This is a genomic window from Uliginosibacterium flavum, assembly GCF_040566545.1.
Lineage (GTDB): Bacteria > Pseudomonadota > Gammaproteobacteria > Burkholderiales > Rhodocyclaceae > Uliginosibacterium > Uliginosibacterium flavum.
Map to the genome: position 1 here is coordinate 115,028 of NZ_JBEWZI010000004.1, position 57,671 is coordinate 172,698.

43 protein-coding genes and 2 tRNA genes (2 of these 45 running past the window's edge) are annotated in these 57,671 nt (G+C 60.3%); 24 read left to right on the plus strand and 21 right to left on the minus strand.

Features of this window, described 5'->3' with window-relative positions; genetic code table 11:
* The 3 genes in view from pstC to pstB are tightly spaced (at most 10 nt apart) and all read left to right on the plus strand, a layout consistent with a single transcriptional unit that may run on beyond the window.
* Positions 1 to 167 carry the 3' end of a phosphate ABC transporter permease PstC gene (pstC, locus tag ABXR19_RS05450; RefSeq protein WP_354600088.1) on the plus strand. The gene continues 838 nt to the left of window position 1, outside the view, so 167 of the gene's 1,005 nt are visible here — the last part of the coding sequence; its start codon lies beyond the left edge, outside the window; the stop codon is at positions 165 to 167.
* A 7-nt stretch (positions 168 to 174) separates the two neighbouring features.
* Positions 175 to 1,011, plus strand: a complete 837-nt coding sequence (gene pstA / locus ABXR19_RS05455; RefSeq protein ID WP_354600089.1) for a phosphate ABC transporter permease PstA — start codon at positions 175 to 177, stop codon at positions 1,009 to 1,011.
* 10 nt (positions 1,012 to 1,021) lie between these two features.
* Positions 1,022 to 1,783, plus strand: coding sequence for a phosphate ABC transporter ATP-binding protein PstB (gene pstB, locus ABXR19_RS05460; protein ID WP_354600090.1), 762 nt, complete (start codon positions 1,022 to 1,024; stop codon positions 1,781 to 1,783).
* 250 nt (positions 1,784 to 2,033) lie between these two features.
* Here the strand turns inward: pstB and ABXR19_RS05465 are convergent, their stop codons facing one another.
* The 11 genes from ABXR19_RS05465 to ABXR19_RS05515 form a co-directional block, all read right to left on the minus strand.
* Positions 2,034 to 2,726: a CAAX prenyl protease-related protein gene (locus tag ABXR19_RS05465; RefSeq protein ID WP_354600091.1), complete on the minus strand. Its 693-nt coding sequence runs from the start codon at positions 2,724 to 2,726 to the stop codon at positions 2,034 to 2,036.
* Positions 2,727 to 2,733: 7 nt separating this feature from the next.
* Positions 2,734 to 3,396 carry a hypothetical protein gene (locus tag ABXR19_RS05470; RefSeq protein WP_354600092.1) on the minus strand — a complete coding sequence of 221 codons (663 nt, stop codon included), beginning with the start codon at positions 3,394 to 3,396 and terminating at the stop codon, positions 2,734 to 2,736.
* A gap of 13 nt (positions 3,397 to 3,409) precedes the next feature.
* Entirely contained in the window at positions 3,410 to 5,119 is a 1,710-nt protein-coding gene (locus ABXR19_RS05475; RefSeq protein WP_354600093.1) for a putative porin, read from the minus strand.
* A 14-nt stretch (positions 5,120 to 5,133) separates the two neighbouring features.
* Positions 5,134 to 5,859: a hypothetical protein gene (locus ABXR19_RS05480; protein ID WP_354600094.1), complete on the minus strand. Its 726-nt coding sequence runs from the start codon at positions 5,857 to 5,859 to the stop codon at positions 5,134 to 5,136.
* Position 5,860: 1 nt separating this feature from the next.
* The gene (locus ABXR19_RS05485) at positions 5,861 to 6,262 is read right to left on the minus strand and encodes an ExbD/TolR family protein (protein ID WP_354600095.1); all 402 of its coding nucleotides are present in this window, start codon (positions 6,260 to 6,262) and stop codon (positions 5,861 to 5,863) included.
* 122 nt (positions 6,263 to 6,384) lie between these two features.
* Positions 6,385 to 6,798, minus strand: coding sequence for an ExbD/TolR family protein (locus ABXR19_RS05490; RefSeq protein ID WP_354600096.1), 414 nt, complete (start codon positions 6,796 to 6,798; stop codon positions 6,385 to 6,387).
* Positions 6,799 to 6,818: 20 nt separating this feature from the next.
* A complete protein-coding gene (locus ABXR19_RS05495; protein ID WP_354600097.1) occupies positions 6,819 to 8,525 on the minus strand; it encodes a DUF2341 domain-containing protein in 1,707 nt (568 codons plus the stop codon).
* 262 nt (positions 8,526 to 8,787) lie between these two features.
* Complete coding sequence (locus ABXR19_RS05500) at positions 8,788 to 20,538, minus strand: two-partner secretion domain-containing protein (RefSeq protein ID WP_354600098.1); 11,751 nt, start codon at positions 20,536 to 20,538, stop codon at positions 8,788 to 8,790.
* A gap of 191 nt (positions 20,539 to 20,729) precedes the next feature.
* Positions 20,730 to 22,247 carry a ShlB/FhaC/HecB family hemolysin secretion/activation protein gene (locus tag ABXR19_RS05505; RefSeq protein WP_354600099.1) on the minus strand — a complete coding sequence of 506 codons (1,518 nt, stop codon included), beginning with the start codon at positions 22,245 to 22,247 and terminating at the stop codon, positions 20,730 to 20,732.
* A gap of 279 nt (positions 22,248 to 22,526) precedes the next feature.
* On the minus strand, positions 22,527 to 23,846 hold the full coding sequence (locus ABXR19_RS05510; protein WP_354600100.1) for a hypothetical protein: 1,320 nt from the start codon (positions 23,844 to 23,846) through the stop codon (positions 22,527 to 22,529).
* A 74-nt stretch (positions 23,847 to 23,920) separates the two neighbouring features.
* Positions 23,921 to 24,814 (minus strand): PEP-CTERM sorting domain-containing protein, encoded by an 894-nt coding sequence (locus ABXR19_RS05515; RefSeq protein WP_354600101.1) that lies wholly within the window; start codon positions 24,812 to 24,814, stop codon positions 23,921 to 23,923.
* A 702-nt stretch (positions 24,815 to 25,516) separates the two neighbouring features.
* Here ABXR19_RS05515 and epsA point away from each other — a divergent pair.
* Positions 25,517 to 26,323 carry an XrtB/PEP-CTERM-associated transcriptional regulator EpsA gene (epsA, locus tag ABXR19_RS05520; protein WP_354600102.1) on the plus strand — a complete coding sequence of 269 codons (807 nt, stop codon included), beginning with the start codon at positions 25,517 to 25,519 and terminating at the stop codon, positions 26,321 to 26,323.
* A 287-nt stretch (positions 26,324 to 26,610) separates the two neighbouring features.
* Here epsA and ABXR19_RS05525 read toward each other — a convergent pair whose 3' ends face one another.
* The gene (locus tag ABXR19_RS05525) at positions 26,611 to 28,065 is read right to left on the minus strand and encodes an alkaline phosphatase (protein WP_354600103.1); all 1,455 of its coding nucleotides are present in this window, start codon (positions 28,063 to 28,065) and stop codon (positions 26,611 to 26,613) included.
* 519 nt (positions 28,066 to 28,584) lie between these two features.
* Here ABXR19_RS05525 and gspG point away from each other — a divergent pair.
* The 11 genes from gspG to ABXR19_RS05580 are packed head-to-tail and all read left to right on the plus strand — an operon-like array spanning position 28,585 to position 38,050.
* Complete coding sequence (gene gspG, locus ABXR19_RS05530) at positions 28,585 to 29,019, plus strand: type II secretion system major pseudopilin GspG (RefSeq protein WP_354600104.1); 435 nt, start codon at positions 28,585 to 28,587, stop codon at positions 29,017 to 29,019.
* Positions 29,020 to 29,034: 15 nt separating this feature from the next.
* Positions 29,035 to 30,216: a type II secretion system F family protein gene (locus ABXR19_RS05535; RefSeq protein WP_354600105.1), complete on the plus strand. Its 1,182-nt coding sequence runs from the start codon at positions 29,035 to 29,037 to the stop codon at positions 30,214 to 30,216.
* Positions 30,213 to 31,883, plus strand: coding sequence for a GspE/PulE family protein (locus ABXR19_RS05540; protein ID WP_354600106.1), 1,671 nt, complete (start codon positions 30,213 to 30,215; stop codon positions 31,881 to 31,883). The genes ABXR19_RS05535 and ABXR19_RS05540 overlap by 4 nt, the downstream gene beginning before the upstream one ends.
* Entirely contained in the window at positions 31,864 to 32,592 is a 729-nt protein-coding gene (locus ABXR19_RS05545) for a hypothetical protein (RefSeq protein WP_354600107.1), read from the plus strand. The genes ABXR19_RS05540 and ABXR19_RS05545 overlap by 20 nt, the downstream gene beginning before the upstream one ends.
* Positions 32,589 to 33,143 (plus strand): hypothetical protein, encoded by a 555-nt coding sequence (locus tag ABXR19_RS05550; RefSeq protein WP_354600108.1) that lies wholly within the window; start codon positions 32,589 to 32,591, stop codon positions 33,141 to 33,143. The genes ABXR19_RS05545 and ABXR19_RS05550 overlap by 4 nt, the downstream gene beginning before the upstream one ends.
* Positions 33,140 to 33,793, plus strand: a complete 654-nt coding sequence (locus ABXR19_RS05555) for a hypothetical protein (protein ID WP_354600109.1) — start codon at positions 33,140 to 33,142, stop codon at positions 33,791 to 33,793. The genes ABXR19_RS05550 and ABXR19_RS05555 overlap by 4 nt, the downstream gene beginning before the upstream one ends.
* Positions 33,790 to 34,311 (plus strand): hypothetical protein, encoded by a 522-nt coding sequence (locus tag ABXR19_RS05560; protein ID WP_354600110.1) that lies wholly within the window; start codon positions 33,790 to 33,792, stop codon positions 34,309 to 34,311. The genes ABXR19_RS05555 and ABXR19_RS05560 overlap by 4 nt, the downstream gene beginning before the upstream one ends.
* Before the next feature lie 14 nt (positions 34,312 to 34,325).
* Positions 34,326 to 36,596 carry a secretin GspD/PilQ domain-containing protein gene (locus ABXR19_RS05565; protein ID WP_354600111.1) on the plus strand — a complete coding sequence of 757 codons (2,271 nt, stop codon included), beginning with the start codon at positions 34,326 to 34,328 and terminating at the stop codon, positions 36,594 to 36,596.
* Positions 36,596 to 37,072: a type II secretion system protein gene (locus ABXR19_RS05570; RefSeq protein WP_354600112.1), complete on the plus strand. Its 477-nt coding sequence runs from the start codon at positions 36,596 to 36,598 to the stop codon at positions 37,070 to 37,072. The genes ABXR19_RS05565 and ABXR19_RS05570 overlap by 1 nt, the downstream gene beginning before the upstream one ends.
* Positions 37,072 to 37,557: a type II secretion system protein gene (locus ABXR19_RS05575; RefSeq protein ID WP_354600113.1), complete on the plus strand. Its 486-nt coding sequence runs from the start codon at positions 37,072 to 37,074 to the stop codon at positions 37,555 to 37,557. Before ABXR19_RS05570 ends, ABXR19_RS05575 begins: the two co-directional genes overlap by 1 nt.
* A gap of 4 nt (positions 37,558 to 37,561) precedes the next feature.
* Positions 37,562 to 38,050 (plus strand): type II secretion system protein, encoded by a 489-nt coding sequence (locus tag ABXR19_RS05580; RefSeq protein ID WP_354600114.1) that lies wholly within the window; start codon positions 37,562 to 37,564, stop codon positions 38,048 to 38,050.
* A 195-nt stretch (positions 38,051 to 38,245) separates the two neighbouring features.
* On the opposite strand, the gene ABXR19_RS05585 is transcribed toward ABXR19_RS05580, so the two are convergent.
* From ABXR19_RS05585 to ABXR19_RS05595, 3 genes are all read right to left on the minus strand, one after another.
* On the minus strand, positions 38,246 to 39,013 hold the full coding sequence (locus tag ABXR19_RS05585) for a PEP-CTERM sorting domain-containing protein (protein ID WP_354600115.1): 768 nt from the start codon (positions 39,011 to 39,013) through the stop codon (positions 38,246 to 38,248).
* 25 nt (positions 39,014 to 39,038) lie between these two features.
* Positions 39,039 to 40,952: a bifunctional metallophosphatase/5'-nucleotidase gene (locus tag ABXR19_RS05590; protein WP_354600116.1), complete on the minus strand. Its 1,914-nt coding sequence runs from the start codon at positions 40,950 to 40,952 to the stop codon at positions 39,039 to 39,041.
* A gap of 162 nt (positions 40,953 to 41,114) precedes the next feature.
* On the minus strand, positions 41,115 to 44,087 hold the full coding sequence (locus ABXR19_RS05595) for an ExeM/NucH family extracellular endonuclease (protein ID WP_354600117.1): 2,973 nt from the start codon (positions 44,085 to 44,087) through the stop codon (positions 41,115 to 41,117).
* 233 nt (positions 44,088 to 44,320) lie between these two features.
* Here ABXR19_RS05595 and ABXR19_RS05600 point away from each other — a divergent pair, with 233 nt between their 5' ends.
* Complete coding sequence (locus tag ABXR19_RS05600; protein WP_354600118.1) at positions 44,321 to 44,662, plus strand: hypothetical protein; 342 nt, start codon at positions 44,321 to 44,323, stop codon at positions 44,660 to 44,662.
* A gap of 473 nt (positions 44,663 to 45,135) precedes the next feature.
* On the opposite strand, the gene ABXR19_RS05605 is transcribed toward ABXR19_RS05600, so the two are convergent.
* Positions 45,136 to 45,209: transfer RNA gene (locus tag ABXR19_RS05605), tRNA-Met, on the minus strand.
* 56 nt (positions 45,210 to 45,265) lie between these two features.
* Positions 45,266 to 45,341: transfer RNA gene (locus tag ABXR19_RS05610), tRNA-Thr, on the minus strand.
* A gap of 125 nt (positions 45,342 to 45,466) precedes the next feature.
* Here ABXR19_RS05610 and ABXR19_RS05615 point away from each other — a divergent pair.
* Genes ABXR19_RS05615 through ABXR19_RS05625 form a run of 3 tightly spaced genes read left to right on the plus strand, consistent with a single transcriptional unit; the run spans position 45,467 to position 49,466 of the window.
* The gene (locus tag ABXR19_RS05615; protein WP_354600119.1) at positions 45,467 to 47,002 is read left to right on the plus strand and encodes a hybrid sensor histidine kinase/response regulator; all 1,536 of its coding nucleotides are present in this window, start codon (positions 45,467 to 45,469) and stop codon (positions 47,000 to 47,002) included.
* 13 nt (positions 47,003 to 47,015) lie between these two features.
* Complete coding sequence (locus ABXR19_RS05620) at positions 47,016 to 47,657, plus strand: response regulator (RefSeq protein ID WP_354600120.1); 642 nt, start codon at positions 47,016 to 47,018, stop codon at positions 47,655 to 47,657.
* Between the two features lie 36 nt (positions 47,658 to 47,693).
* Complete coding sequence (locus ABXR19_RS05625; RefSeq protein WP_354600121.1) at positions 47,694 to 49,466, plus strand: GGDEF domain-containing protein; 1,773 nt, start codon at positions 47,694 to 47,696, stop codon at positions 49,464 to 49,466.
* A gap of 135 nt (positions 49,467 to 49,601) precedes the next feature.
* On the opposite strand, the gene cysS is transcribed toward ABXR19_RS05625, so the two are convergent.
* Positions 49,602 to 50,981: a cysteine--tRNA ligase gene (cysS, locus tag ABXR19_RS05630; RefSeq protein ID WP_354600187.1), complete on the minus strand. Its 1,380-nt coding sequence runs from the start codon at positions 50,979 to 50,981 to the stop codon at positions 49,602 to 49,604.
* Between the two features lie 133 nt (positions 50,982 to 51,114).
* Here cysS and ABXR19_RS05635 point away from each other — a divergent pair, with 133 nt between their 5' ends.
* From ABXR19_RS05635 to ABXR19_RS05655, 5 genes are all read left to right on the plus strand, one after another.
* Positions 51,115 to 52,176, plus strand: coding sequence for a nuclear transport factor 2 family protein (locus tag ABXR19_RS05635; protein WP_354600122.1), 1,062 nt, complete (start codon positions 51,115 to 51,117; stop codon positions 52,174 to 52,176).
* Positions 52,177 to 52,274: 98 nt separating this feature from the next.
* Positions 52,275 to 53,387 (plus strand): L,D-transpeptidase family protein, encoded by a 1,113-nt coding sequence (locus tag ABXR19_RS05640; protein ID WP_354600123.1) that lies wholly within the window; start codon positions 52,275 to 52,277, stop codon positions 53,385 to 53,387.
* A gap of 2 nt (positions 53,388 to 53,389) precedes the next feature.
* Positions 53,390 to 53,983, plus strand: coding sequence for a peptidylprolyl isomerase (locus ABXR19_RS05645; RefSeq protein WP_354600124.1), 594 nt, complete (start codon positions 53,390 to 53,392; stop codon positions 53,981 to 53,983).
* Between the two features lie 61 nt (positions 53,984 to 54,044).
* Positions 54,045 to 54,536: a peptidylprolyl isomerase gene (locus tag ABXR19_RS05650; protein ID WP_354600125.1), complete on the plus strand. Its 492-nt coding sequence runs from the start codon at positions 54,045 to 54,047 to the stop codon at positions 54,534 to 54,536.
* Positions 54,537 to 54,605: 69 nt separating this feature from the next.
* Positions 54,606 to 55,325 (plus strand): UDP-2,3-diacylglucosamine diphosphatase, encoded by a 720-nt coding sequence (locus ABXR19_RS05655; RefSeq protein ID WP_354600126.1) that lies wholly within the window; start codon positions 54,606 to 54,608, stop codon positions 55,323 to 55,325.
* 171 nt (positions 55,326 to 55,496) lie between these two features.
* Here ABXR19_RS05655 and purF read toward each other — a convergent pair whose 3' ends face one another.
* The 3 genes in view from purF to ABXR19_RS05670 are tightly spaced (at most 15 nt apart) and all read right to left on the minus strand, a layout consistent with a single transcriptional unit that may run on beyond the window.
* A complete protein-coding gene (gene purF, locus ABXR19_RS05660; protein ID WP_354600127.1) occupies positions 55,497 to 57,023 on the minus strand; it encodes an amidophosphoribosyltransferase in 1,527 nt (508 codons plus the stop codon).
* Between the two features lie 15 nt (positions 57,024 to 57,038).
* Positions 57,039 to 57,527 carry a CvpA family protein gene (locus tag ABXR19_RS05665; RefSeq protein ID WP_354600128.1) on the minus strand — a complete coding sequence of 163 codons (489 nt, stop codon included), beginning with the start codon at positions 57,525 to 57,527 and terminating at the stop codon, positions 57,039 to 57,041.
* Positions 57,524 to 57,671: the 3' end of an SPOR domain-containing protein gene (locus ABXR19_RS05670; protein ID WP_354600129.1), read on the minus strand. 524 nt of this gene lie beyond the right edge of the window; only the last 148 of its 672 coding nucleotides appear in the window; its start codon lies beyond the right edge, outside the window; the stop codon is at positions 57,524 to 57,526. Before ABXR19_RS05670 ends, ABXR19_RS05665 begins: the two co-directional genes overlap by 4 nt.

Consider the following 57,671-nt stretch of genomic DNA (forward strand, 5'->3'; position numbering starts at 1 on the left):
CGGGCAACAGCGCCACCTCGGCCCTGGCCAATGAATTCGCCGAGGCAGCCCCCGGCCTGCACACCTCGGCCCTGATCGAACTCGCCCTGGTTCTGTTTGTGATTACCCTGGCAGTGCTGGCCGCCTCTCGCCTGCTGCTGGCACGCATGAACCGTCACGCAGGCTAAGAACAAAATGACTCTGTTGCTGCAGCGCAAGCTGACCAATCGTATCGCCCTCGGCCTGAGCCTGCTAGCCATGGCTTTCGGCCTGCTCTGGCTGATCTGGATCCTGTTCACGGTATTCGAGCTCGGTCTGGGCGGCATGTCAGTCGCCCTGTTCACCCAAATGACGCCTCCGCCGGGCGCCAGTAACGGCGGTCTGCTCAACGCTCTGGCCGGCAGCGCCCTGCTGGTCACGCTAGCCACCCTGCTCGGCACACCCATCGGCATTCTGGCCGGCATCCATCTGGCCGAGTATGGACGTAACAGCTGGCTCGGCAAGACGACGCGCTACGTCAATGACCTGCTCCTCTCGGCGCCCTCCATCGTGATCGGCCTTTTCGTGTGGACCGTCGTCGTCGCGCGCATGCAAAGCTACTCGGGCTGGGCCGGCATTCTTGCGCTGAGCCTAATCGTCATCCCGGTCGTGGTGCGCACCACCGAAAACATGCTGCTGCTGGTGCCCGATGCCCTGCGCGAAGCTGCCTTCGCCCTGGGCGCGCCAAAGCGCATCGTGACCCTGCACATTGCCCTGCGCGCCGCGCGTTCTGGCGTCATCACCGGCATCCTGCTGGCCATCGCGCGAATTGCCGGGGAAACGGCGCCGCTGCTGTTCACCTCGCTCTCCAACCAGTTCTGGAGCCTCGATCTGAACAAGCCCATCGCCACCCTGCCCGCGATGATCTACCAGTTCGCAATGAGCCCGTTCCCGGAATGGCAGCGCATCGCCTGGTCCGGCGTGCTGCTTATCACCCTCGGGGTACTGCTCATCAACATTCTCGCGCGCAGTTTTTTCCGCCGCGAGCACTGAAACTCACGCCATGCCCAACACTACCCAGATCGAATTTCGCGACTTCAATTTCTACTACGGCAAGACGCGCGCCCTGCACAACATCAACCTGGCCATCGCCCGGCGCAAGGTCACCGCGTTCATCGGCCCGTCCGGCTGTGGCAAGTCCACCGTGCTGCGTTCGATCAACCGCATGTTCGATCTGTATCCAGAGCAAAGCGCCGACGGCCAACTGTTCTTCGAAGGCCACAACATCCTCGCCCCCGGCACCGATGCCAGCGTGCTGCGCGCCAAGGTCGGCATGGTCTTCCAGAAACCCACGCCTTTTCCCATGTCGATTTACGAGAATATCGCCTTCGGCGTGCGCCTGCATGAGCGCCTGAACCGCATCGATATGGATGACCGCGTCGAATGGGCGCTGCGCAAGGCCGCCCTGTGGGACGAAGTGAAAGACAAACTGCAACAAAGTGGCAGCAGCCTGTCCGGCGGGCAGCAACAGCGCCTGTGCATCGCCCGTGGCGTAGCGGTCAAACCCGCCGTACTGCTGCTGGACGAACCTACCTCGGCGCTGGACCCGATCTCGACGATGCGCATCGAGGAGCTGATCGACGAGTTGAAGGAAGAATTCACTATCGTCATCGTCACCCACAACATGCAACAAGCCGCCCGCATCTCCGATTACACCGCCTACATGTACCTGGGCGAGATGGTCGAATTCGGTAATACCGACGACATCTTCGTCAAACCCAAGAATCAGGCAACCGAGGATTACATTACCGGGCGGTTTGGCTGAGCAGCCTGCGGCTGAGTGCTGAGTGCTGAGTGCTGAGTGCTGAGTGCTGAGTGCTGAGTGCTGAGTGCTGAGTGCTGAGTGCGTCGGCACTGTGTTCCGAGAGCCGCGCCTGTCAAGCCTCTTCAGCACGTACATCCAAAGATCCGCCCCCGTATTGCCCCAGCAGCACACCTACCCGAAGAAGCTTGCCGGGCGCGGCGCTACAAGCATGCCCACTCAGCACTCAGTACTCATTGCTCAGCACTGTTTTTTACCAGAACTGCCACTGCCCGCTGCTGACGACCCAAACGCCCAAGGCCAGATTGGTCACCCCGTGCGCAGCGATAGCCAGCCACAGACTGCCCCGCCGATACAGCCAGGCATAGGCCAGGCCGGCCAGCAGGCCGGCGAACCACAGGCTGTGCTCCAGGCCGAAAGCCAGTGAGCTAAGCAGGATGGCGAACAAGCTGACATTACGCGGATCGATACTGAGAAAATCCTGCGCCTCCAGCCAGCGCAAGATGAAGGAACGCCAGAACAACTCCTCCATCACCGGCACCACCAGCGCGGCACCCGCAATGCGCACGCCAATCCACAACCAGTCCAGATCATTGCCCGGCAATGGCGATGCTGCGGCAGCGCCCGCATTCAGACTCAGCCAGGGCACATCCAGATTGATCCAGGCGAAAAAAACGCCGAGGCCGACCACCAGTACCAGCGCAATATCTGTAGCACGCAAGCGTGCCCACAGATTGCGCGGCAGGCGCAGCTCTACGTAATCGCCCCAATAGATCGCCAGCGCAGCCAGCACCACAGCGATCTGTGCCGCATATAACCAGGCCGCAGCCGACGGCCCGAACCAGGTCGCCACCGGCTCGCGCAACACCAGAAAGACAATGTAAAGCGCAAATGGCAAGGCCCGCGCCATGCCGGCGCGGCCAAAGCCCGGCAAGCTGCGACGCATGCAGGACTCAGCGGGCAGCGGCATCAGGCACCGAAGCCGGGCGCAGCTTCTTTTCGTCGAGCTTGTCGCGATACTCTTCCAGCACATTCTCGATCTTCACGCTGCCCAGATTCAATATCGGATCGTGCTGTGCCACCGCCGAGAACACACCCTTGTCGCGATACGCCGCGAGCAATTCGCGGCCATAGCCATACAACGCAAGGTTATTCACTTCACAGCGCTGGCGCTCCGCTGTCTCCGCCTTGAGGCTTACCTCCAGAATCGACAGCGTCACTTCGCGCGACGCCAACTTTTCCTCGCCGGCCGCTTTCTGCTTGCTCAACAGCTCGATCTGCTTTTCAGCCTCGGCCAGCTTGGCCGCCAGGGCTTCACGCTCAGCCTTCTCGCGCGACAGCCCTTGTTCGGCTTCGTTCAGACGTTTGGCAGACGCAAGACTCTTGCGCCGGATATCGTCAAGTTCCGCGTCAGATTGTTTGAGCTGCCTGTCCAGCGCAGCCTTTTCCTGCTCTGCCTTGTGGGCGCTCTGCTGCACCTCCTGCACCTGCTGGCGCAGCCGGCGTACCTGTTCCTGGCTGCGCGCAGCGGCCTTGTCCACCGGCGCTTCGGCCAGCGCCGCACCCGCCAACCCACACAGCAAAACTGCTGTGCCACAAATCAATGAAAACCGCATCTCAAGCCTCCGATCAGAAGCGAACATTCATGTCCAGCTGCCAGGAATCCACCCGGAACTTATCGGACTCATTCTTCATGGTCGGCGAATCAATCGTGCGCCCCGACAGATAACGCAAGCCCAACGTGGTGTTATCCGCAACTCCGTAGGCGCCGCCGAGGATGAAGCCACGCATATTGGTGCCACCCAGTCCCAAAGCACCATCAGCCCAGGCATCCGGCACTGCATCGCTGCCCAGACTGCGGAAAGTCAGGCTGGTGTTCCATTCGTCCAGACGCTTGATGCTCGGCGTGCCAACGAGGAATTTGAACTGGTAGCCGGTACTCTTGCCATCGCTGAAATCCGCCCCGGTACGCGTCTTGATCTCGCCGCGATCAAAGGCCATGTTCTTGACGTAATCGGCCGAGAAGACCAGATGGATCGGATCAAACGGCGCGCTATCCACGTTGAAATTCAGGTGCAGCGGATGGAATTTCGAGGCCAGGCCCCAAATCGAATAACCCGAACTGGACGACAAGGTCGTGTCACTCGGCGCATTGATGCGCACCAGCGTGTTGCCCTGACTGCGCCAGGACGACGGATATTCGCTGCTGCCATAGTTATAACAATTCACCGCACCGGCACTGATGCAATCGTCGCTTTCCTGCCGCCCCTCGATGTTGCGGAAGTTGTAATAACCCAATGCCATGCGCGCCCGCGTCACCACGCTCAGATCCATTGCCGCCCCCAGCTGCCCACCCATCATGTAGCGGCCCTGCGTGTATTTCGGCGTATTTTCTGTCGACAAGGGGAAGTAACCCATCGTCGCAAACGGTGCGAAGCCCTCATCCACCGGCGGCTTCAGATTCAGGGCCAGACCGTCGAAATTGACGTTCTCGTCCCAGACCAGATCCGAACTCACGAAGGGATTGCCCATGCGGCCCAGCTTCATGTTCACATACGGCGTCGGCTTGTAACTGATCGCGGCGCGATCCACCCACAAAGAATATTTGTTGAAGCCATCGCCCAGCGTCTGTGAAGTCGAGTTGCGCGCATTATTGCTGCCCGTAACGATCCGCACCTCGGCACTCGATTCGCTGCTGGCCTTGATGTCAAACCCCAGACGGGCACGCACCCGCATGCGATTCTGGTCATGCAAGGTGTTGCCAGCCGTTGGCCCGCTGTTGGCCAGTGCGGCGTTGCGTGTGGTCAGGCCCGGAGTGGTGTTGCCCCACAGGTCATAGCCAAAGGGTTCGGTGTTCTCACGCGCAAAATTGTCGAACTGATCGCGCACCAGCACGTCACCATGCACCACCACTTTGCTCACCCAGCTCGGCACGACATTCGGATTGGCCCAGCGTTCTTCCTTGGCCTGCGCCAGCACTTCCTGACGCAGCTGTTCGCGGATCTCGTTCTTCACAGATTCCGGCATGTACTGCACGCGCACGGCGGGTGCAGACTCCATGCGCAGGGCTGGCGCTGCCGCAGCAGGCGGGGCGGGAGGCGGATTGGATTTGGCCGTCTGCACCGCTTTCTGCTCGGCATCGCGGATCAGCTTGTCGGCCTTGTCACGCGGCAGCACGCCGGTTTCCACCAGCGCCTCGATCAGGTTGCGCGTGGTGTTGCGCAACACTTCTAGCGATTCGCGCTCGGCATTCGGATTGGCAGTGGAGGTCTGTGCCAGCGCCGGGCTGATCGACAGCGCCAGCATCACCGCCAGCGTCATGGGTTTGAGCTGATTCATCGTCATTTCCTGGATCAATTAAGCATGCGGTTGGTCACGCGCACCGTGAATCCGCCCTGGGGCGCACTCGCAGGTGGCGGGTCTTTCTTGATAAGGCGCAGTAATTCACTGCGCATCAGTTCATCGATTTCTGCATCACCGGTCGTGCCGTCCAGATCGACACTGCGCAGGCTGCCGTCTTCACGCAGGCGCACACTGGCCGGCAACTTGTAGTTGCTGCCTTTCAGGCGCGGGTTACGCACCAATTCCTCCTGGATCAGACGCTGCAGACGCGTGAGATACACGGCAAACTCGGCACGACCAATCCCGCCGCCAGCCTTCTGCCCGTCGCCGAGCGCCTGGCCCTTGTATTCACCGGTCACCGCACCGGCCGACAGACCGGAAACACCATTGGCGCTGGCTTCGCCTTCCATCTTTAGCGCAGGCGCAGCCTGCGGCGGCGCCTCGACCTGCTTGACCTGTTCGACCTTGGTGTCCTTGTTTTGCTGCTGCATCACTTTCGGCGGCGGGGGTGGAGGGGGTGGCGGAGGGGGCTTAACCCGATCCAGAATCGCGACCTTGATCGTCCCTGATTTCTTGTCCGGCTTCTTCTTGGTCAGGCCCTGTATCCCCAACACCAGCGCAACAATCAATGCAACGCCAACTACGATACTAACTACGATACCCAGCACCGACCCGCCAATGAAGAACCACAGAAATTTGTTGCGGGGTGCGTCAACTTCGTTTTCAGCCAGTCCCATCTCAAACCCCGATCTTCGTGGTGACCAGACCCATGCTCACCTCCAGGCGATTGCACAGATCCACCACCTCTATCACTGCGGCATAGCGGGTCTTCGCATCGCCCTGAATCATCGTCTGCATATCCTTGTCACGCGCCTTGGCGGCCGACAGCCGCGCCTCCAGCTGCTCCAGCGAAACGCCTTCACCGTTGAACAGGAAAGCCCCCTCGGGCGTAATGCTGACCACCACGATCTCGTGCTTCTCGGTCGCCGGTTTGCTTGATGGTTTGGGCAAATTCATCTGCAAACCCTGCACCGAGGCCGTCGTCATGATGATGAACACCACCAGCAACACGTAGGCCAGATCCAGCATCGGCGTGACGTTAATGGTGTCGTAGGGCTTGGTTTCGTTTTGTACTTGCATGTTGGCCCTAGCAAACTGCTTCTGGCTTTGTTGCGGCGCCTTGCCGTACTACGCGTACGGTCTGCTTTGCCGCGCCACGCCAGAACCGCTTCGTTTCACTTCGCTGCACTTTGCCAAGCCCTCTATTCTTGCGGCGCACGCTTGGTCACCAGCCCGATTTCGGTGATGTCCAGCTTTTTGCAGATTTCCAGGGCGGCCATGATCATTTCGTATTGCGCATCTACGTCGCCCTTCAGCACCACCGGCAAGGCCGGATTGGCCGCCTTGTAGTTGGCCAGCCCCTCCTGCAATTGCACCAGCGTCACCGGAAAGGTATCCAGAAACAATTGCCCGTCACGGGTCACCGTGATCGCCCGGGTCTGCGGTTTGGCCAGACTCACCGCCGCGCTGGTCAGCGGCGCCTTGACCTTGATGCCCTGCACCGAGGCGGTAGTCATGATGATGAAAATCACCAGCAGCACGTAGGCCAGATCCAGCATTGGCGTGATGTTGATATCGTCGTAGAGCTGGTTTTCACCCTTTACGTCAGCAGACATGGCATTGCTCCCTTGTCAGCTCAGTCGCCGTAGATTTCAGCGATGCGTGTGACCAGCTCATCCACGAAGATCTGCATGTCGGCCGAGATGTTCTTGATCTTCGCGGCCAGCCAGTTGTAACCAAACAGCGCGGGGATCGCCACGCCCAGACCGGCCACGGTGGCCAGCAGCGCGGCCGCAATACCCGGCGCAATCGCATTCACGTTCACATCGCCAGCCGCCGCAATCGCCGCAAAGGTGATCATCACGCCCACCACGGTGCCGAGCAGGCCAAGGAAGGGGCCGCCCGAAATCGCGATGGTCAGCAACACCATCAGGCTGTTGAGCTTGTGGTTCTCGCGCACCTGGTCGGCATCAATCGAAGCCTTGATCGCATCAATCGACGCGCCGCTGAGCACATGCGACTTTTCGTCCCCCAGATGCGCCTTGGCCACGAAACGCTTGTTGGTTTCACGAATACCTGCGTCATACAGCCGAAACAGTGAGGAGTTCGCCATTTCCGCGCTCTGCGTCACATTCAGGATCTCGGCATCGCCGACTTCGCGGAAGCGCCGCAGAAAGGCCAGATTGGCTTTTTCCACCCGGCCAATCACCAGCGTCTTGGACACCATCACCCAGCACGAAATCACAAACATCACCATCAGGATCGCAATCACCACCCAGGCGTCAGTGGTCAGATTGCCGACCAAAACGCCGAAATAATTGTGTTCTTCCGAGGCCTCTTCACCTTGCGCTTCCTTGGTCGTCACCAGCAACTTGCCCTCATTGCCCTGCCCAACGAATGTCGCTTTCAGGTAATCGGCACTACGCGCCACGCTGGCCACATTCAGTTCATCGAGCAAGCCGGCATACGCCGCGCCGATTTTTGCGTCACCGGAAATCTCCGGCAGCACCGCATCACCCTGCGCCACCTGCACGCCATCCAGATACAGACTGGCCTTGCCGTTGCCCACGCTCAGCGTCACTGCCTGCCAGGCAGCCGCCTTGATCTCGCCACCGGCAAGGCGCGCCTTGCCAATTGCTGCCACCAGCTTGCCGCCCTGCAAACCCAGTTGCAGCGCGCCTTGCTGATACAGCGTACCGCCATCAACACTGGTCGGCTTGATCCACAGTGAAACCGTCATGGCCCCCGCAGCAGCCACCTTCAGCTGCTCGTTGCCCGCTACCACAATTGCCGTGTCGTTCAGATTCGCGGCATTGGCCAGCACGCCATTCGGATCGATTTCGACCGGCGCCGTCGTCTTCAAACCGCCCTTCGTCGCATCCAGTGCCGGCGCATCTTTTTCGCCGAAATGCCACACCGCCAGATACGAGCCATCGTAAGTCGAGCCTGACTTGGCCTCGGCCACCGCCGCCGGATTGCCGGCGTAGGCGTAGATCACATTCTTGTCGCTGGCTGGCGCCAGCGTGGGGATCTGCACCCATAGCAAAGCCATCTCGTTGATGCCATCGAAACGCTCGATATGGAACTGCAGTGGCGTCTTGTCATCGCCCGCCACCAGACGCAGATCGCTGCCATCTTCTTTCGCCGATGCGAAATCAAAATTACCCGAATGCAGGCGCAGCGCGACGAGCAGATTGCTTACCGGCGCATCCAGACTTGCACCGCTCCCCGAGGTATTCAGAACAATTTTCGTACGCTGCGGCCACTCCTTGTCCCACCAGGCATGTGACACAAGAGGAAGGAACAAAGCGACGAACAGGAGTGTTTTCAGGAGACGCAGCATGGTTGTCAAAGTGGGGTGAATTTAGCCCGACGATGATGCACGGCCATTGTTGCAACGCTGCGAGACGAGACCGGAAAGCGTGTGAGCATTTCGGACTATTCGGCGCAGTCAAACAGCCACAAAACGAAGAATCGCACTGCAAAAAAAACGCTGCCTGAAGAGCCGCCCCCAGCGGACCTGAGCGGACAGGCATGCTGAAAAGGCAAGCGGGGCGCGGCTCTTCAGGCAGCCGCGCCCCGCTATCCTTCCCACAAGGATCCGCTTAGCGCGCGGCTTTGGCTGCCGGCGACTTGCGGCGCGTTCCGCCCTTTTCTTCCTCCACGCTCTCGGGCTTGTCGCTACCCGCACCCGTCGGCTGCGAGGCATTCAGATCAGCATTGGCCACCACCTCAACCGTCAGTACCGAGTTAGCCTCGCGTGATTTGCCGGCATTGCTTGGCGCATCGGCCATGGTTCTCTCTGCCGACTTGTCGCCAGCTGGTGCTCCCAGCGAAATCGACGGAGCCGGTGGCGTCGGCGCAGAACCGCCACCACCCACTGCCATCACCATGTCGCCACCCACCAGATTGGGCAGCGGTGGCAAACCACCTGCGGCACGAATCCCCGCCTCCCCGGCATTCACTAAACCACGCGGCGTATAAGGCTCAATGTCGCCACCCTTGGTAACTGGCCGATTGAAGATCGTCGCAATGCCTGATCCCGTCGAAGCACCGCCATCGACCAGGGTGATCTTGCCGCTCAGTTTGTCCACATCCAGGCGCTGCGAAGAACCCGACACTGCCGACCGCGGCCCCTTGCCGGCATCGATATCGCCGTAGGACGCCCAGCCAAGCAGATTGCCGCCGTCAATGGCGAACCAGCGCGAGGTATTCACATTGATCGAATCGCGCACAAACACCCGGGAATTGCCCTGATTGGCAACCAGGCCCTGTCTGCTCACTTCGACATCATCAGCCATCTGGATCGGCCCCACATCGAGCGAGCCACCCGGCACCAGCACATCCACATCACCGCCAGACTGGCTGCGGATCTGGCTGAAGAGCATGCGCACCGAACTGTTGAACTTCAGCACATCGCCCAGGCCCGCCAGTTCCAGCGCCTTAAAGCCACGCCCATATAAAGCTTCCGGCGTCAGCTCCTCTGCGCTGTATTTACCGGGATTGTCCTTGGCATCCTTGGCCTTGGTGCTGCCCGCCAGGCCCGAAGCGGAAAGCTCGACCCACAACACCTCATAGCGGAAGCGATCAAACATCGCGGCCTCCGCCCTGGCCGGATTCGCATCCAGTTTGTTGCGCCCGGCGAACGTCAGCCACTGTGCCCGATAGGCGCCATCATCCTGCGCGAGGCCATAAGTCTCGATGAAGTGCAAACGCAACACATCCTGCGCGAGCTCCAGCTGAGCCGCCTTCGACAAAGCCATGAAGGCCGGCACATCGGCCGTCGCCAGATACGTACTGGCAAACAGGGCCGTATCCAGATCCGTCGACTTGCCCGCGACGACACGGATCGATGCGCCCGTATCCGGCAGATAGCTATTAACGCCCGGCCCTTTCGAAACGATGCCATCGGAATTAGCCAGATCCACCGTGCGCCCCGCGCTCACTTCAAGCAGCCCCGGGCCAAAAATCTTGATCGCCGGGGTGGTGTTTTCCTCCAGGTTAGGACCGATTACGCCATTACTATCTTTCGTCGATCTCCAGACCTTGTCATCAGCGATCACGCTATAGACCACATCACGCCCGGCCGAGACCGTCGTCACATCGCCCGCAGCCAGATTCTGCGCAATCAGCGACAGATCCTTCACATCACGCCCGGCACTGACATTCACGGCCTTGGCGATGATGAAGTCGCCGCTCACATCGCCCGTGCGTGCATGGATCTGTGCTGCTTTCTCATCACCATCATGGAGAGAACCGACCAGAGTCGAAGCGGTGCTACGCGGACCTGCGGCCTTGGCGCCGTTATCTTGAAACAAAGTTGAAGCGCGACTGAAACTGTCCGGCACTTTTTTCGTGTATTTCCCTGCTCCCGTATGGTTACCATCCAAAGGCTTCAAGGCCGAATCCACTTGCTCGGGATTCGCATCGATCATGCTGATTTGGGTCTTGCTCACACTGCCCTCAGCGTAAAGCGCCAATTGGCCATTCGCCGCCGGACTCATCGCCAGATTGCTGCCCGCTCCAATACTGATATCCCCGCCCAGCGCCACCACCTTGAGACTGGCAGGCAACACCGAATCTGGCGTACCCGCAAGACTGACAGCGCCCGCCGCCGAACGCAGATCCAGCAGGCTATCGGCCGTGTAGCTACTCCAGCGCGCCTGATAAGCAACCGTTGACGCGTTGGCACTGCTCTGATTGAGCATCGATGCATTCTGGATGTTCCCCAAACTGAGATCACTGGCAGCTACGATGGCAAAGCGCGTGTTCGCGGCATACAGCCGCACGCCACTCGCCCCCTCTGCCAGGCTGCCGCCGGCACTCAGGCTGGCCGCGCCGTTTTCAACCAGGAAGCTGCCACCCCGGATATCACCGCCGGCCTGCACCGACAGATTGCCACCCGTCAGCGCATTCACACTATTGGGCTTTCCATCTGAATCAAAGCCGAATTTCATCTGTGCGGGCAAAGCCACCGTCATGTCACGGATAGTGCCGCCCGCGCTCAGCGACACGTCACCGCCGCCCAGCGCACCACTCACCCAGTCGAACTGATCGAAGCTCACTGCTGTTGCGGCAGGCAGTGCCGTCGTGGCCTTGCTTACCGAGGTGCGCCACAACCAGTTCACCGGATCACTGCTCACGGCTCGGCCGATCAGGTCTCCCCCGGCGTGCAGACTCACATCACCGCCCTCGCTGGTGAGCCAGGTCTTCTTGCCAGACAAGGCCATATCGCCAGCCGCACCACCATTGCCACCGCCAGCCGAATAGACCCCCGCACCACTGGCCGACAGGTCGATGTCACCTGCTGCTGCCAGGCGGATATCACCCGTACCGGTGCGCACCAGCTTGTTCAGCTTCAGTTTTTCGCTGCTACCATCTTTGACCGCCAGCACATTGGCCGCCTCCAGATCAGCCCCGGCCACCAGACTCAGATCCCAGCCATCGCCCAGGCTGCCAGGTGTCGCCGAGCTTGCATCCTTGAAGCCATCATTGATGCTGGCATCCAGATTCAGCGCGCCCGCTGCGCGGATCACCAGAGCACCCGCTACGCTGCCATCCTGATAGCGCCAGGCCGCCTTGCCATCCGCCCCCTGTGCGGCAAGATTCCAGTCATTGGCAAGCGTCAACGCACCTGTCGAGCGGATCTCGATACCGGGGCGCACCACAAGCTGGCCATTATTCAACGAGCCCAGCCCAGCCGTGATCTTCGGCAACCAATACGCATACTGCTGCGCCTCAGCCTGCGCGGTATCGCGCAAGCTGCTGTCCAGCGTGTCGCTGGAATAAGTCTTGAAGGCATTGACGGTGACCTGCGGCACGCCCTCCAGCACGACGCCGGCGTTGCTGATCGCCACCGCAGACGCCAGCGAATCCTCCGCCACCAGCCGGTATCTGCCGTTGGCAAGACTTGCGACATAAGTCTTGCCGGCCTGCAGCGCTCCAGCATCCAGCGCGTTGCCATTGGCCCCGAGCAGGGTCATGGCCGCCGCCCCATTCACCGCCAGTTTCACCCCGCTGTCCGCAGTCAGCTTGCCCAGATCAGACAGAGAGAAGGCCACCAGTTGCGGATCCGCAACACTGAGCGTGACTTCGCTGTAGCCCGCCTTGGGGCGAAGCGCGTAACGACCGTCGCTGAGGCGACTCACCGTATAGGTCTTGCCAGCTTCCACACTAAGCGGCGTAAGGCCATCACTTTCGTAAATCCGCCCTGCGACATCACCATTAAGCTGCAATTCAACATCATTGCTGGCATTGCTGGTGGGCGTGAAGCGGATCGCCAGACTCTCTCCGGGCAAGCTGCTGACACTGCGGTCGACAATCCGCACACTCTCGTGCGCGCCCGTACTGCTGAGCAAGACAAATTTCTTCGCCGTTGCGTCATAGCGGGCGACATACGCAGTGCCTGCAACGAGGCTGCCTGCGCCGAGCTGAGAGCCATCGGCAGCGTATAGCAAAGCTGTGCTGTACTTATCCTTGTCCGTTCCAGTTTTGATCCGCACCCCACCGTTGCTTTGATTCGTACCCGCACCACCAAAACTGGCGGATTCCGCGCTGAAATACACGATCTGATTGTCACTTCCCGTAAAGCCGCTGCCAACCGCCAATGACAGCAAGGTCACACCGTTGTTGGTTGGACTTGAACCGCCGACAGCCAAAGGCGTCACCGTCGTATCGAGTTGCCAGAAATTCGCTGCACCACCCGTTGCTTTCTGGAATTTAAGCCGGTAACTGCCACCTGCTCGCATGCGACCGGCGGCGATCGTCGAAGATTGGCTCAACTTGATTTTGTAAGCAGCGCTGCCATTCAGAGACAATGTCGTACCCAGGTTCGTCGCCGTTCCAGTGGTTGCATTGGTAACTTCCGCCACAAAATCCACGACCGTCCCATACTCGACACCCGTAAAGCTGATCGCACTGCTCGTCACCGCATAAGCACTGCTGGTCTTGCCAGCAAGGGGCAAGGCTTGGGTCGCCAGCGCCACAACCGGCGCCAAATCGGCCGTCGTGGCCGCCACCGGCACCGTGAATACCGAGGCATCGGCGACCATCACCACACTGCCGCTGACCGGCGAGTAGTCTGCCAGATTGACCTGACGCGGCGCATTCAGGGTGACACTGCCATCAGCCCCTGTACCCTTGCCGCGCACATCGATACGGCTGCCATTGGCGAAATGAATTTCTGCCTGATCTTCAGGTGTGTAAGTTACGCCATCGATAGTCTGCGCAGCCGCACCGGATACGCTCAAACTCACCGTACCGCCCGTGCCGCCATCGGCAAAGGCCGAAGCATCCAGCACCGCCGCGCTACCCAGTTCGATATGCCCGCCCTGCACAGTGTGGCTGCCATTCGGTAGCGTCTTCACTGCGGCACGCGCAGCGATATCGATGCTGCCACCGAAGGGGCCGCGGGCATCCAGAAGGGAATCAATACGAATATCACCCTGATCGGCGTAAAGGCCGATCCTGTAGGCCTTGATCGCTTCAGTGACGCCCATATCACCTTCACGCAAACGAATGCTGCGCTGCCCTTCAAATTCCTGGGTGCTGCGGATCAGCGCGTTCACATCGGCGATCCGGCCGGCATCCACCACCAGTTTGCCGGCGCTGGCAGCCGCCATGCCATCTGCAACCCCGGCATGCAGCGTGCCACCCAGCTTGACTTCGCCCTTGGGCGCATTCAGCGTGAGGCTGCCGGCACTGCTGTCGCCGCGCCCCTGAAGATCCAGCGTTGAACCGCTCTGAACGTCGATCTGGCCCAACTTCGATTCGAGGATGATGCGACCCGCGTCGGTGGTCTGGGTGCCGCCGCTGAATGCCGTCTCACGGCTGGACACATCCATCAGCGCACCGCTGACCAAGGTGATATCGCCGCTACTGGCCTTGATGCCAAGCGAGCCGCTGCGGCTGACGATTTGCGTCGCCACATTTGCGCTACTTCCCTCAAGCACCAAACTACCGCCGCTACCGGCACTCAGCGCATCGGCAGCATCGGCGCTACCTGCCGTCAGGTTCAACGCCGCATCGGTCTTCAACTTATGATTCGCGCCAGACGCCACCGTCACGATGGGCGTCGCAATACTGAGCGGGCCCGTTGCAGAGGTCGTACCGCTGCCGCTGAACACCACGCCGCGCGTGGCACTCAGCGAAGTGTCCGCAAAGCCACGCAAGGCCATGTCACCCGCAGCAATTTTCAGCACACCCGCATCACTGCCGTCTGCGCTGCTGCCCATCGCGTTCAAAACCAGACTCCCGGAGCCGGAGCTGGCGCTTGCCAGCGCCCCGGTGGTGTTGGTCAGGGTCAGGCTTTGGCCGTTGATCTGCACCGTGCCGGCACCCGTACCCGCCCATTCGATGCTGGGTCCATCCAGCGTGAGCTGTTTGACCGGCGTGCTGCTGCCCAGACTGAAGCTTTCATCAAAACGGATACCTGTGTAGCTGCGCAAAGTGATCTCCCCCGCTGAGCCGGCCACGCTGGCAAGCAGATCGCCACCAAGGCGAGTACCACCATTCGTGCCCAAGTCGGCACTGCCGCCCAGACTGATTGCATTTGCGCCGAGCGTGAAGGATTTGGCCGTTGCAGCGCTGTTACTCGCGATCTGGCTATCCAGCGTGGCATCGATCTGTACCGACTCACCCTTGAGCTTCACGCCACTTTCAACGATCAGCCTGCCGCGCTCGGGTTTTGCCGATACCCCGCTGCGCTGCACCACCGTATTGTCCGCCGCCACGCGCAGCAGCGCGCCATCGCCGACCACACTGGCCTGCAGCGAAACCGGCCGTACCGCATCCGGCGCAGCAGTTTCAATCACCGAACCGGAAGCGACCGTCAAAGAATTCGTCGCCGCAACAATCACTTCCGCAGGCTTGCTGCCAGCCGCATCCTGCAGACTGGCACTGCCCTGATAACGGACATCGCGCGCCGTGACGCCAATACTGACCCCCTCGCTGCCGATCTTGCGTTCGCCACCAATCAGCACGCTCTCGGCGCCCACCTTGGCAATTTCGGCCTCGCTGATCTGCAAACCTGTGGCGTTCGTTCCTTCACCCACCAGAATGCTGCCGGCAGGCTTGCCCTCCGCATCAAAGCTGCTCTTGAGCAAGCTGATATCCAGCATGCCGCCACGCCGCCGCTTGCCCGTGCCATCATCATCCCCAAGCATATCCAGTTCGCCATTCAGGCGAATACGCTCGCTCGCAGCAATGATTAACTGACCGGCATCGGCAGTCACATGAGTCAGCGCGACACCCTTGTTGGTCGCTTGTTTTTCGAAGAAAGTCGAGGCACGCGCATCAGTGAATTCAGAGCGCTGACTGGTCACACTGACGGGCTCGACCAGCACGCCCACACTTTGAGCACTGCTCACTGCCGTATTGGCCACCGAAAGCCGCCCGGAAACGACCGTACCGCCCAGCGCCTGACCAATCTGCAGGTTGCTGGCAGCATCACGATAGCCGCTGAGCAAAGTCACCTTATAGGCCCCCGGCAGCATCGCATAGCGCGCCGGCAGCAAAGTGTAAGTACCCGCCGGCAGCCCGGCTTCCGCGCCAAGAGTGATCTGTGTACCGGCCTGCTGATCAAAAGCACCGGACTCAGGCGCGTAGGCACTGGCGTAACCTGGAATGATCGCGTAGGTATTGGCCTGTTTCAGTACATCAGCCGACCCACCCGCGCCCGGCACAAACTCCAGTGCCTGCAAGTCACCACCACCCGACACATCGACGAGAGCTCCTTCAGCCTGCTCCACCACCGGCGCGCGCAAGGCGATGCTCGGCGTCGGAGCACCGCTGATGGGTTGGGCTATACCACTGGGGTCTATGCTCCAATCCGTGCCATTTACCAGCTCGCCATATGGAATCACCGCGCCGTTGCCGGATGCAGAGGTCACGCTGCCGGCTAGCAGGTTCAGATTCTTGCGGGCATTCAACTCGATCGTGCCAAAGGGCGCGCGCACGACCCCACCCTGATTGATGCTGTCCGCCTCCAGCACCAGTCGGCTGCCAGCCGACAAGGGCATTCCTGGCGCAGTGCCAGGGCCACGAATATTCAGCGTGCCGCCCTCGCCATTCACGCCGGGTGCCACCTTGACGGTAAAGTCACTGTACGTCGTCGGGTAGATCTGGCTGGCCTCGAGATCAAGATTGCCGCCCACCGAGAAAATGGCCAAATCACTGTACGTCAGAGAGTCACCCACCTGCTTATAAACGTTTGAAACGCTCAATTCCCCACGGCTGCTCAGCGTGGTCTGACGTGCACCATTCACCGAGGAGCCCCCCCAGAGGGCAATGCTGTCGGCGCGTACGCTCAACGATCCGTTACCACCAACGGAGTCTTGCGTGAAGAGCGTCTCCTCGGAAATTTTGGCACGCTGGCCCTGATAGATATCCCCGCCCAAACGCACAGCCGCTGCATCGATCGTCACGTTGGCATCCGCCACATCGAAGCTGCGCGCAGTGAGTGCAATCTGGCGTGCTGCCGCCAGCGCCACATTGCCTTCAAAGCGAATGCTGTCATCGCTGCGGATCGCTAGACTATCGAAGCCCGCCGTCGCAAGCGCCTGGCTATCCACCCAGCCCTGCGCCTTATCGGCAAATAGCGGCTTCAGTGAATTTCCAGCTCGCAGCGCAGCCAGCTGACTTTTGAGGTCGCGGCCCTCGGCAAGCAGGTTTTCCCCCACGGTGACCTTGCGCAACGAGTTTGAGTACTGTGAATCCTGTAACTTCTCCAGATTCAACGTAAACGTGCCGCCGGCCGCCGTCGCGCCACCGCTCTTCGCAGAAATCTGTGCACCAAAAAGGATGCCGGCGGGTGACTGAAGACTCAGGCTCCCGGCATTGCTGGCCACCAGCGCTGAGCGGCCAGTGCTAAGGTTGTCCAGAGTTGCACTGCTGCCATCAAGGAGGATACGTGCTCCTTCCTGCGCAATCACATGTCCCTTCGCTGCATTGATACTAACACTGCCACCATTGAGCACCTCGCCCGTGCGCAGCCCGCGCGCATTCTGCGTCACCAGCGCCGTGCCCGCGACATCGATGCGTGCCGAATCCGTCAGGAAAATCGACTGGTCTTCGAAAGCCCCCGGATCTTTGTCGCCACCCGGCCTGATCATGTTCAGCGCCACCTTGCCGCCTGCAGCCACCAACTCGCCGGCCAGGGTGAGCTGACGCCCCGCGTTCAGAGTGATGCTGCCGCCTGCGCCGGCCTTGATCTGCGCGCCCTCACCAATTGTCAGCACGCCATTTTCAACGCCCGTGGTTTCCAGATTCTGAAAACTCGCACTCAGGGTGAAGCTCGCGGGATCCTTGATGCTGGCATCCAGCCGGGCGTCCCGCCCCAAAGCGCTCAGCGCACTGCCGGTGGCGGCCAATTGATAAATATTACCAAGCTGACGCACGCTGCGCGTCAGATCCAGCTGGGTGCCGGCGCCGATGCCGGCGTTGCCCACACTGGCAGTCATCGCATAGTTGCTGAAGCCGCCCTGACTGAACAGATCGCTGTTCAAAACGAGCTCCGCCGCATTCTGTGCTGCATCGTTGATGCGGATGCCCGGCGCGGTGATCGTCAGGCTGCCGCCCTTACCGCTCTGCATCCCCGCGGCCAGTGCCTGTCCACGCAAACTGGCATCATTCAGTTCGACACCTCCGTCACCGGCCAGCGTGATCGCACCGGCATTGCCGGTCTTGAGACTGCCACTAGCCGACAGGCTGCCACCGCCGGAGACATCGATACGGCTACCGGCACCAAGCTCCATGCCTGAGATGGCAGTCAGTGAAATTGATCCGGCGTCAATCTGACGCAGCCCCTTATACAAAGCCGCGCCTTGGCGCAGAGCAGCCCAGTCGTTGATCCATATGCCTGACGCATCCAGGCTGCGGCCCGCCGCCAGGCGCACCGAACCAATGGAACTACCCGCCCGGCCTGCTTGGGCATCGAATTTCATGCCCGCGCCCCGCACATCCGCATCGATATCGACATCACCCAATGCACGCAGGCTCAGGCTGCTCGCAGCACTCAGCGAGATTGGTGAGTCGGCCGCAACACTGATGCTTTCACCATACAGTTTGAAGCTGCTGAAACCCGCGGCAGAGAGCCGATTGACCGAAACGCGATTGGCGCCGTCAGCGCCCGCCAGCGCAGGCTCATCGCTCACCACCACAGCCCTGCCCCAACTGAACATGGGCAGTTGTGTAGATGCTTGCGGATAAGCTTCTGAAATCTTGCTGAAATTCCCCAGTTGATCACCCAGGGTAAAGCTCGCGCCCTTCGCTGCCGTGCTCGCAGTAGTCTGATAGACCCCGTTGACGGTCTGCCCCTGCAGACTGCCATCCAGCGCCACAGCGCCACGCGCGGCCACCAGCACACTGCCGGCATCCTTGCCTTCGGCATACTCAGCCACATGCCGGGCACTACTGCTCATGCGCTCATACACAATATCGGCACTGGCCTTGTCAATATCAAAACGCAAACTACCCGCCGTCAATTGGGTGGTGACGATATCGGCCGCGCTGTAATTGACCGAGCCGCCCGACACATTGATCTTCGAGCCTGCGCCGAGTACTACATCGCCCGCCGACTGGATCGTCACAGCCCCGCCCGTTGCCGCACGCTCGCGCAAGCTGTACTGGATGCCCTCCACCGCCCCGGATGCGTCGGCAATTGCCAGCTTGCCCGTCGGTGCATCAAGACGATTGAAACTTACGGTCTGACGCGAAAGAATGCCCGCGCGCTGCAGCGGCGCATCCTTCAGCTCATTAGAGACCAGCGTCGCCTTCATCTGGTTGCGGCTGCCATCGACGGCTACATCCTTGTAGCCCGCGACATCGACACTCGCGCCGGATTCCAGCACCACGCTCGCCCCCACGTCCGCCTTGGCCGTACTCAAGTAGGTTTCAACGCCTTCTTTGTTTGCCTCATAAATCCGCTCGCCAGCGGCCAGCAGGCTGACGCTGGCGCCGGGCGCCGTGATGCTGGAGCCGGTCTTGAGCAACACCGAGCGGCCATCCACCACGATCTCCGAGGGCTTGAGCGTATCGGCTGCCGCCACCGTATATTGTTTGCGGATCAGATCCTTAAAGGCCGCCAGTTTGGAAGCCTGCACCGCGGCACTGTCCGCCGCATCGGCAACAAAATCCGTGGCGGCCTTCTGTTCCACATCGGCGTCAGTGATGCTCTCGACCTCAGCCTCGACACGGCTGTTCGCCCCGAGCACTACTTCGCCGCCCTGGGTCGCCAGCGCCTGCGTGCGCCGGACAGAGCCTCCGCCCACATTGCCCCGCTCAAGCGTTGTCGTGCTGTGACGCCCCTGCAGATAGATCGAGCCGTTCTCGGTCTTGCTCGTCGTGACCTTGAGCAAGCCATCGTTATTCACTGCCATCGCCGCCAGAGTGATGTTGCCGCGATTTGCAACGATGCCATCAGTGATCTTCTGCTTGACCTCATCCACCGTGATTTCACGCTCACCGCTGCCGGTATTGCTGACGGAAGAACTCGTCTTGTCGCCGCCCGCAAAAGGATCGACCTCCACCAGCAAACCGCGCAGCGATGTGCTTCCGCTTTCCGACAGATACACCTTGGCACCGGCCGCCAGCACCACCTGGCCGGAATTCGTTTCGATGCTGCCCGAGTTTTTCACCACCGGCGCCAGCAGCATGATGCTGCCGCCATCTGCCGCCTTCAAATGCCCCGCATTGCTGACATCTGGGCGTTTGTCACCCAAGGCCGCAGCACTGCTGGCTGGTGTATCGAAATCAATGACTTCACCGCTCGCAGTGTCAATCTTGCCCGCATAGTAGAAAGCCGCATCCTTGCCCGCGACGCTGAGAAAGCCGCTCTTGAACACATCCGTGCGGATATTCAGCGCCGAGGCGACCAGACCGCCCACATTGACCTGACCATCCGGCCCGAAGCGGATGCCGTTGCGGTTGATCAGATAGACCTGACCCTTGGCCTCGATGCTGCCAAAAATCTCGGAGGGCTTCGAATCCCAGATGCGGTTGAGGATGCGCCAGGAGCTGCTTTGCTGATCGAAGACGACCTTGTGGCCTGCGGCAATGTCAAAAGAATCCCAGTTCTGGATCGCCGTGTCCAAACTCTGGTGAACGGTCATCGTCCTGCCAACTGTGTCAATGCTGCTCACACCGACATTGGTCGCCATGCGTGCCCCCGTCGCGACTTGCGGCAAGTTGTGTCGAACCTGTGCATCGGCAATTCCGGTGGTGCCCAGCAGGGCCAGCATGGCGGCCATGCGCCGCACCCGGCCGCGCGAGCGCTTGCCACGTGCCGACACGGTTTCATCCACCGCCACCCAAGCGTTCAGACTTTCGTTGAACACCACGCGATAACACAGATTGTTCATTTCATTACTCCGTCACAGCAAGCCGGAAAAGCGCGGAGCCTTCCAGCGTTTTGAATTCGAAAACCTCACACAACCCAACGAACCAACGCCATCTCCCGGCGCTGCGCGCCACCCTCTACCACAATCGGGCGAGGGGAGAAAATACGACTTGCGACTTGCGACTTGCGACTCGCGACTCGCGACTCGTGAGATCAGAACTCCGCCCGCACCGTCGCATGCAAGCGCGTCGCGCCGTCCTTGCTGCCTGTGGGCGAGCCCGGCAAGGTCGTGCGTGCCAGATCCAGCTGGCCACTCAGGGATTTGCCCCAATTCGTACGTAAGCCGACGCCATAAGCCGCCAGACGGTAATCCGGGTTCTGGCCAGACTGCACCTGCTGGGTGCGCACCCAACCCTGGTCGTAAAACGTCAGGAATTTCGTCGCCCATTCGCCCAGCGTCAGCGCTGGCGTATAGATCTCCAGCGAGATGCGGCCGCCATCGTCACCGCCCTGTTCGGACTGGTAATAGCCGCGCACCGAATCCGCTCCGCCGACAAAGAACTGGTCGCCACTGAGCAAGGGGCCGTTGGCGACCTGCCAGTCGAACTTGCCGACGGCCTCCCATTTACCAAAGCGCTCCAGGCGTTTGAGCGCGCCATTCCACAGCATGAAACTGGAACTGGCCCCGGCGCGGCGGCAATCGAACTGATCCAGATCCTCGCGCCCACCGCATTCGCCACGCTTATCCATCACGCCGCCGAAGCTATTCACCAGGCTGGACGAGAATTGCCAGTTGCCACCCTCATCCGGGCGCATGGCGATGTATTGCAGCGAGAAGGGCAGATAGCTCACCGGTTTAGACCCGGTTTCCTCGGAAACTTCCCCCAGCCGCTTGTAATCCGCCCCCAGACTGATGCTATGGAAGAACGGCGCTTCGGCCTCCAGCGTGCGTGTCCAGCGCGAGCCCAGAGTGATGCCCTTGCCGGTGACGCCGGTGCCGATATTGGTTTCCACCTGACTGTCAGACTTGAGCACATAGAGCGACAGCTTGTCGTCGCGCACTCCCACCGGCAGGCTGTAATTCAGCGTCGCCACACGGATCTCTTCCTGCTTCAGCGGTGTGGTGATCAGGCGTGCGCTCAGGCTGTGCTGTGCCTGAAACAGATTGTCGTAACGCGCACCGACTTCCAGCCGGCGCGGCGAGGTGTCCGGGCTTTGCTCGTTGGAGAGTTGCGTCCACGCATGGAAGGGCAGACTGTCCTGCACCTTGAACTCGACTTCCATGGTGCCGGGATCACGCCCCGGGCGCAGCAGCGGCGTCACGGCCATGTCGGCCATACGCGCAATGCGCCCCAGATCTTCCTGCATGGTCGGAAAATGCGGCACTTCACCTTCGGCCACCGAGCCGGCCTGCAGCTTCAGCTTGCTCGGCAGGTTGTAGTCGGCACCCGTCACCTTCAGCCGCTCGACGCGCCCCTCCACCACCTTGAGCACCGCCACCCAGCCCGGCCCCCATTCAGTGTCGACGGGATCAATACGCTCGGCCTCGACACTGGCCGACAAGTAACCGGCGCTCTCGTAAGCCTTGGCCAGCGCATCGCGCGCGGCGTAGATGTCGTCCTGGGTGCGCTCCGGTCCCAGCCAGGGCATCACGACTTTTTCGATACTGGTGGCCGGCAATACCGTATTGCCTTCCACCCGGAATTCATTGATCAGCAGTTTGGCCGGCACATTGCTCTGCGCCTGCGCCAAACACACTGCAGGAACCATCCCCACCATCATAAGTAACCATTCAAATCGCATCATTTCTCACTATTCAGACGTCTGCGCGCCATCATCCCCGCGTCATGTGACAGGTGTCTGAATGCCGCGGCCATTTCAATCAATATCCGCGTCATTCCCGATCACCGGAATAGCAACAAGCCCCCGCTCGCGCAGGGGCTTGTTTTGATCACGTGGCAGCGGGCGCTGCCTGCGCGGCAAGCCCTGACGGGCCGGCCGCTACGTGGATCAGAAGTAGTACAGCGGTGCGGCGCAGGAATTGCCGCCAGTGGTGGCCTTGGCAATCTTGCCCGGTGCATCGGCATTGATACCAGCAGCGCCCGGAACGATGAAGATGCCGGTCAGGTCGGTCACCAGCGGATCAGCAATCGCGGTGCCCAGCGCAGCGATCAGGCCTTGCGACGCGGCCGAAGCCGAGTTGCGGGTAGCCGTCACGAACTCGAAGGCGAAGTCATACTTCTGGTCGATCGTGTTCTGACGCGCCTTCACGCCATCCCACACGGCCACGCCGTCGAGCTTGACGAACTTCCAGGTCGTGGTGGCCAGGGCGTTTTCAGCCGAGATCACGCCGATGGCGAAGTTGCTGGCATTGCTCAGGCAGGTCGCCACATTGCTGGAACCGGAGTTCTCGACAATATTGAAGGTGCCGGCGTTCTGGTCAGCAGCAGCAGACGGGTCAAACGCAGCGCTAGAACAACCCTTGCCGAGGAAGAAGGCGTTACTGGCAGCTTGGGTGCCCGAAGTGGCGACGCGGCGGCACAGATTCACCGGCTGCGCATCCGACAGGCCCAGAACCGACCAGTCGGCGATAAAACCGGCATTGGACTGCGCCACGAGGGAAGCGTACTGCCCCTTGCTGATGCTCGGCTGGCAAGCTACCGAGTAGTCCCCAGCGGCGCAGGTAATGCCCTGGGCCACTTGCAGGGCCGCATACAGGGCGGGCGAAACGGCCACACCGAAAGACTGACCGGCAGCCACCGGCGTAGTCGTGTAGGACACATTCAGCGCAGCCAAGGCTGGGTTCGAAACCAGATCATCAAACAGGCGCGGCTCGACATCGAGGAAGCCACCAGCGGTCTGCTTGCGGAAGACGGCTGGAATCAGGGTGGCGGCATCGCTGGCGACGGCCGAGAAGTCAATCTGGTTGTTCTGCACATTCTTCACGCCTGCGCCGATGTCGTAGGTGAAGTTCGTGGCGTTCTGCGACAGCACGCCGGAGAAAGAACCCTCCGACACGCTCAGACCGACCAGCAGCTTGCTACCAACCGCCATGCCAGCGACCGGTACGGCGCCACCAACGGTGCAGCTATAAGCCTTGATATTGCTGTCGGCATTGGTGAAGGTCGTCACGCTATCCGAGCACAGCTTGGCCAAGGCGCCCGGCACCGATTTGGCCAGGGCGGAAGCGCCAGACAGATACACGACGTGATTGTTGGCCACACCGTTCTGGAAATTGATCTGGACAGCCTTGGTCTGCAAGGGCGTCAGGGCAAAAGCGGACTGAGCGGCGATGGCAGCAACGGCCACGGCGATGAACTTGAGTTTCATTGCAAATCCTTTCGGGTTGAAGATCAGACCGGGCCGACCGAAAAGCCGGCCCGGCAAAACAGACAATCAGGCGTTCAGGACAGGCGACGACGGGCGATGAAGCCCATCAGGCCCAGGCCGGCCAGCAACATGGCGATGCTGGAAGGTTCCGGCACGGCGGCGATCTGGGCGCTGTAAGTCAGGGTGCCGGCAGCAGCATCCATTGACCAGGTACCGTTGAAGTTGGTGATGGCAAGCGCATTGCCCGAAGAGCCGGCAACGCCATCCAGGCCATAGAAGCCCAGAGACTGATCAACGCCGGCGGCAGCACTGAACATCGTCATCGTGCCGTTCCAGTTGGTCTTAAAAGAACCATTGGAACCCTGATACGAAGTGCCATTACCCTGGATGTTGGCGCCATTATCAGCAGTGCCATGCGTACCGAACACGGTATTCGCGGCCACATACGCGTTGTGTGAAGAACTACTAGCCAACAAAATCTTGGCATTGGTGGCCGTCTCGATCTTGTTGGTCGAACCGAGAACCACGGTCGACAGCAAATGCTGAGCAGCGCCGGTCGTGCCATCACGATCCGAAGCGAACACGTCATACACGGAGCCGGCGGCATTGGCCGAGTAAGCGTTCCAGGTCGAAGACCAGGAGTTGCTGGCGGACTGCAGCGAGGCGATGGCGCTCGTAGCGTCGACACCCCAGTTGCCCGAAGAAGTCACGGAGTTGCTGGTAAAGTTCCAGGTCAGGGTCGCGAGTTGCGTCGCGCCGCTGGTTACGCCACCGAAGGCGGCGGCGTTGAACTGGCCGCGATCCAGACCCAGATCAAACATGGAGGAAGTGGCTGCGCCGGTATTCATCATCGTGAACAACACGCTGCTGCTGGCTGCGGCACCGCTACCCGAAGGCAGCGAAATATTGGCGTTCGCGGCGCCAGCGCCGATCATGGCCAGTGCAATTACAAGTGCTTTGAATTTCATTTGGTATTACTCCCTGAATCTAATTAGTCGTCGTGAAGAGGGGGTTCCCCGGGTCTCGGTCGAGACACTGTGACTTTAGTCACGCTTTGTTGCATTCACCCCGCCGGAATACCTCTCCGGCATGAGCCGTTTGACTAGCCATCTACAGTGCCAAGCAGACGCAATGCAGCGAGTTGAACTTTAGGGGTGGCAGATGACGCGCTGACTCCGCGAAGGGCTTGCGCTGTAGTCCTATCGGACTAGACAGCTGGCCTGAGGGGCTGATTGGGTCGGCGCGATGAAGTTGACTTTCTCGCAGGAATCGCCCGCAAAGCCGCGCGCAGCATTGATCTGCAAGCAGGCATCCGCAAGAAGAAACCTGGGCGCGGCTCTTCAAGGCCCTGCCCCGTAGCCCGGCATGCAGCACAGCGAAATCCGGGGCCGTTGCGGCGCGCCGAAGGAACACAGAGCGTGGGTGCGATCAATTCAGAAGACACCACTTGCACCGCGACTTGCGACTCGCGACTCGCGATCATCGAACGGCTCATAGTCCGCATTCACAAAGCGGTCACAAACCCTGCATGCACATGTCACACAGCTTTTGCACAATGGCGCGCACTTGAATTGCCCGTGCCGCCGAACCCGGGTACAGATTTCCAAAGGCTTATCTCTGGAGCACACCGACACGCCAATTCGGTGCGCTGATTAAACTCTGGTTCCTCCATGCAAGAAGCGCTCGCCGCCCGCCACGCCGCACAAACCAGCTTGAACCCACAGGAGCTTGAGTTCTTCCTGTCGGCCATTGAGGGGTCGGCGCGCATCCGCAAGCGCTCGCAGTTTTATTTGTGGACGCAGGGCGCACTGCAAAGCTTCATCCCGCACGAAACCCTGATCTGCGCGCTGGGCCTGCCCGGCGCTTTGAATGTGCGCAGCGAACTGCACACCCGCAACGCCAACGACGAAGCGCTGACGCAGCGGCTGTGCAATGGCGACAACAGCCTGCTCAACAAGCTGGCGCGGCGCTGGATGGAGAATGGCTACCACCCCTTGTTGCTGCGCAGAAACGACTCACAACTGGGCCTGCTGATCTGCGAACTCGGCCTGGATTCAGCCCTGTGCCACGGCAGCCAGTCACCGGAATCCGGCCCCGGCGGGCAACGTCAGCCCGGCAGTTTTTTTGCCTTCCTGCAGGTGCCGGATCAATCGCACGTACGCTTTACCTATGTGCTGGAATTGCTGCTGCCGCATCTGCACATGGCCTTTGTGCAGATGAGCTGCACGGAAAATCCGGAACCCGACACACTTAGCATTAACCGCTGCATCCAGACCTGTCTGAGCAGCCGCGAAATCGAGGTGCTGCACTGGATCCGTGCGGGCAAGACCAACTTCGAGATTGGAGTGATTCTGGACATCAGCCCGCTGACCGTGAAAAACCATGTGCAGAAAATCCTGCGCAAGCTGAATGTCTCCAACCGCGCCCAGGCGGCAGCCTGCCCGGGCGAGACGAGTGAGGCTGGCAACATTAATTGATCGTGCCTGCAAGCAGTTGCAGGTACTGGCGACAGGGCTGACTTCTGCCGATCTGCCAGACGCGGTTCGCGATTGAAGACTCTCCTGAGCTTATCGAAGGATCGCACCTAGGTTTCAAACCGGAATCGGGCCGGATCAATCGTCGCTTGCCTCGCACGCTCTGCTTGTCGTGCAAGCAAACGGAACATTCCAATCAAGTGAGGCAATAGAAAAACACCCGCCAGCTCTCGCGGTCGGGTGTCAGGGAAGTCTCCTGCCAGCGGCTCAGGGAGCTGCTGGATCCATCATCAGGCTGCGCGACGGCGGCGAGCCACCATGCCCAACATACCCAGACCTGCCAGCAACATGGCGATGGAGCTGGGCTCCGGCACCGGGGCAATAGCGGCATTCATGGTCTTGAACAGATCGTCATTGCTCACGTAGCTGCCATTACCGAAACGGCCGTCAGTGTTCACATACTGATTGAAGCCAGCATCGCTACCTTCAACATGCATCAGCAGATCATCAGCACCGGCGCCCATGGCATACAGCGGGACGATTTCGTTCTTGTGGTTGCCACCCCAGAAACGGAAGTCAGGCATGACGCCCTGACCGTTGTTAGCCACGCCCTGGAAAGCGACGGTGTCAGAGCCCAGCCCCATCGGCGAAGCATTGCCGTGGTCGGTGGTGACGATCAGCAAGGTCTCTTCCCACGAGCTGTTCTGCTGGACCCAGCTCTTCACAGCTTCGACGGACTTGTTGAAATCGTGCTGTTCTTCAACCAGGCGATCCTTCTGGTTGGCGTGAGCCGCCCAGTCAACTGCGCCGCCTTCGATCATGACGAACATGCCGTCCTTGTCGCCGCTCAGTGCATTGAGTGCGCCTGTGGTCATGGTTTCAAGCGTCGGCACGCCGGTGATCTGTGCAGTGCCGGCGCTGCGACCTTGCTGCAGGGTTGAGTTATTCTGGGCCATGCCGAACAGGCGCTCGCCTTCAGCCAGCACGGTACCACCCGCAGCCAGGTTCTCGAACTGGGTCTTGGTTTCGATGTACTGCCAGCCAGCGTTGCCGCTGGAGAGGCTGTTGTAGTCAGTCTGCGTGATGTAGTTGTAGCTGGCAGTCTGCGACTGGCCGTTGGCGTTGTACATCGGGTGGCCCGTACCCATCACCAGATTCAGCGAGGGGTTGTTGATCATCTCGTTCGCAATCGCGGTGTAGTTGTTACGACTGGGGTCCTGTGCACCGAAGCTCGCCGGCGTAGCGTGATTGAACTGCACCGAGCTAACAACTCCGGTGGCCTTGCCCTGGGCTGAGGCCATCTGGGTGATGTACGGGAGCGCCTCGTTCATGTTGCTCCAGTTGATCGCATTGTTATAGCTCTTCTGGCCAGAGGCGATCGCCGTGCCGGCCGCAGCCGAATCGGTGACATTCTTGGCGATGTAGTCGTAGCCGGAGAACGGGCCGTTTGCATTGCCCGTTGCCGTCGGCGTGGTGCTCCAGGCCTTGGACGGGTCGTAGCTCACCAGCGCGTTGGTGTTCATGGTCGGCGTGCTGCTGGTATTCAGCGGCGTGGTGGTCATACCCAGCTTGACAGTGAAGTCGCTATACACCGTGCCGGCGTTGGAGCCATAGGTGTAGTAGTTACCGGCGTCCCAGGCACCCCAGGAGGCGCCGTCGCTGATCATGAGGATCACGTTCTTGGCCGCATAGGCCGGGCTGGTCAGCGCGGCGGCAACTGCCAGCGCAAGCAAAGTCTTTTTCATGGCACTACTCCCTGAATGTCGAATGGTTGTATTGGCAAGCCGCAGGCCCCCTGCGGGAATGCACGGAAACCTTAGCGTGCAAGCATGAAATAACCTCTTTTAAAAACGGTCTTACATCCGCCGTTCGGAGCATCCAGGGCGGCCCCGAACCTTGCGTTTGCGCTGGATCAAATGGCGAACCCAGACCAGAAAAGACAACGCCCATCGATTTGCGGCGATGGGCGTTGCGGGTCTGACGCGGTTGCAGTACAGGGGAAGGGATTTCGTTCTGACTTACCGGCGACCCTTTGAACTGGTGACGAAGCAAGATTACGCACGAAACATTAAACCTCTGCTTCATGCGAACACCGTGCGATATGCCATCCGGCGCATGCTCAAACGCCGGCTGAATTGCAACAGATCTCGCCAATCACCGCTGAATCAGCCTTCCCACAAGATTCGCGTTACAGAAATATCTCTGTCTTGTTGCGAACGTAGGATTGCGACTCTTTCAGCAGGCATCACTAACAAGGTCAAGGAATGCGCAAGCACAGCGAACGCAGCAATCAAGTCAAGCAACGGGGCTTCACCCTGCTGGAATTGCTGGTGGTGATGGTGATCATCGGGCTGCTGGCCGGCTATGTCGCGCCCAAGTTTTTTGCCCACATTGGCAAGGCCGAGGTGAAGACCACGCGTGCGCAGATTGACTCGCTGGAGAAGGCGCTGGACGCCTACCGCCTGGACGTGGGCAGCTATCCTTCGACCGAAGCCGGGCTGGCCGCACTGATGCAACGCCCGTCCGGCGAGACACGCTGGAGCGGCCCCTACCTCAAGAAAGGCCTGCCCAACGACCCTTGGGGCCGCCCGTATCAATACAAGCAGCCCGGCGAGCATGGCGAGCTAGATCTGTTCTCCTTCGGCAAGGATGGTCAGCCCGGCGGCACGGGTGAAGCTGAAGACCTCGGCAACTGGTAGGCAGACGCCAGAACCATGCAATTTCTGGTCAAGGCGCTGGATGGCGCACATGCTGTGAGTGAATCAGTCATCGACGCCAGCGACGAGGCCGGCGCACGCGCGCAGGCCAGCGCACGCGGGCTGAGCGTACTGAGCGTGCGCAAGGGCAGCGGCACGAGCGGCGGTGCACGCGGGAAATTCCCGCTGCTGCTGTTCTCGCAGGAGTTGCTGGCCCTGCTGCAATCGGGCCTGCCGCTGGTGGAATCCATCGACACCCTGGCCGAGAAGGAAACCCGCCCCGGCGTGCGCGCCGCACTGGATGGTTTGAGTGGCGGCATGCGTCAGGGCAAGCCACTCTCCGCCGTGCTTGAAAGCCAGCCGGGCACGTTTCCGGTGCTGTTCGTGGCGATGCTGCGCGCGGCTGAGCGCACCTCGGATCTGGATCAGGCGCTGGCACGCTACATCGCCTATCGCCAGCAGATGGATTCGCTGAGCGGCAAGATCATCGGCGCCTCGATCTACCCGCTGCTGCTGCTGGGCGTGGGCGGGCTGGTGGTGCTGTTTCTGCTGGGCTTCGTGGTGCCGCGTTTTTCTGGCGTGTTCGAAGATGTGGGTGGCGATCTGCCGCTGGCCTCGCGCCTGCTGATCGACTGGGGAAACCTTATCCAGCAACACTCTGCAGCCATGCTGCTCGTAGCGCTAGGTCTGGCGGGCCTGTGCGTGGCAGCTGCCCGCAGTGCGCCGCTGCGCGCAGCTCTCGGGCGTGCCCTGTGGAAAATTCCGGCCATCGGCAGCGAGCTGCGGGTGTTCCAGCTAGCGCGTTTCTACCGCACCCTGGCGATGCTGCTGCGCGGTGGCATTCCAGTACTGACCGCCCTGCAGATGACGCGCGAATTACTCTCCGCCACCCTGCACAGCGGGCTGGATGCGGCGATGCTGATGGTGCGTGAAGGCCGCAGCCTGACTGATGCGCTGAGTCAGCACCAGCTGACCACGCCGGTCGCCAACCGCATGCTGCGCGTGGGCGAGAAGGCCGGCAATCTGGGCGAAATGGCCGAGCGCATTGCCGTGTTTCACGAAGAAGAAATCGGCCGCCGCGTCGAGCTGCTCACTCGTCTGATCGGCCCGGCGCTGATGCTGGTGATCGGCACGGTCATCGGCGGCATCGTGGTCCTCATGTATTTGCCCATTTTCCAGCTGGCGGAGACGATTCAATGAACGCGCCCCTGCCCCCGCTTCCCGTCTTGAGCCCCGGCATCCTTGCCGCCCTGCGCCTGGAGGCAGCCAGCGCCCAGCGCCGCCTGATCGATCTGCTGGTCGAACGCCACGGCCCTGCCGCGCTGGCGCCGCTGGCCGCCCAGCTACGTCTGCGCAATGCTGCCGCTGCCGAATTGATGGCCTGCACGCCAGACTTGGTGAGCCTGCGTTTCGAAGAATGTCTGCGCCGCGAATGCGTGGCACTGCGCGATGCCGACGGCAAGCTGCTGATCGCGCTGGCCGACCCCTTCGACGCAAACTTGCAGGACTGGCTTGGCGCGCGTCTGGCTGAGCCTTGCCAGCTGGTTCTGAGCAGTCGCGAAGACCTTACCGCCTGTCTCGCGCGCATCGAAGAAAACCAGCATCTGGTCGCCAACCTGCTCGGCGAGTCGCAAGGAAAAGCCGGCGTGACGCTGGCCGAAGACATCTCGGCGCGGCGCATTTCTGAAGACGCCAGCCCGGTGGTGAAGCTGGTCAATTCGACCCTGTACGACGCGCTCAAGCAGAATGCCAGCGACATTCACTTGGAATCCACGCCCAACGGCATGCAGATCAAGTATCGCGTTGATGGCGTGCTCAACCGCGTAGGTGCGGTGCAAGGCGCCGATCAGGCCGAGCAGGCAATTTCGCGCATCAAGGTGATGGCCGAACTGGACATCGCGGAGCGCCGCGTGCCGCAGGACGGGCGCTTCAAGGCCAACGCGGGCGGGCGTGAGATCGATTTCCGTGTCTCCATCATGCCCAGCATCCACGGCGAAGATGCGGTGTTGCGCGTGCTCGACAAAGAACATCTGACTCAGGAAATGAGCGGTCTGACCTTGGGTTCGCTGGGTTTCGACGAGGCCACGCGTGCCGAGCTGCGGCGCATGGCCAGTGAGCCTTACGGCATGCTGCTGGTGACCGGTCCGACCGGCTCAGGCAAGACCACCACGCTCTACGCCACCATCGCCGAAACTAATCACGGCCTGGACAAGATCATCACCATCGAAGATCCGGTCGAATACCAGTTGCCCGGCGTGCTGCAAATCCCGGTCAACGAGAAAAAGGGTCTGACCTTCGCCCGCGGCCTGCGCTCGATCCTGCGTCACGATCCGGACAAGATCATGGTCGGCGAAATCCGCGACCCGGACACCGCCGAAATCGCCGTACAGGCCGCGCTGACCGGTCACCTCGTATTCACCACGGTGCACGCCAACAACGTTTTCGACGTGATCGGCCGCTTCATGCACATGGGGCTGGACCCCTACAATCTGGTCGCCGCCTTGAATGTCATCGTCGCCCAACGCCTTCTGCGCATCAACTGCCCGCAATGCAGCGTGGATGTGGTGCCGGACGAAACCCTGATCGAGGAATCGCGCCTCACCGACGCTCACAACTTCCATTTCCGCGCCGGGGCGGGCTGTGGCCATTGTCGTGGCAGCGGCTATCGCGGCCGCCGCGCGATTGCCGAAATCCTCAGCCTCAACGACGAGCTGCGCGAACTGATCACCGACCGTGCGCCACTGCGCACCCTCAAGGAAGCCGCCGCACGCCACGGCTTCCGCCCGCTGCGCAGTGCCGGCATGGCGCTGGTCGCGAATGGCGAAACCACTTTGCAGGAGCTGAACCGTGTCACCTTCGTCGTCTGATTGCCTGCGCCTGCATCTGGGCCAGCACGGCTATCGCCTCGATGGCCGTGAGCATGCGCTGCATGAAAACTGGGCCAGCCCGGTGCTGAGTGAAGAACTCGCCAGCTTGGCACTACCCAAGGGCTACCGCCGGCTGGCGGTGGTACTCGAACACCGCTTCGCGCGTTGCCAGCTGATCAGCTTCCCCAAGGCCGTACGCAACTCGGATGAGCGCAGCGCCTTCATGCAGGCGATGTTCCGCGACGTGCAGGGCATCGATCCGCAAGCCTGGCAAATCGTCTGCGAAGCCGCCCTGCCCGGCGAAGCCGTGCTCGCCGCCGCCATCGAAAACACCACGCTGGCCGCGCTGCAGAAATTATCCCAAACCCATCAGCTCAAACTCATCAGCGTACAGCCCGCCTTCAGCGCGCGCTGGAACGCGCTGCACGCGCAAACCGGCGTAGCCGATGGTGCCTTCGTCTGGCTGGCCGATGGCCGCGCCACGCTGGGCCTGTGGCAAGGCGGTAGCTGGCTGGCGCTGCGCAGTCTGACGTTGGCGGCAGGCGATGGCGCCGCACTCGGCACCCTGCTGCAATTGCTGCTGGCCAGCAGCGGCTACAGCAGCGACGCAGGTGTGCTGTATCTGGCGGGCGAGAGCAAGGGCCTGCAAATCAGCTTGCCTGCGGGCTGGACCTGCACGCGACTCGATCCGCAGGGAGTCACAGGATGAAGTGGCTGAACCCGCAACCCGCTGTCATCACGCTGGATTTCATTCCGCAGCGTCGCCGCCCCGGCCTGCTTGGCTGGCTGCTGCTGGCTGCAGGCCTGCTCACCGCATTGGTCGTTCTGATGACCTATCAGGATCTGGGCACGCAACTGAACACCGCGCAGAGCCGTCTGGAACGCGAGACGCGCCATCTTGAACGCAGCCGCGCACTGGCCCTGTCGAAGCAGCGCGAGAAGCTGCCCGAGGCCGAGCTGAAGGCAGCAGCCCAGCTTGCCCAGCGCCTGCACAACCGCAATCTGGAGGTACTGGCCGAAGTCGAATCGGCGCGCAACGCCGATGTCGCCTTGCTCTCGCTGATCCAGACCGCCGGCAAGCCGCAACTGAAACTCACCGGCGAAGCGCGTTCGCTGCAAGCCGCCTTCGACTTCGCGCGCCGTCTGGCGGCGCGCCCCGGCATCCGCAGTGCAACGGTCGATAGCTACGAATTCAAGCCCAGCGGCAGTGTGGAAGTAGTCGCCTTCAGTCTCAATGCCAGTTGGAGGGCCACGCCATGATGCCGTGGAACTCCTTGCGCAATGCATTGCTGCGTCAGTTCGCTACCGCCGGCTGGGCCGGTGTAGTCGGCGTCGCGCTCATCATGTTCGCGCTGGCCTTCAGCTTCTCGGGTAATCGCGAGCGTGAAGCTCAACTCGCCGACATCACCCACCAGCGCACTGAGCTGGCCAGCGATCTGGCGCGCGGCACGCAAAGCGAAGTCTCGCCGCGCGAGATTCTGGATCGTTTCCGCCAGAGCTTCCCGCCCGCCAGCGGCCTGCCGGACATCCTTCTGCAACTGGACGCCAGTGCGCGCAAGAACGGCCTCGCGCCGCGCCGTGCGGACTATGGCGACAGTGCGGAAAGTAGCGAGAACAGCAGCAAGGACAGCGGCTTCCGGCGCATGCGCATCAGCATGCCGGTCAAGGGCAGTTACGCCGCACTGCGCGGTTGGCTGAGCGATGCGCTGGCTGATGCCCCGACGCTGAGCATCGAGGCCATCGAACTGCAACGACCGACCATTGCCGCAGCCGAACTCGATGCACAAGTGCGTCTGATCGTGTACATGAGGGACGAGCCATCCGGCCCGGCCCCGCGCGCCCTCTCCCGCAAGACGGGCGAGCAAGGCGATGAAAGCCGCCCAGCGGCGACTGCAAAGGTGATGCCATGACGCGCCGCCAACTCAGCATGGGTGCCGCCCTGCTCGCCACGCTGTTGGCCGTGTACTGGGTTGCGGGTCTGGAAGAGGAAGATGCTGTAGTGCCGGCGAAGCGCACATCCACCAACAGCACTGCCCGCACAGCCGCACCCGGCAAGCCTGTTCAGGCAGGCAAGCTGGACAAGCGCAGCAGTGCTGTCTCACAGGCCAGCCTGCTTGCACAACTCGCCCCAGCGCCGCTCTCCAGCCTGCCGGCGCTGACGCAAGATCCTTTTGCCCCGGCAAGTTTCGAGCCGCCACCGCCCAGGCTTGAGCCAGTCAAGCCGAGCGCCCCGCCGCTGCGTTTCAAGTATCTGGGCAAGGTCGCCGAGGGTGATCGCTACGCCGTTTTTCTGGATGATGGCAGCGGCATGCTGGTGGCCCGTCAGGGCGACACGCTGAACAATCAGTATCGCGTGATTTCGGTGGGCGAACGCATCCTGCAACTTGAATACCTGCCGCTGAATACGGCGCAAACCCTGAATTACTGACCATGAGCCCGACCATGCCCGCACGCCTGCACTCCCGACTCCCGACCCTGCTGACCTGCCTCATCCTGGCTGGCTGCGCGGTGAGCGCCATCGATTCCAGCCGCCAGATGCTGGCTGCCGGCCAGAGTGATGTCGCCCTGAACACCCTGAGCGAAGAAATGCGCCTGCATCCGGACGATCAGGAAGTGCGCGTGCTCTACTTCCGCACCCGCGATCAGGTGATCGGCCAGGCTCTTACGGTAGCTGAGCGCGCACGCGATGCCGGGCGCCCCGGTGAAGCCGAAGCGCAGGCCCGGATCGTACTCAAGCACGATCGCGAAAATCCCCGCGCGCTGAGCCTGCTGCGCGATCTGGACGCGGCCAAACGCCGCGCTCAGCGCGTACTCGACGCACAGAAACTGCTCGACGCCAAACGTTTGCCGGAGGCCGAAAGCATCGTGCGCGCCCTGCTCGCCGAAACCCCGAATGACGCCAGCGTGCGTGCGCTGCTGCGCAAGATCGACGAGCAAAGCGCGGCCAACAGCCCTCAGCGCGAGGACAAGGCCTTGAAAGGCGGCTTCACCAAGCCGATCACCCTGGAATTTCGCGATACCTCGTTGCGCAATGTGTTCGAGGCCATTTCACGCACGGCCGGAATCAATTTCGTCTTCGACAAGGATGTGAAGGCCGATGCCAAGGTCACCGTCTTCGTGCGCAACACCAGCATCGATGAGGTGGTGCGACTGGTACTGACGACCAACCAGTTGGACCGCAAGCTGCTCAACGAGAATTCGGTGATCATCTATCCGGCCTCAGCGGCCAAGCAGAAGGAATATCAGGAGCTGGCCACGCGCACTTTTTATCTGACCAATACCGAGGCCAAGCAGGCGCAATCTCTGGTCAAATCGGTGGTCAAGACGCGCGACACCTTCATCGACGAAAGCCTCAACATTCTCGTCATCAAGGACACGCCGGATGCAATCCGCATGGCCGAGCGCCTGATCGCCCAGCTCGACGTACCCGCGCCCGAAGTGATGCTGGAGGTCGAGGTGCTTGAAGTGCAGCGCTCCAAACTCTTGAACCTGGGCATCAAATACCCGGATCAAATCGGCTATGGCCTGCTCCAGCCAACCACGAATTCAGTGATCACCACCACCCTCGGCAGCACTGCCTCGACCAATCTGGGTGGCCAATTGCTCGCCGGCAATATCAATCTGAACCAGACCGGCGCGCTGGTGCCCTTTACCGCCAATCCCGGTCTGCTGCTGAACCTGAAGGATCAGAGCGGCATGAGCAACACCCTGGCCAACCCGCGCATCCGCGTGCGCAACAAGGAAAAAGCCAAGATCCACATCGGCGACAAGCTGCCGGTATTCACGACGACCTCGACCGCCAATGTCGGCGTATCGGCGGCCGTGAATTATCTGGATGTCGGCCTCAAACTGGATGTGGAACCGACCATCCGCCTGGACGACGAAGTCGAGATCAAGGTCGGGCTGGAAGTCTCCAGCGTCACCAAGGAAGTGGCCGGCCCGCAGAGTTCGCTAGCCTATCAAATCGGCACCCGCAACGCGACCACCGTGCTGCGCCTCAAGGATGGCGAGACCCAGGTGCTGGCAGGCTTGATCTCGGATGAAGAACGCAGCAGCGTCGCCGGCCTGCCCGGCCTATCGCGCATCCCGGGACTGGGCCGGCTGTTCTCCACCCACAGCGACAACGGTGCCAAGACGGAGATCGTGCTGCTGATTACCCCGCGCGTGCTGCGCAACATCACGCCTGAAGCCAGCTCGCGCGCGGCCATTGCGGCCGGCACGGAAAACTCGATCGGCAGCGCGCCACTGATGATCAGCACGCCAACCCCGGCGGGCTCGCTGAACTTGCGCGGCAGCGGTGCCAGCAGCAGCCCGGCAAGTCCCGCCAGCATTGAGCCTTCAGCCACCCCAGCTGCAGAGCAAGGCGCAGCGCCGCTCTCCGCAACACTCACATTGACCAGTCCGCGCAGCCTCAAACCGGCGCAGGAATTCAGCGTCAGCGTGAGCCTGTCAGCCAGCAGCGAAGTGCGCAACGCCGAAGTCGATCTGATCTGGGACAGCGCGCTGTTCGAGGCGGCCACGCCGGGCGCCAACAACACTCTGAAGCTGACGGCCTCCGGCAACTCGGCCAGCGGCCAGATCCTGCTGCGCGCCCGAGCCGGCGTCAATGCCGAAGGCCTGCTGACCCTCAGCAACCCGCGCGTCACACTCGAAACCGGCAGCGTGAATCAGGTCAACACGCCCGAGCCGCTGGCCGTGAAGGTTGCGCCCTGATGCACCAGCGCGGACGCGGCTTCACGCTGATCGAAATCGTCATCGTGGTGGCGATCATCGGCATCCTCGTCTCGGTCGCCGTGCCGGTGGCCAGTCTGGTCAATCAGCGTGCCCGCGAATCCGAACTGCGCCTGGCGCTGCGCCAGATCCGCAGCGCCATCGACGCTTACAAGGAAGCGGCCGATGCCGGCCTCATCGCCAAAGGCGCCGACGAATCCGGCTACCCACGCAGCCTGGATGAACTGGTTGGCGGCAAGGCCGACATCACCCAAGCCAGCGGCAGACAGATCTACTTCCTGCGCCGCCTGCCGCGCGACCCGATGAACCCCGAGCGCGCCCTCCCCGCCGCCAGCACCTGGGGCCAGCGCAGCTACGCCAGCCCGCCGGACAATCCACAAGCCGGCAAGGACGTGTTCGACGTGTACTCGCTCTCCGACAAGGTCGGGCTGAATGATGTGGCGTTCAGGGAGTGGTAATGAAAACAAGTAAAGAGTGCTGTGTGCTGAGTGCTGAGTCAAAGCTAGCGTCGGCACCGCCGACGGAAATATTTTCTCAGCACTCAGCACTCAGCACTCAGCACTGCCGCGCGCGGCTTCGCCGCGCCGGCTTCACCCTGATCGAACTGCTGGTCGTCATGGCCGTGGTGGGGCTGCTGCTGTCGATAGCCGCGCCGCGCTATTTCGGCCATGTCGAACGCGCCAAGGAAAACACCCTGCGTCAGAGCCTGGCGGTAATGCGCGATGCCATCGACAAGTATCAGGGTGACCGCTCAGAATTTCCGGACAGCCTCGACGAGCTGGTCACGCGCCAGTATCTGCGCGCGATCCCGAAAGATCCTTACACCGACTCCAGCGCAAGCTGGCTCACCGAACCGCCCCCGGAGGGCGGCACCGGCGTATTTGAAGTGCATAGCAGCGCCGAAGGCCAGGCTCAGGATGGCACGCCGCTGGGGGAACTCTGATTCTATGCAGCGCCAGCGCGGCTTCGGCTACCTGATCCTGATTTTTGCGCTGGCCGTCATGGGCTTGGTGCTGGCCGGTTTTGGCCAGTCATGGAAAATCTCCTCACAGCGCGAAAAAGAGACGGAACTGCTCGCCATCGGCCAGCAGTTCAGCGCCGCAATGACCAGCTATCAGCGCGTGACGCCTGCTGGCCAGCCGAACACACCAGCCAGTCTGGATGAGCTGCTGGAGGACAAACGCTTTCCCTTCACGGTGCGCCACCTGCGCCGCCTCTACCGCGACCCGATGACGGGCCAGCCCAACTGGCAGGTGGACGTGCTGGACGGGCGCATCGTCAGCATCAGCAGCCGCTCGGAACGCGAAGCCCTGCGCCAGCCCAAAGCCTTGCCGCGCTTCGTCAGCATCGCCAGCAAGGCTGAAGTGATTCGCTACCGCGACTGGCTCTTCGTCAAACAGGCCACACCCCCGACAGCGTCCAACACCGAACCCTGAGCGTCACGCTCGATAGCGAGAGGGCAGTCAAAAAAGGGGCTAGGCTGGATTTCGCAAAGCATCGCCATGCTGCTGCCTTTGCCGGTTCTAAAGTGAAAAAAGCTCCTGAATCAGAGCTGTTTTTCTCGTGCATCGAGCGTGACCTTGAAAAAAGCCGGCCGCTTCACGCAGCCGGCTTTAAAACCTGCATCACCGTCAAACTTGCGCGCGCCGGCGAATGCTCAAACCCATCAGGCCCAGACCGGCCAGCAGCATGGCATATTGCTCAGGCTCGGGCACGGCGGTCACGGTGAATGCGCCTGCCAGCTGACCACTGGCACTGACATCAAGCGCCTGCGCGCCATCCGCACTCAGGCTGCTCAGCATATTGCCCGATAGCAGCAGCTCATCGCCCACCTTGGCGTTGAAGCCGAAGCTGATGAACTGATCAGCACTGAGCACCGCGCTGGCATCCCACAAATAGCTGCCCAGTGTGCTTGAACCACTGATGACGGCCATATCCATCGTCAACGCGCCGCTGCCACTGGCATAGCTGTTGAAGGCCGAGGCCAGACCGGAAAAACTCACGAATACGTCGGAGCCCGCGGCCTCGCCGTCAGCGGCGACCTTGAGCGTGATGACCGGCATGCCAACCAGCGTATCGCCCGAAAAAATGTTGCCCGCAGCTGCGGTGAAAGCCTGCGTGATGCTCATCGAAAAGTTCTGGCTGGTTTTGAAGAAGTAGCCATCCGCAGCAGAGCTGTGCGTGTAGTTCGTGTCCGTGACAGACAGGCCGGATAACAGGCTGACATCGCCATCCTGCGACAGATCCAGCGCATCGGCGCTGAATGCAGCGCCATTAAGGCTGCCGCTGTAGCCGCCAAAGACGAGCTGATCGACGACTTCAAGGTGTGCGGCTTGCGCCGCGCAAGTGCCTGCCAGCAACAGGGCTGCAAACAGGGGTTTGAGTGCGGATTTTTTCATTGTAGGGTTCTCCAGATTCATCGGATTACTGCTTGGTGATGCGGTTCATCGGGCCAGGCGCCACACCGGAAGGATTGGCTTGCAGGTAGGCCTCGAATGCATCGGTATCAACCGCACCGCCCAGACGGCTGCTGCCATCCTTCAGCACCACGAAACCGTCACCGCCATCGGCGAGGAAGCTATTGACCGTGACGCGATAATTCGACATCTCGTCAATCGCCACGCCGTTAAGGCTCATCGACACCACGCGGGCATTACAGGCGTTGCCCGCCGCGTAGGTGTAAGCGAAGCCGGTAGAAATCTGCAGGATGCGTTCGACCGTCTGGCCATTACAGCCGGCAAACTGGGTTTCCAGCGCGGTCTTGATCTGCGCGCCGCTCAGCGTCATCGTCACCAGTGCGTTGCCGAAAGGCTGAACGGTGAAGGCATTGCCATAAGTCACGTCACCATTAGGTGCGTTGAACGGCAGATCGGCACGAATGCCGCCCGGGTTCATGAAGGCGATCACGGCCAGACCATTGTCGGCGTCATTGCTCGCATCCCGCTGGGCATCGGCAATCACGTCACCCAATGCAGATTCACCGGCCACATTATTGGTCTTGCTGATCGCGGCAGTGATCTTGCCGATCACGCGAGCCGCCGGCACCGCCGACAAGGCGGAGTAGTGATCAACGATCTCCAGCAATTCGGCCACCTGCGGCACGGTGTTATTCGTCACGGCAGGCACCGGCACCACCACATTGCTCGCCGTGATGGCTTGCACGTCGCGCGTGCGCGTGTTGAGGGTCACGTCGATATCAGTGATCCGGCGACCATACTGCCCCGCCGAGGTGACGCGTACCAGCTTTCCGGCGCTGTTGTTGAGGAGACAGTTATATTCCTGATGGGTATGGCCGGAGATCACCAGATCAACAGCTGGATCAAGACGGCTGACGATGTCGACAATCGGGCCCGACACGCCCGTACATTGACCCGCGCTGAGCGTGGCAAGCCCGCCCTCGTGGATCAGCACGACAATCGATTCGATCCCCAGCGCCTTCAACTGCGGCACCAGGGCATTGACCGTGTCGGCCTCATCCCTGAAGCTCAGCCCGGCGACACCCGAAGGCGAAACGATGGTCGGCGTGGACTCCAGCGTCATGCCGATAAAGGCCATCTTGTTGCCCATGAAATCCTTGATGCCCACACCCGGGAAAATCGTCTGATTGCTCTCCGATTCCAACACGTTGGCGGCGAGGAACTTGAATTTCGCGCCAGCGAATTCACCATCCTTCAGATCCTCAGCCAGGCCTTGCCCCGAGTAGATGTCAGTCGGGTGATTGCCGCCGTGCTGAATGCGCAGCAACTCGGTCTTGCCTTCATCAAATTCGTGATTGCCCACGGCATTGAAATCGATACCGATGCGATTCATCGCCTCGATGGTCGGCTCATCCTTGAACAAGGCCGAGGTCAGCGGGCTGGCGCCGATCATGTCACCGGCAGAGACGACCGCATTGAGCGGATTCAGTGCGCGCAGCTCGTTGATCTTGTAAGCAAAGCTGGCCACGCCCGGATTGCTGCTGGAGCCCTCGCGGGACTTGATGTAACCGTGAAAATCATTGAAGCCGATCAGCTTTACCTTCAAGGTCGTGCCGACGCCGGAAGCCTGCGCGGCAATCATCAGCTTGCTGCGTTCAGCAGCGCTGATCTTGCCCTGTTTGAGCAGATCGAAGCTGACCTTGGATACATGCGCCAGGAATGAAGCCTGATTGCCCCAAGCTTGCTCATCGCCAATCTGGTCATCAATCGTGCAATTGAGAACCACGGCGCGATTGCTGACGCCCGTGTTGTAAGCGCCGAAAGTCACACTCGTGCCGGCATCCGGGGTCACGCAGACCTGCTGTGCGAAGGCGGGGACGGCAAAGGCCAGCGCTAGGGCAATGGCGGAAAGCTTGAACATGTGAATCTCCTGTGGATTGGAATACGGTTAGCGTGAAAGTCGCAAAGCGACTTCTCGAAGCTCCCCTCTCCCATTTGAGGAGAGGGGTTGGGGGTGAGGGAAACGGGCATGACTTGCATGCTCTTGAGTGGCTTTCAATGTCATGACCGTTGAAACTGGAATTCAGTTGAGCAGCGGCGCCTTGCCGATACCGGATTTCTGGGCGGCACTCATGAGCTTGCTGCGCTCGGCGGCGCTGATCTGGCCTTGCTTGAGCAAATCAAAGCTCACCTTGGAAACGTGGGTCAGAAAAGCCGTCTGACTGCTCCAGGCCGTCTCGTCGGCGATCAGGTCGTCGATACTGCAACGCTTGGCCATGACGCGATTGCTCACACCGCTGTCGTAGCTTCCGAGCATCACCGTCGAAGAAGTATCGGGATGCATGCAGGTGCCAGCGGGTACCAGATCCAGCCCGACGATAACTGGGTCATGGTCGGAGTTGCGGAACGGATCGGCTGCGTAGAGGCTGAGCTGCTGCGCGACGCTCTTGAAGTTGGTGTTGTAATCCAGCGTGACCGGCTCATCGGCATTGACGTGCCAGTCCGCGACACCGGCAACCTGAGGCGCCAAAGTGGAGGACGCCAGCGCGTGATCGAGATAGCCCCACTGGCCATCAAACACATAGCTGTAGGCGTGCTCACCGTTGAAAGCTTCGATCAGATTGATCCAGCCATTTCCCGTAAAGGCGCTGATGGGGTCTTCCTTGGCGTAGGAGTTCAGGTCACCGAGGATCAGCACGTCGGGATCGCCCGTCCCCGTGGGATTACCGGCCAGCCAGCTGCGCAGCAGATTTGCTGCCTGTACGCGCACCGCATTGCAGTTGGCCTGCCCATCGCCCGCATCGGGCGCGTCACAGGCGCTGCCCTTGCTCTTGAAGTGATTGATCACGGCAATGAAGCGCTCGCCATCTGCTTGCTCAAAAGCCTGAGCCAGTGCAGGGCGATTGCGTGGCGCGCTGTCGCCAGCATTCACGAAAGCCGTCGAATTGAGGACTGCAGTGCTGCCCACCGGGCTGACTTTTGCCGGTTTGTAGATGAAAGCCACCTTGATGGCATCCGACCCCATCGCATTGAGCTGCCCGCTACGCGCATCCACATCAATCAGCTGATAAGTGCCGGCGGCCGTGGCCGCATTGAGCTGATCCACCAGATAACGCTGTGCGCTGCTGGCGCCGTAGCCATCGTTTTCGATCTCGACCAGACCGACCACATCGGCATCCATTTCAACCAGCGCAGCCACCGTCTTGGCGCTCTGGCGTGCAAACTCATTTGCATTCTCGGCACCACGGCAGTCCATTGCCGCGCCCCCCACACCACCCGCACAGCCGCTGAAACTGTTGAAGAAATTCAGGACATTCATCCCTGCCACACGCAATCTACCGCCCACATTAGGGCTTTGATCAGGGCGCGAATTCACGGCTTGAAAATCTGGCTGCGTGGCGCCAACCGGACGCACGCGCCAGGCGTTAGCACTGGCTGCGTTGCCAGACCAGGTGTAAGTCATCACACCAGCCAGATCGCGCACCGTGTCCCCCCCGCGCAAGCTGTTGCTGGCCGACAAAGGCTGGCCGCCACGCCCGAAGATGATGGGGTCCGGGTTCTGGGCATTGCTGGCATCATCCAGAATGATGCTGGCAAGCGCGTTCTGCGCCTGCAATGCCAGTGCTTCGGCACCGGGCGCCACGACATTCGTCGGCTGACGCAGGCGCTCATTCGCCGACAGTGTCAGCTGACCAAAGCGGCCAAGCTGATAGTGCTCGGTCACGTAAAGCGTCTGTGGCAGCCTCACTAGCATGCCTTCGAAACGCTCCAGATAGTCCGCATCAGCTGCCGACAAATACACATCGGTGGGCGCCACGCTGCCAAGGCCACAGCTTTCCACGGCACTCGCGGCGATCTGAGTCTGGCCCTGATACTCGCTCACGGTGCCGGTCACTCGCACGATCTGGCCCTGACTGGCCAGATCGGCACCGTTGCTAAACACGAAGACTGCGTCCGAGGTCGCCGGATCACCATCCCCTGCAAGATCCTGCAAATAGAAACCGCGCAATGCTGGCGAGGCGCCTTCAAAATCAGCCACGACCACGCCTTTGGTCGTTACCACGCCACTCAGGGGGCTCGTCGCGCCACGCCCCTGAATCGCATAAGCGGGCGTATAGGCCGCATCGCAGGCACTCGTGAGGCCTGCGACAGTGAAGCTCACCGCGTAGTCGGCAAGCATGGTGTCAGCCACGCTGTCGTCCTGATCAACATCGCTGATCTGTGCGCCATTGATGGTCAGTGTGCAGCTTTCTCCAGCGGAGAAAAACACACTGGGTGTGAGTACGAAACTGGTGTTGCCACCGCTCACCGTCGCGGTCTTGATACCACTGGCGCTGCAATTGAGGGCATACCAACCGGAAGCCAGATTTACCGGCTCCGAGAACGTCACCGTCAGCGCACCGGTGGTGGCCACACTGCTTGAATTGTTGGCCGGCGAAGTGCTGCTTACCGTCGGAGCCTGATCCGCGCCGCCAGCGGCAGCGCTGTACTTGCCCAGATCGTCGAAGCTGTTGGTCGCGAAACCCTCCCATTCCAGCGAGGGGTCGAAGGCTGCCGTGCTGTCAGTGCGACCGCTCGTAACGCTGGTCTTGCGGCGCAAACTGTTGTCGGCTGTGCTAAGCAAGCCCGTCCCCCATTCAGAACCCGGATCGCTGCCAAGCTGACCGATGGAGTCAATCACCACGCTGTTCTTCACCAGAACGATAGCGTCATCGCCATTGAACCAGCTGCTGCTATTGATCTGGTCTGGAGTAACCCCAAGAACGGCACTACCATGGGCCAGAACGAAAGTCGATCCAGCCGCCAGGCTGCCACTCAATGTGATGTTTGTAGAAGCTGTCGTAGCACCATTGAAATACATCCGGATCTGGTAGGCGCTCAGATCAATCGCCACCGCTGTCCCATTGAACAACTCGATCGCTTTATTGTTGCTACTGCCTTCTACATACTCGGAAATGATCAGGTCGGAATACGCTGCCTGCGCGATCTGAGGAGCGCAAAAACAACCAAAAAGTGCAAACAGGGCATAGCAGTGCGCGCGGGAACACAACGACATGAGCAGACTCTCCGTGGTTATTCAGTGCTTTGACACCAGCCCCGATTTGTCCATAACTGTAGAAGAGCTGCGTTACACAAGTCGTCTCAAGCCTAGGTTCCGATACAGTCCGTTCTGCCTATAGCCAGAAGAAATTTCCGCTCCAAGCGAGGTTTTCATCAATGTTCATAACCTCAGTTACTCTGAATCGCCCCAGGTTTGATGGAGGCTCTAAATCTTGAGAAGATAGAGCCATGAAGAAGTCAGTTACCAGCGCAGGACGCTGGCCCGATGGCTCTGCCCTGCCTTTCGCGGGCAACGTCGTGATCTGGAGCGGTGAGGATGATCCGACAGACACGCTGGTGCCTCGCCTTATCCTTTCCGAAGCAGATCTGTCTCGTGTGTATTTCATCGCCGACGTGAAAGAAGGTAAAGAGCGACGGTCCTTTGATCCCGCACATGACATGCCCGCGCTGCGGCACTGGTTGTACCCAGAGCCATGCTTAATGACACATCACTTTCTCCGACTTGCCTGTATCGGACTCAGCAGCCAAACACCCGACAGCCACGGCACGGTGTTCACCTTGGGCATTTAGAGCCCGACTGCACGAAGCCACCCAGGGGATGTATCGTTTTGGCCCGACCAACGTGCCGCTGGAGACTGCAGCGGCCGGCAAGCGCCCCATCTGCCGCAAGCGTTCCGCAATTACAGTCACAGCCTCTAGCGCGCCGGCCAGGATGAAGACACCCTCCTGAGCACTGAGCTTAGCTTCGGTCTGGTTGATACAAATCAGCACACATGCTCCAGCAGCTCGCTGAAGGAGTTGGATACGGCCCTGGATGAATCCGCACCAGAGCTTCCTGAGTACTCGCGCGGGACTCTTGGTGGCGAGCAAGCAACATTTCGCTACAAGTCTGAGACGGTATAGGAAAAGGCCGCACACACAGGTCCCTGAGGCGGGGGTAAATTCCTAGAATTTGCCTACATAGAGCCTACACGGACGAAGAAAACAAAAAGGCCAACCGGTGATGGTTGGCCTAGTCGCTTGATATTGTTATAAAAATTGGGTTGCGGGGACAGGATTTGAACCTGTGACCTTCGGGTTATGAGCCCGACGAGCTGCCAGACTGCTCCACCCCGCGTCAGAGAAACAACTATTGCGCAAACTTGCATATCCGCCAAGGCTTTGAAAAAACCTTGGTGCCGCTTGTCGGATTCGAACTGACGACCTACCGCTTACAAGGCGGTTGCTCTACCAACTGAGCTAAAGCGGCACTGCCAAAAACTGAAGTTTGAACAATAACTTCAATCAGGGCGCGGATTATAGCCTAACTCTGCGCTTCATAAACCATCTGTGCATGTTATCTTCAGAACCTGAGAATCAGGAGGGTTAGATTTCATGCTGTCTGCGCAACGCTCTGTACTCTTGCGCGTCCTGTTCGTTGAAGATGATGAGAACGACGCCCTGCTCCTTGCTCGCCACCTGCGCAAGGAAGGCTACGTACTGAAGAGTGCTCAGGTCAATTCGTTGCCCGCCCTCAGCGCGGCACTTGAAGACGGCGATTGGGATGTAGTCATCTCCGACTTTTCGCTGCCAGGATTTTCAGCACTGGATGCGCTGGAGACGGTGCAAGCGCACATGGCCGACACGCCTTTCATCGTCGTCTCCGGCATGCTCGATGAAGCAACAGCCTGCGCGATGATGCAAGCGGGCGCGCAAGACTACCTGAGCAAAAACAAACTGGATCGCCTTGCACCGGTCATCGACCGAGAACGCAGCGAAGCACAGATCCGCCGAGAACGCCGCATGGCACTTGAGGCCGTACGCGCCAATGACGAACGTTTTCGGGCTCTGGCGGCTAACGTACCGGGCGTGTTGTTTCAGATGCAGGCAGCGCCGGACGGGCTTTTACGTTTCCTCTACGTCAGCGAAGCCTGTCAGATGCTGCTGGGCATATCGGCAGATGAATTACTGCTGCGCCCTGACCCGCTACTGGGGCTCATGATCGAAACAGACCGCGCAGGCTTCTTCTCAGCGCTGGATCTAGCGAGCACACGCAGCGCCACGCTGAACTGGGAGGGACGCGTCCAGATCCCTGGCAGCGACCCAAAATGGATCAATATCCGCTGCTCCCCTCGTTATCTGGATGACGGCATCACGCTATGGGAAGGAGTGATGTGGAATATCACCCAGAGCCGACGTGCCGAGGCTGAATTGCGCGACTCGCGCGCCCAGCTCGCCGAGCTCTCGGAACACCTCCAGCGCATCAAGGAAAACGAGCGGGACCGCATCGCTCGTGATATCCACGACGTGCTCGGAGGTACCCTCGTGGGCATCAAAATCTCAGTCAAGCTTTTGGCAGGCAAACTGGATCAGGATGAAACACTGAAGAAGCGCGTTCGCGACATCGAAGCCATGCTGGATGAGGCCATCACCACAGCTGGTCGGGTCGCCCGGGAATTGCGGCCGGGAATTCTCAAGGAGTTCGGACTGGCTGCTGCGGTAGAGAGCTTTGCTGAAGATTTTTCACATCGCGTCGGCATTAACTGCTCGGTTTTGTGTGCCGATCACGATATTGAAACGGATGAGGACACGGCATTGGCGCTATTCCGGACCTATCAGGAAGCGCTCACTAATGTCAGCAAGCACGCAGCGGCAAGTCGCGTCGAGGTACGCCTGACGCAGGAATACGACGAAATTGTGCTGGAGGTCAGCGATAATGGCCAAGGCTTTCAGCCCGAAGATCTGCGCAAGCCAAAGTCCTTCGGACTGCGCGGCATCCGCGAGCGGCTGAAGGTTCTGGGTGGCAGCATGGAATTAATGGAGCGCGAACCGCATGGCACGACAATGGTGTTGCGCGCACCGCTAGGGGGGCGACGCTCCGAACAGGATGCGGACTCAGCCGCAGTTTCCGCAGAACAGGCACAAGCCTGAAGGAATGGATGTCATGACAGAAAAGATTCGCGTACTGATTGCCGACGACCACGCCATCATCCGCCAGGGACTCAAACAGATCCTGTCGGATACCGACGATCTGGAGGTTACTGGCGAAGCTGATGGCGGAGTGCCTGCAGTACAGATGATCCGCGACCATCAGTATGATGTCGTACTAATGGATGTATCGATGCCTGATCGCAACGGCATCGACTCACTCAAACTGATCAGGAAAGAAAATCCGCGCCTGCCCGTGCTGATGCTGAGCATGCACCCGGAAGAGCAATATGCCATCCGTGCGCTACGCGCCGGTGCCGCAGGCTACCTGTCCAAGCAAGGCGCGCCAGAACAACTGGTCACGGCCATCCGCCAAGTCGCCAGTGGCAAGAAATATGTAAGTGCTGCAGTCGCTGAAGAACTGGCCAACTCGATCAACGAGGACTTCGATCGCCCTGCGCACGAAAAGCTCTCTGATCGCGAATACCAGACTCTGTGCATGATTTCTTCAGGCAAGACGCTAACCCAGATTGCCGAGCAACTGAATCTAAGTGTCAAAACCGTGAGTGTTTACCGTGCCCGACTTCTGGAGAAAATGAAGTTACGCAACAATGCGGAATTGACTCATTACGGGCTCAAGCACGGCTTGGTCGAATAGGCGACATCAGCAGCGTAGACAGGAATTTTCGTAAAAATGGCTGACTTCACCTCACCGTCAGAAATCGCTCGCGAAGTTTTTCGTCGCCTGACTGCGCGTCGTATCCAGCCGACACCGGAAAACTTCAGTGAGCTCTATCATCAGATTTCTGGCATAGCGCCTGACGAGCCTTTTCCCGAGCGCCATCTGCGCCAGATTGCGGCCGCTCTGCCCCGCGCAACCCCAGAACAGCTGCGCCTGGCGCGTCAATTCGAAACAGCCTGTGCTGAACGTAACTGGCTGTCCTTCAAACAACAACTTGTCGCTTTGCTATCCGGGCAAGAATCCGAATCCCTGCCTTGGGCAACGCTCATCCGCGAGCTGCAAGCGCAAATCGATCGCCGCCAGCTTGGCATTAATAGCATCACCAAGCACGAGGCACTCAACCGCATTCTGGAGAGCAGCGGCAACGACCCTGCAGCCCTGTTTTCCCGCCTGCAGGGATTGGTCAAAGGCTGGGCGGGCCTCTCATCTGCAGGCAATGTAGAAACCCCTCCCGATACCCCGTCTGCATCGCAATCATCTGCGACAACGCTTATCGTGAGTGAGAGGACGACAACCTCTCTCGTAGCGGCGCCTGAACTCTGGCGCGACCTGCTCGCCGATACGCTTGAAAGCGCTGTTGGCATGCTGCTGATCGACACGCCTGAGCTGGCCAAGGAAGCTGGCGCCATCGCCAAACTGCTGCGCGACCCGTCCACGGGCGAGACAGAAGATTTCTCTGGCCGCCTGCGCCAGTTCTCTTACAAAGTGCAATGGGTCGCACAGGATCAAAGCTACATCCGCAGCGCACTGCTCAACTTGCTGCGCCTGATTATCGAAAACATTGGCGAGCTGGTCATTGAGGACAAATACCTGCAAGGCCAGATGGCCGTGTTAATGGAACTGTTTTCGCGTCCGCTCGACAAAGGCGTGCTTGAAGAACTCGGCGAGCGCCTGCGCGATGTCATCTACAAGCAAGGCACGATCAAACGCAGCCTGAATGACGCACAGGATCGCCTGCGCGAGATGCTCTCGCATTTTGTCGCGCGCCTCGGCGAGCTGGCCGACTCCACTGGCACCTATCATGCAAAAGTCAGTATCTTTGCCGAACAGATTACGCAAGCGGCCAGTCTGCAGGACTTGGCGGGGCTGGTCGAAGATATCGTCAAGGAGACCAAGCTGGTCGAAAGCAGCGCCCGCCACTCGCAGGAAGAACTACAAAGCCTGCGCGTCACTGTTGACCAGGCCAACAAGGAAATTGCACGCCTCGAAGGCGAACTGGAAACGGCCAGTGAGCTGGTGCGCCATGACCCACTGACTGGCACATTGAATCGCAAAGGGCTGGACGAAATGCTGGCCCGCGAAACAGCCCGCATGCAACGGCGTGGCAGCAAACTGAGCTTGGCGATGCTTGACGTGGATGATTTCAAGAAACTCAACGACACGCTGGGCCACACCACAGGAGATGAAGCCCTCAAGCATCTCGCTCAGGTCATCCGCGAAAACATCCGCCCACAAGACTCTGCCGGGCGCTATGGCGGTGAGGAATTCCTGATCCTGCTGCCCGACACCGGCTTGGATGATGGCGTGATCGCCATGCGCCGCCTGCAGCGCGAACTAACCAAACGTATTTTCCTGCATGACAACAAGAAGGTACTGATCACCTTCAGTGCCGGCGTCGCCGAGATGCTCGCCGACGAAGTCACGCAAGTGGCCATCAACCGCGCCGACAAAGCTATGTACGTGGCCAAAAAAGCCGGCAAGAACCGCGTCGAACCAGCCGCCTGAAGAGCCGCGTGCAGCTTGCTTCCTCAAGCAAGTGTGCATCAACAATACGGCCCCATCCATCGTCATTCCGGGCTTAATCCGAAATAACGATTTGTGGAAGTAGTTTCACTCACCCAGAAGCACACCACTGGCGCATCAGGCCCGGCGCCAAGTGGTCCCCGACGCGCCGTCTTCCAGAATGATGCCGCGCGCCTTGATCTCGTCACGCAGACGGTCCGCCTCGGCGAAATTGCGTGCCTTCTTGGCCTCATTGCGCGCCAGGATCAAGGCATCGATCTCCGCCGCTTCCTCGTCCCCCGCCGCGCCACCCTGCACAAACGCGGCCGGATCGGCTTGCAGAAAGCCGAGCGTGCCGCCGAGCGCGCGCAACAGGCCGGACAGCTCCGCCGAGTGCGTGCGGTTGATCTCGTTGCGCAGCTCGAACAACACTGCCAAAGCCATCGGCGTGTTGAAGTCGTCATTCATCGCATCGCGGAAACGCGCCGCGTGCGGCTCATTCCAGTCGATCTCGACCTTCACCGGAGGCGTGTCGCGCAAGGCGGTGTACAGCGAGACCAGCGCGCCACGGGCATCCAGAAGGATGTCCCAAGTGTAGTTGATCTCGGAGCGGTAATGCCCGCGCAGCAGGAAGAAGCGCACGGCTTCGCCGCCCTGCACGGGATCAAGTTTGTTGAGCACTTCGCGCGTGGTGAACACATTGCCCAGCGATTTGGACATCTTCTCGTTGTCCATGTTCAGGAAAGCCGCGTGCATCCAGGTCTTCACGAAAGGCTTGCCAGAGGCGCCTTCACTCTGGGCGATCTCGCCTTCATGATGCGGGAACTGCAAATCCCAGCCACCGCCGTGAATATCCAGCGTATCGCCATGCTCAGCCGCGCACATGGCCGAACATTCGATATGCCAGCCGGGGCGGCCGTTACCGTACTTTGAGCCCCAGCTCGGCTCCTGCGGCTTGGCAGCCTTCCACAGCACGAAGTCCAGCGGATCGCGCTTGGCCGTGTTGACTGCAATACGTTCACCAGCGCGCAGATCGTCGATGGACTTGCCAGAAAGCTTGCCGTAACCAGGGAATTCGCGCACCGCGAAATACACATCGCCATTGTCGGCCGGATAGGCCATACCCTTGTCGACCAAGGTGCCGATCATATTCAACATGCCATCGATGTGCCGGGTCGCACGCGGCTCGACGCTGGGGCGCAGCATGCCCAGGCGATCCGTATCTTCGTGCATGGCCACGATCATGCGCGCGGTCAGCGCCTCAATCGGCTCGCCGTTCTTGTTGGCGCGATCAATGATCTTGTCGTCCACATCGGTGATGTTGCGCACGTAATTGACAGCGTAGCCCGCAGCCATCAGCCAGCGATACACCATGTCAAACACGACCAGCGTGCGGGCATTGCCGATGTGGAAATAGTCATACACGGTCAGGCCGCACACATACATGCGTACCTTGCCGGATTCAATGGGAGTAAAGACCTGCTTGTCGCGGGTCAAAGAATTATGGATCCTGAGCATGATGTAAATAGGGTGGTGTGCCATCCGTCGTGTGCGGAAGGGCAAGATTGTTCAAGGCATTGGGATTAAGAGCGGATGTACAGTAAAATCCCGGGGACTCTACCGATCAACGCACTGGAACGACTCTACCATAATGCGCCGCTCGAACTCCCCTTGTACCCGCATCTGTGTTGCCGCACTGCTGGCACTGGCCACTTCGGTATTTGCCTTCTCTGCGCAAGCCCAGTCCGCCAGCCCGCTGACCGAAGCCCAGACCCTGCTGCAACAAGGCCAACAAAGCCAGGCGCTGGACAAAGTGGAGCGCGCCCTCGCGGCCAACCCCAAGGATCGTCAGGCCAAGTTCCTCAAAGGCGTGATCCTTGCCGAAATGAACAAGCTTGATGAAGCTGCCGCAGTCTTCGTCAAGCTCACCGAAGACGCCCCGGAACTGCCCGAGCCCTACAACAATCTGGCGGTGATCTACGCCCAGCAAAAGCAGTTCGACAAGGCCAAGGCCGCGCTCGAAATGGCCATCCGCACGCACCCTTCGTACGCCGTTGCGCATGAAAATCTGGGAGACCTGTACGCCAAGATGGCCCGCCAGGCTTACGACCGCGCGCTGCAGATCGACTCGAAAAACAGCAACGCTCAAGCCAAACTGAACCTGCTGCGTGACCTGACCAGCACTGGCTCCCGCCCAGCCACGACGAGCAAACCAATCACGATCGCCGCAGTCACGCCGACCCCGGCAGTGCCGCCCGCAACAAAGCCGGCAGCAGTACCCGCCGCTCCCGCGACGCTAGCGCCCAAGCCCGTAGCCGCTGCAGCCGTCACTCCGCCGCCGGAACCCGTCAAGACCGCCGCCAGTCCGGATGAGGACAAAAAAGCTGTGCGCAGCGCCGTGCAGGCTTGGGCTGCAGCCTGGTCCAACAAGAACGCCAAGGAATACCTGTCCTTCTACGCCAGGGATTTTCAGGTTCCTGACAAGAAAGCCCGCAAGGCTTGGGAAGAGGAGCGCACCCTGCGCGTAACCAAGCCCGGCGACATCAAGGTTTCGCTGTCCAACATCGAGATCACGATAAAGGGCGACGAAGCCAGCGTGCGCTTCAAACAGCACTATGACTCGACAACATTCAACTCTGCCAGCGGCAAAACGCTGGCAATGGTACAACGCAACGGTCGCTGGCAAATCCAGCAGGAGCGGGTCGGACGTTGAAGAAAGCACTGACACGACTGTTCTGTAGCAGACTGCACCGAGTCATCGCGTGCGCCGCCATCACGTTCTCTACGAACTCTGGCGCACCGATCGGAATCATGGCCGGCGTTTCCGACGCTGGCCCTGACGCCACCATCAGCCTGATCATGGGCGATATTGATCAAAACAAGCTGGATGTGGCGCTCACGCGCACCGAAAACCTGATCAAGCTATATCCGAATTTTCGTCTGGCCCACCTGATCCGTGGCGACCTGCTGCTCGCGCGCAGCCAGGCCTTGACCACTTTCGGCAATGCACCGAATGCATCCGAGCGCATGTCGGACTTCCGCGACGAGGCCATCGTGCGCCTGCGCGGCTACAAGAATCGTCCGACCCAAAGCGTTGTACCCCGCTACCTGCTGCAGATGCGCGAGGATCAGAATCACGCCGTGGTGGTCGATACCCAACAGTCCCGCCTCTACCTGTATCGCAACGAAAAAGGCCGACCGGTCTTCGTGGCCGACTGGTACATCAGTCAGGGCAAAGCCGGTGCCGACAAGATGCGCGAAGGGGATCTGAAAACCCCCGTCGGCCTCTATCACGTCACAAGCGTTCTCTCGCCTGAGAAACTGAGCGATTTTTATGGCAAGCGCGCCTTCCCGCTCAACTACCCCAACGAACTGGATCGCATGCAAGGCCGTAAAGGCCACGGCATCTGGCTGCACGGCGTCCCCAAAGACACCTTCGCCCGCCCGCCGAAAGCCTCGGAAGGCTGCGTCGTACTGGCCAACCAGGATCTGGACGCGCTGTCGACCTACCTGCAGATCGGAGTCACCCCCGTCATCATCAGCAATGGCATCGAATGGTTATCGCTGGATGATTGGCAAAATGAGCGGGCTGCGCTCAACAAGGAAATCGACAACTGGCGTGCTGACTGGGAGAGTCGTGATGTCGGCAAATATCTGGATCATTACTCGAAAAAATTCCGCATCGGCGATCTGGATCTGAATGCCTGGGGCAAGCAGAAGCGCGAAGTCGCCGCTGCGAAGAGCTGGATCAAAATCGAACTGAGCCAGCTCAGCGTGCTGCGCAATCCGGGCAAGGACGACATGGTGATGGTCAGCTTCGAACAGGATTACCGCAGCAACAACCTCAACAACGTCGCCAAGAAACGCCAGTACTGGAGTAAAGAAGGCGGTCGCTGGAAAATCATTTACGAAGGGACTCTCTGAACATGACTCACGCTACGCAAAACACCCTCCGCCGCCGTCTGCTGCAACTGGCCGGCTCCGCCCTGCTCCTGCTGACCCTGAGCCCGTTTGCACAAGCGGCCAATCCACAGGTCGAAATCGCGACCAACATGGGCAATATCACGCTGGAGCTGAATGCCGACAAGGCACCGCAGACCGTCGCGAACTTCCTCAAGTATGTGGAAGACAAACATTACGAGGGCACGATCTTTCACCGTGTGATCAAGGGATTCATGATCCAGGGCGGCGGCATGACCGCTGACATGCGCCAGAAGAGCATGCGCGCGCCGATCCAGAACGAGGCCAAGAATGGCCTGAAAAATGATCGCGGCACCATCGCCATGGCCCGCACCAGCGATCCGCACTCGGCAACCGCCCAGTTCTTCATCAACACGGTGGACAACGGCTTCCTCGACTATCCCGGCCAGGACGGCTGGGGCTATTGCGTGTTCGGCAAGGTGACCGCCGGCATGGATGTCGTCGACAAGATTCGCGCGGTGCCGACCGGCATGGGTGACGTGCCGAACACGGCCATCATCATCAAGAGCGTCCAACTGCTGTCCGCAGCAAAGAAATAAACTCCCCTATCGATCCCCCATCCGGGCCGCAGCTTGCGGCCCGATTTTTCTGGAGACCCTCATGGTCAAGCTGCACACCCGCTTCGGCGTTATCACCCTCGAACTCGACGCCGAAAAGGCGCCGGAATCGGTCAAGAATTTCCTCGCTTACGTCGAGGCTGGCCACTACAACGGCACGATCTTTCACCGCGTCATCAAGGACTTCATGATCCAGGGCGGCGGCATGCTGCCGGACATGAGCCAGAAATCCTGCAATGCGCCGATCAAGAATGAAGCCAACAACGGCCTCAAGAATGATCGCGGCACGGTTGCCATGGCCCGCACCTCGGACCCGCATTCAGCAACGGCCCAGTTCTTCATCAACACCGTCGACAACGACTTCCTGAATTTCCGCGCAGAGAACACCCAGGGCTGGGGCTATGCCGTTTTCGGCAAGGTCATCGAAGGTCTGGACGTGGTGGATCAGATCCGCGCCGTCAAGACCAGCAAGGGCGGCTATCATTCCGACGTGCCGGTAGAGGCTATCTTGATCGACAAGGCTGAAGTAGTCTAATCACCAAATTTCAGATTTAGACAACGCCGGCAATTTGCCGGCGTTCTTCCATCTACCGGACATCCTGCCTTGATCCTCTTCATCTCGGACCTGCACCTGCAAGCCTCGCGCCCCGAGACGACGCGGGCTTTTCTGGATTTCCTCGCTGGCCCTGCCCGTCAAGCCAAGGCCTTATGGATCCTCGGCGATCTGTTCGAATTCTGGGTTGGCGACGACGAGCTTGAAGAGCCCTTTCACGCCTGCATAGCCGACGCGCTGGCCACACTGGGCGCTGCCGGCGTCAAGATCCGGATCATTGTCGGCAATCGCGACTTCCTCTTGGGCAAATCCTTCGCCGCGCGCAGCGGCGCACAAATCTTCGCCGAACCGGTGGCTATCAACGTTGACCAACAACGCATCGTGCTGCTGCACGGCGACGCACAATGCACGGATGATGTCGCCTACCAGCGCTTCCGTCGCCGCATCCGCTCACCCTTGACTCTTGCCTTGCTGCGCAGGCTGCCCCTCGCGCTGCGCCGCGCGCTGGCGCGCCGCATCCGCCGAGGCAGTGAATCCGCCAAGCCCTACAAGAACCAACAGCTCATGGACGTCAATCCGGCGGCCATCGAGGCAGTTTTTCGGGCGACAGATGCCGACGTGATGATTCACGGCCACACTCACCGCCCGGCTCACCACACACACACTGTCGACGGCCGGGAGCGGCAGCGCTGGGTGCTCTCCGACTGGCACGCCAAGGCTACCTGGCTGGAAGCCGGGCCGGATGGATGGATCGCCCGCGAAGAAACATGAATCCATAAAAAATCCCCGGCTTGACCGGGGATTTTTTATTCAACAGACCTGACCGCAAAGTCGCATCCAGCAAGAATCTACACAAGCAACAGCTTGACAGGCGCATGCAGCGGGCTTCTTCAGGCATGCATCCCGCAGACCCAACCTGGGAGCGGCTCTTCAGAGCAGTACTTAGTGTGACGCTCCACTCATCAGATTCAGATCGAGCTGTTCGGCGTCATCATCGCTGGACTTGCTGGACGCACCGCGTCCACCTTCGACGCTATCCAGATACGCTGGCGTCACATCACCGGTGACGTAAATTCCATCAAAACACGAGCATTCAAACTGCTCGACAGCCGGATTCAGATCACCCACAGCGCGCTTCAGATCATCAAGATCCTGATAAATCATCGCATCGGCGCCAATCTCGGTACCGACCTGCTCGGCATTGCGGAAAGCCGCTATCAACTCAGTGCGACTGGGCATGTCGATGCCATACACGTTGGCATGACGTACCGGCGGCGCAGCAGAGGCCATGAAGACCTGGGTGGCGCCGGCTTCACGCGCCATATTGATGATTTCACGGCTGGTCGTGCCGCGCACGATGGAATCATCCACCAGCAGCACGTTCTTGCCGGCAAACTCCTGATGCATGGCGTTGAGTTTCTGGCGCACCGATTTACGACGTACTGCATGCCCCGGCATGATGAAGGTACGGCCGATGTAGCGATTCTTGACGAAGCCTTCGCGATACGGAACGTTCAGATGGCTGGCCAGCTCCATGGCTGCAGAACGGCTCGAATCGGGAATCGGGATCACCACATCGATCTTCAGATGGGAATATTCGCGCTTGATCTTCTCGGCCAGATAAACGCCCATCTTGACCCGGCTCTCATACACAGAAATACCGTCAATGATGGAATCCGGGCGCGCCAGATAAACGAATTCGAACATGCAGGGCGCAAAGGTGCGCGGCTCGACACACTGGCGCATCGAGAGCTTGCCATCGGTATCGATCAGCACGGCTTCGCCCGGGCCGATGTCACGCACGGTCTTGAAACCCAGCACATCCAGCGCCACCGACTCAGAGGCGACCATGTATTCGGTGCCTTCAGAAGTTTCATGCCGCCCTAGGATCAGCGGGCGAATCCCGAAAGGATCACGAAAGGCCAGCAAGCCGTAACCGGCAATCATGACCACGGCAGCGTAAGCGCCCTTGGCACGCCGCTGCGTCCCGGCGACCGCGCGGAACAGGGTGTCTTCATCAAGGCGGAAAGATCCGTTCGAGGCCACCTGCAACTCATGCGCCAACACATTCAGCAGCACTTCCGAATCGGAATTGGTGTTCATGTGGCGCAAATCGCCGAGATACATCTCGCGCTTGAGATCGTCCGCATTGGTCAGATTGCCGTTATGCGCCAGCATCAAGCCGAATGGCGAATTCACGTAGAACGGTTGCGCCTCAGCCGTATTGAAAGCCGAACCAGCGGTCGGGTAACGACAGTGACCAATGCCCCAGTTGCCTTCCAGATTGCGCATGTTGCGGGTGCGAAACACCTCGCTCGCCAGACCGGAGTTCTTGTGCATGTGAAAACGCCCGCCCTCGGCCGTGGCGATCCCCGCCGCATCCTGCCCGCGATGCTGAAGAACCTGCAAGCCGTCATACAGCAGTTGATTGACCGGGCTTTTTGCCACTACACCAATAATTCCACACATACCGTCTCACCCGTTTCAATACTTGATGCGTTGCCCCAGCTCCTTGGGGAACCAGGGTTTGGCGGCAATCACCGCCGTTTCCAGGGGTGGCGCAAAAACCGCTTCACGCCACCAGACTTCCTTGGGCAGATTACTCATACCCGCCGCCGCGACAAACAGCAGCGCCACGATCAAAGCGCGCACGGCGCCAAAACAGCCACCGAACAAACGATCCACCGGACTCAATCCGGAAGCCGCGAGCAGGCTGCGCAATATCCAGCGCAACACGGCCAGCACCATCAGCAGAACAATAAAAACCAGCACAAAGGCCAGCGGCCAGCGCAGCCACGCGGCCTGCACGATACCCACCAGAAAAGGCGCCACGTGTTCGGCCATCTGCCAGGCCACCGCGACAGCGACTATCCAGCCCAAAAGCGAAAATACTTCACTGACAAGGCCACGCCACAGTCCCAGCAGCACACTCAGAAACAGCAGGCCCAGAAAAGCGTAATCAAACGCGCTCACTTGCCAGTCACAATTCCGTTCAAACCGGCTTTTTTGAGCTTGCTGACCGCCGCATCGGCGGCCGCACGATCTGCAAACGGCCCGGCACGCACACGCGTCTTGTCTTCAGTTTTCTGTCCGACCGCCTTTACACCAGCCGCGCCA

What these genes read in the sequence shown, in the direction of transcription:
- ABXR19_RS05620 (WP_354600120.1), top strand. Translation starts at nt 47,016, where the DNA reads ATGACAGAAAAGATTCGCGTACTGATTGCCGACGACCACGCCATCATC.
- ABXR19_RS05540 (WP_354600106.1), top strand. Translation starts at nt 30,213, where the DNA reads ATGAACGCGCCCCTGCCCCCGCTTCCCGTCTTGAGCCCCGGCATCCTT.
- ABXR19_RS05595 (WP_354600117.1), bottom strand. Translation starts at nt 44,087, where the DNA reads ATGTCGTTGTGTTCCCGCGCGCACTGCTATGCCCTGTTTGCACTTTTT.
- ABXR19_RS05515 (WP_354600101.1), bottom strand. Translation starts at nt 24,814, where the DNA reads ATGAAATTCAAAGCACTTGTAATTGCACTGGCCATGATCGGCGCTGGC.
- ABXR19_RS05500 (WP_354600098.1), bottom strand. Translation starts at nt 20,538, where the DNA reads ATGAACAATCTGTGTTATCGCGTGGTGTTCAACGAAAGTCTGAACGCT.
- gspG (WP_354600104.1), top strand. Translation starts at nt 28,585, where the DNA reads ATGCGCAAGCACAGCGAACGCAGCAATCAAGTCAAGCAACGGGGCTTC.
- ABXR19_RS05490 (WP_354600096.1), bottom strand. Translation starts at nt 6,798, where the DNA reads ATGTCTGCTGACGTAAAGGGTGAAAACCAGCTCTACGACGATATCAAC.
- ABXR19_RS05590 (WP_354600116.1), bottom strand. Translation starts at nt 40,952, where the DNA reads ATGTTCAAGCTTTCCGCCATTGCCCTAGCGCTGGCCTTTGCCGTCCCC.
- ABXR19_RS05470 (WP_354600092.1), bottom strand. Translation starts at nt 3,396, where the DNA reads ATGCGGTTTTCATTGATTTGTGGCACAGCAGTTTTGCTGTGTGGGTTG.
- ABXR19_RS05550 (WP_354600108.1), top strand. Translation starts at nt 32,589, where the DNA reads ATGAAGTGGCTGAACCCGCAACCCGCTGTCATCACGCTGGATTTCATT.
- ABXR19_RS05635 (WP_354600122.1), top strand. Translation starts at nt 51,115, where the DNA reads ATGCGCCGCTCGAACTCCCCTTGTACCCGCATCTGTGTTGCCGCACTG.
- ABXR19_RS05555 (WP_354600109.1), top strand. Translation starts at nt 33,140, where the DNA reads ATGATGCCGTGGAACTCCTTGCGCAATGCATTGCTGCGTCAGTTCGCT.
- ABXR19_RS05575 (WP_354600113.1), top strand. Translation starts at nt 37,072, where the DNA reads ATGAAAACAAGTAAAGAGTGCTGTGTGCTGAGTGCTGAGTCAAAGCTA.
- pstA (WP_354600089.1), top strand. Translation starts at nt 175, where the DNA reads ATGACTCTGTTGCTGCAGCGCAAGCTGACCAATCGTATCGCCCTCGGC.
- ABXR19_RS05510 (WP_354600100.1), bottom strand. Translation starts at nt 23,846, where the DNA reads ATGAAACTCAAGTTCATCGCCGTGGCCGTTGCTGCCATCGCCGCTCAG.
- ABXR19_RS05465 (WP_354600091.1), bottom strand. Translation starts at nt 2,726, where the DNA reads ATGCGTCGCAGCTTGCCGGGCTTTGGCCGCGCCGGCATGGCGCGGGCC.
- ABXR19_RS05615 (WP_354600119.1), top strand. Translation starts at nt 45,467, where the DNA reads ATGCTGTCTGCGCAACGCTCTGTACTCTTGCGCGTCCTGTTCGTTGAA.
- ABXR19_RS05570 (WP_354600112.1), top strand. Translation starts at nt 36,596, where the DNA reads ATGCACCAGCGCGGACGCGGCTTCACGCTGATCGAAATCGTCATCGTG.
- ABXR19_RS05645 (WP_354600124.1), top strand. Translation starts at nt 53,390, where the DNA reads ATGACTCACGCTACGCAAAACACCCTCCGCCGCCGTCTGCTGCAACTG.
- ABXR19_RS05650 (WP_354600125.1), top strand. Translation starts at nt 54,045, where the DNA reads ATGGTCAAGCTGCACACCCGCTTCGGCGTTATCACCCTCGAACTCGAC.
- ABXR19_RS05600 (WP_354600118.1), top strand. Translation starts at nt 44,321, where the DNA reads ATGAAGAAGTCAGTTACCAGCGCAGGACGCTGGCCCGATGGCTCTGCC.
- ABXR19_RS05525 (WP_354600103.1), bottom strand. Translation starts at nt 28,065, where the DNA reads ATGAAAAAGACTTTGCTTGCGCTGGCAGTTGCCGCCGCGCTGACCAGC.
- ABXR19_RS05480 (WP_354600094.1), bottom strand. Translation starts at nt 5,859, where the DNA reads ATGGGACTGGCTGAAAACGAAGTTGACGCACCCCGCAACAAATTTCTG.
- purF (WP_354600127.1), bottom strand. Translation starts at nt 57,023, where the DNA reads ATGTGTGGAATTATTGGTGTAGTGGCAAAAAGCCCGGTCAATCAACTG.
- epsA (WP_354600102.1), top strand. Translation starts at nt 25,517, where the DNA reads ATGCAAGAAGCGCTCGCCGCCCGCCACGCCGCACAAACCAGCTTGAAC.
- ABXR19_RS05535 (WP_354600105.1), top strand. Translation starts at nt 29,035, where the DNA reads ATGCAATTTCTGGTCAAGGCGCTGGATGGCGCACATGCTGTGAGTGAA.
- ABXR19_RS05495 (WP_354600097.1), bottom strand. Translation starts at nt 8,525, where the DNA reads ATGCTGCGTCTCCTGAAAACACTCCTGTTCGTCGCTTTGTTCCTTCCT.
- cysS (WP_354600187.1), bottom strand. Translation starts at nt 50,981, where the DNA reads ATGCTCAGGATCCATAATTCTTTGACCCGCGACAAGCAGGTCTTTACT.
- ABXR19_RS05580 (WP_354600114.1), top strand. Translation starts at nt 37,562, where the DNA reads ATGCAGCGCCAGCGCGGCTTCGGCTACCTGATCCTGATTTTTGCGCTG.
- ABXR19_RS05640 (WP_354600123.1), top strand. Translation starts at nt 52,275, where the DNA reads ATGGCCGGCGTTTCCGACGCTGGCCCTGACGCCACCATCAGCCTGATC.
- pstB (WP_354600090.1), top strand. Translation starts at nt 1,022, where the DNA reads ATGCCCAACACTACCCAGATCGAATTTCGCGACTTCAATTTCTACTAC.
- ABXR19_RS05475 (WP_354600093.1), bottom strand. Translation starts at nt 5,119, where the DNA reads ATGAATCAGCTCAAACCCATGACGCTGGCGGTGATGCTGGCGCTGTCG.
- ABXR19_RS05585 (WP_354600115.1), bottom strand. Translation starts at nt 39,013, where the DNA reads ATGAAAAAATCCGCACTCAAACCCCTGTTTGCAGCCCTGTTGCTGGCA.
- ABXR19_RS05565 (WP_354600111.1), top strand. Translation starts at nt 34,326, where the DNA reads ATGCCCGCACGCCTGCACTCCCGACTCCCGACCCTGCTGACCTGCCTC.
- ABXR19_RS05560 (WP_354600110.1), top strand. Translation starts at nt 33,790, where the DNA reads ATGACGCGCCGCCAACTCAGCATGGGTGCCGCCCTGCTCGCCACGCTG.
- ABXR19_RS05485 (WP_354600095.1), bottom strand. Translation starts at nt 6,262, where the DNA reads ATGCAAGTACAAAACGAAACCAAGCCCTACGACACCATTAACGTCACG.
- ABXR19_RS05625 (WP_354600121.1), top strand. Translation starts at nt 47,694, where the DNA reads ATGGCTGACTTCACCTCACCGTCAGAAATCGCTCGCGAAGTTTTTCGT.